Source organism: Rhodopila sp. (genome assembly GCF_965277825.1).
Lineage (GTDB): Bacteria > Pseudomonadota > Alphaproteobacteria > Acetobacterales > Acetobacteraceae > Rhodopila.
The window spans coordinates 4,287,501-4,343,219 of record NZ_OZ255846.1; the positions used below are offsets into that span (position 1 = coordinate 4,287,501).

56 protein-coding genes, 1 tRNA gene and 2 pseudogenes (2 of these 59 running past the window's edge) are annotated in these 55,719 nt (G+C 65.0%); 28 read left to right on the top strand and 31 right to left on the bottom strand.

Translation table 11 applies throughout. From position 1 onward, the window contains the following. From ACQY4T_RS20760 to ACQY4T_RS20770, 3 genes are all read right to left on the bottom strand, one after another. On the bottom strand, positions 1-64 hold the start of the coding sequence (locus ACQY4T_RS20760) for an NAD-dependent epimerase/dehydratase family protein (protein ID WP_428534566.1). 923 nt of this gene lie to the left of the window's left edge; only the first 64 of its 987 coding nucleotides appear in the window; its start codon is at positions 62-64; the stop codon falls past the left edge of the window. Positions 65-77: 13 nt separating this feature from the next. Continuing rightward, on the bottom strand, positions 78-677 hold the full coding sequence (locus ACQY4T_RS20765; protein ID WP_428534568.1) for a D-sedoheptulose-7-phosphate isomerase: 600 nt from the start codon (positions 675-677) through the stop codon (positions 78-80). Positions 678-757: 80 nt separating this feature from the next. Continuing rightward, positions 758-1,543 carry a 3-hydroxybutyrate dehydrogenase gene (locus ACQY4T_RS20770; protein WP_428534570.1) on the bottom strand — a complete coding sequence of 262 codons (786 nt, stop codon included), beginning with the start codon at positions 1,541-1,543 and terminating at the stop codon, positions 758-760. Between the two features lie 143 nt (positions 1,544-1,686). Between ACQY4T_RS20770 and ACQY4T_RS20775 the strand changes: the two genes are divergently transcribed. Beyond that, positions 1,687-2,856 (top strand): patatin-like phospholipase family protein, encoded by a 1,170-nt coding sequence (locus ACQY4T_RS20775; RefSeq protein WP_428534572.1) that lies wholly within the window; start codon positions 1,687-1,689, stop codon positions 2,854-2,856. A 51-nt stretch (positions 2,857-2,907) separates the two neighbouring features. Here the strand turns inward: ACQY4T_RS20775 and ACQY4T_RS20780 are convergent, their stop codons facing one another. Next, positions 2,908-3,168, bottom strand: a complete 261-nt coding sequence (locus tag ACQY4T_RS20780; protein WP_428534574.1) for a CBU_0592 family membrane protein — start codon at positions 3,166-3,168, stop codon at positions 2,908-2,910. 207 nt (positions 3,169-3,375) lie between these two features. Here ACQY4T_RS20780 and ACQY4T_RS20785 point away from each other — a divergent pair, with 207 nt between their 5' ends. The 3 genes from ACQY4T_RS20785 (at position 3,376) to ACQY4T_RS20795 (ending at position 5,638) form a co-directional block, all read left to right on the top strand. Next, positions 3,376-3,858, top strand: coding sequence for a peroxiredoxin (locus tag ACQY4T_RS20785; protein WP_428534576.1), 483 nt, complete (start codon positions 3,376-3,378; stop codon positions 3,856-3,858). Between the two features lie 299 nt (positions 3,859-4,157). Next, positions 4,158-5,333, top strand: a complete 1,176-nt coding sequence (locus ACQY4T_RS20790) for a M20 aminoacylase family protein (protein WP_428534578.1) — start codon at positions 4,158-4,160, stop codon at positions 5,331-5,333. Then, a complete protein-coding gene (locus ACQY4T_RS20795) occupies positions 5,333-5,638 on the top strand; it encodes a (2Fe-2S)-binding protein (RefSeq protein WP_428534580.1) in 306 nt (101 codons plus the stop codon). Before ACQY4T_RS20790 ends, ACQY4T_RS20795 begins: the two co-directional genes overlap by 1 nt. A gap of 86 nt (positions 5,639-5,724) precedes the next feature. Here the strand turns inward: ACQY4T_RS20795 and ACQY4T_RS20800 are convergent. Both ACQY4T_RS20800 and ACQY4T_RS20805 read right to left on the bottom strand, forming a co-directional pair. Beyond that, a tRNA-Ile gene (locus tag ACQY4T_RS20800) sits at positions 5,725-5,800 on the bottom strand. Between the two features lie 110 nt (positions 5,801-5,910). Further along, positions 5,911-9,453 (bottom strand): ATP-binding cassette domain-containing protein, encoded by a 3,543-nt coding sequence (locus tag ACQY4T_RS20805; RefSeq protein WP_428534582.1) that lies wholly within the window; start codon positions 9,451-9,453, stop codon positions 5,911-5,913. Between the two features lie 249 nt (positions 9,454-9,702). Here ACQY4T_RS20805 and ACQY4T_RS20810 point away from each other — a divergent pair, with 249 nt between their 5' ends. Together ACQY4T_RS20810 and ACQY4T_RS20815 are read left to right on the top strand one after the other, a co-directional pair. Next, positions 9,703-10,620, top strand: a complete 918-nt coding sequence (locus ACQY4T_RS20810) for a LysR family transcriptional regulator (RefSeq protein ID WP_428534584.1) — start codon at positions 9,703-9,705, stop codon at positions 10,618-10,620. Positions 10,621-10,704: 84 nt separating this feature from the next. Beyond that, positions 10,705-11,376 carry a cysteine hydrolase family protein gene (locus ACQY4T_RS20815; protein ID WP_428534586.1) on the top strand — a complete coding sequence of 224 codons (672 nt, stop codon included), beginning with the start codon at positions 10,705-10,707 and terminating at the stop codon, positions 11,374-11,376. A 369-nt stretch (positions 11,377-11,745) separates the two neighbouring features. Here the strand turns inward: ACQY4T_RS20815 and rutD are convergent, their stop codons facing one another. The 7 genes from rutD to ACQY4T_RS20850 form a co-directional block, all read right to left on the bottom strand. Then, on the bottom strand, positions 11,746-12,522 hold the full coding sequence (gene rutD, locus ACQY4T_RS20820; protein WP_428534588.1) for a pyrimidine utilization protein D: 777 nt from the start codon (positions 12,520-12,522) through the stop codon (positions 11,746-11,748). Positions 12,523-12,528: 6 nt separating this feature from the next. Then, positions 12,529-12,918 (bottom strand): pyrimidine utilization protein C, encoded by a 390-nt coding sequence (gene rutC, locus ACQY4T_RS20825; protein WP_428534590.1) that lies wholly within the window; start codon positions 12,916-12,918, stop codon positions 12,529-12,531. A gap of 10 nt (positions 12,919-12,928) precedes the next feature. Next, the gene (gene rutB, locus ACQY4T_RS20830; protein ID WP_428534592.1) at positions 12,929-13,690 is read right to left on the bottom strand and encodes a pyrimidine utilization protein B; all 762 of its coding nucleotides are present in this window, start codon (positions 13,688-13,690) and stop codon (positions 12,929-12,931) included. Further along, positions 13,690-14,766 carry a pyrimidine utilization protein A gene (rutA, locus tag ACQY4T_RS20835; protein WP_428534594.1) on the bottom strand — a complete coding sequence of 359 codons (1,077 nt, stop codon included), beginning with the start codon at positions 14,764-14,766 and terminating at the stop codon, positions 13,690-13,692. Before rutA ends, rutB begins: the two co-directional genes overlap by 1 nt. Before the next feature lie 60 nt (positions 14,767-14,826). After that, a complete protein-coding gene (locus ACQY4T_RS20840) occupies positions 14,827-15,645 on the bottom strand; it encodes an alpha/beta fold hydrolase (protein WP_428534596.1) in 819 nt (272 codons plus the stop codon). Between the two features lie 89 nt (positions 15,646-15,734). After that, the gene (locus tag ACQY4T_RS20845) at positions 15,735-16,499 is read right to left on the bottom strand and encodes an enoyl-CoA hydratase (protein WP_428534598.1); all 765 of its coding nucleotides are present in this window, start codon (positions 16,497-16,499) and stop codon (positions 15,735-15,737) included. A 33-nt stretch (positions 16,500-16,532) separates the two neighbouring features. Beyond that, a complete protein-coding gene (locus tag ACQY4T_RS20850) occupies positions 16,533-17,411 on the bottom strand; it encodes an N-formylglutamate amidohydrolase (protein WP_428534600.1) in 879 nt (292 codons plus the stop codon). A gap of 114 nt (positions 17,412-17,525) precedes the next feature. On the opposite strand from ACQY4T_RS20850, the gene gpt reads away from it, so the two are divergent. Continuing rightward, entirely contained in the window at positions 17,526-18,002 is a 477-nt protein-coding gene (gene gpt, locus ACQY4T_RS20855) for a xanthine phosphoribosyltransferase (protein WP_428534602.1), read from the top strand. Positions 18,003-18,032: 30 nt separating this feature from the next. Here the strand turns inward: gpt and ACQY4T_RS20860 are convergent, their stop codons facing one another. Next, positions 18,033-19,451, bottom strand: a complete 1,419-nt coding sequence (locus tag ACQY4T_RS20860; protein ID WP_428534604.1) for a mannose-1-phosphate guanylyltransferase/mannose-6-phosphate isomerase — start codon at positions 19,449-19,451, stop codon at positions 18,033-18,035. 137 nt (positions 19,452-19,588) lie between these two features. Between ACQY4T_RS20860 and ACQY4T_RS20865 the strand changes: the two are divergent. Next, positions 19,589-19,765 (top strand): annotated as a pseudogene (locus tag ACQY4T_RS20865) (SelT/SelW/SelH family protein); the annotation flags it as partial. A 203-nt stretch (positions 19,766-19,968) separates the two neighbouring features. Beyond that, positions 19,969-22,074 (top strand): sodium-translocating pyrophosphatase, encoded by a 2,106-nt coding sequence (locus ACQY4T_RS20870; protein ID WP_428534606.1) that lies wholly within the window; start codon positions 19,969-19,971, stop codon positions 22,072-22,074. A 210-nt stretch (positions 22,075-22,284) separates the two neighbouring features. On the opposite strand, the gene ACQY4T_RS20875 is transcribed toward ACQY4T_RS20870, so the two are convergent. The 4 genes from ACQY4T_RS20875 to nudC form a co-directional block, all read right to left on the bottom strand. Beyond that, a complete protein-coding gene (locus ACQY4T_RS20875) occupies positions 22,285-22,767 on the bottom strand; it encodes an aromatic-ring-hydroxylating dioxygenase subunit beta (RefSeq protein ID WP_428534608.1) in 483 nt (160 codons plus the stop codon). Further along, a complete protein-coding gene (locus ACQY4T_RS20880; protein WP_428534610.1) occupies positions 22,764-23,996 on the bottom strand; it encodes an aromatic ring-hydroxylating oxygenase subunit alpha in 1,233 nt (410 codons plus the stop codon). Before ACQY4T_RS20880 ends, ACQY4T_RS20875 begins: the two co-directional genes overlap by 4 nt. A 153-nt stretch (positions 23,997-24,149) precedes the next feature. Continuing rightward, positions 24,150-24,617, bottom strand: coding sequence for a DUF488 family protein (locus ACQY4T_RS20885; protein WP_428534612.1), 468 nt, complete (start codon positions 24,615-24,617; stop codon positions 24,150-24,152). Further along, positions 24,617-25,546: an NAD(+) diphosphatase gene (gene nudC, locus ACQY4T_RS20890; protein ID WP_428534614.1), complete on the bottom strand. Its 930-nt coding sequence runs from the start codon at positions 25,544-25,546 to the stop codon at positions 24,617-24,619. The genes ACQY4T_RS20885 and nudC overlap by 1 nt, the downstream gene beginning before the upstream one ends. A 459-nt stretch (positions 25,547-26,005) precedes the next feature. Here nudC and ACQY4T_RS20895 point away from each other — a divergent pair, with 459 nt between their 5' ends. From ACQY4T_RS20895 to ACQY4T_RS20905, 3 genes are all read left to right on the top strand, one after another. After that, on the top strand, positions 26,006-28,096 hold the full coding sequence (locus tag ACQY4T_RS20895) for a methyl-accepting chemotaxis protein (RefSeq protein ID WP_428534616.1): 2,091 nt from the start codon (positions 26,006-26,008) through the stop codon (positions 28,094-28,096). 326 nt (positions 28,097-28,422) lie between these two features. Continuing rightward, positions 28,423-28,593 (top strand): hypothetical protein, encoded by a 171-nt coding sequence (locus ACQY4T_RS20900; protein ID WP_428534618.1) that lies wholly within the window; start codon positions 28,423-28,425, stop codon positions 28,591-28,593. A gap of 3 nt (positions 28,594-28,596) precedes the next feature. Next, positions 28,597-28,749: a BrnA antitoxin family protein gene (locus tag ACQY4T_RS20905; RefSeq protein ID WP_428534620.1), complete on the top strand. Its 153-nt coding sequence runs from the start codon at positions 28,597-28,599 to the stop codon at positions 28,747-28,749. A gap of 66 nt (positions 28,750-28,815) precedes the next feature. Here ACQY4T_RS20905 and ACQY4T_RS20910 read toward each other — a convergent pair whose 3' ends face one another. The 12 genes from ACQY4T_RS20910 to ACQY4T_RS20965 all read right to left on the bottom strand — a co-directional run bounded on the left by ACQY4T_RS20910 (position 28,816) and on the right by ACQY4T_RS20965 (position 40,499). Beyond that, positions 28,816-29,943: an amidohydrolase family protein gene (locus ACQY4T_RS20910; protein WP_428534622.1), complete on the bottom strand. Its 1,128-nt coding sequence runs from the start codon at positions 29,941-29,943 to the stop codon at positions 28,816-28,818. Then, a complete protein-coding gene (locus ACQY4T_RS20915) occupies positions 29,940-31,022 on the bottom strand; it encodes an amidohydrolase family protein (RefSeq protein ID WP_428534624.1) in 1,083 nt (360 codons plus the stop codon). Before ACQY4T_RS20915 ends, ACQY4T_RS20910 begins: the two co-directional genes overlap by 4 nt. Positions 31,023-31,068: 46 nt before the next feature. After that, on the bottom strand, positions 31,069-31,386 hold the full coding sequence (locus ACQY4T_RS20920) for a non-heme iron oxygenase ferredoxin subunit (protein ID WP_428534626.1): 318 nt from the start codon (positions 31,384-31,386) through the stop codon (positions 31,069-31,071). Between the two features lie 58 nt (positions 31,387-31,444). After that, positions 31,445-32,188, bottom strand: a complete 744-nt coding sequence (locus ACQY4T_RS20925; protein WP_428534628.1) for an SDR family NAD(P)-dependent oxidoreductase — start codon at positions 32,186-32,188, stop codon at positions 31,445-31,447. Positions 32,189-32,260: 72 nt separating this feature from the next. Beyond that, positions 32,261-33,175, bottom strand: a complete 915-nt coding sequence (locus ACQY4T_RS20930; protein WP_428534630.1) for an amidohydrolase family protein — start codon at positions 33,173-33,175, stop codon at positions 32,261-32,263. Between the two features lie 125 nt (positions 33,176-33,300). Next, entirely contained in the window at positions 33,301-33,966 is a 666-nt protein-coding gene (locus ACQY4T_RS20935) for a MarC family protein (protein ID WP_428534632.1), read from the bottom strand. 7 nt (positions 33,967-33,973) lie between these two features. After that, positions 33,974-35,383 carry an amidase gene (locus ACQY4T_RS20940; RefSeq protein ID WP_428534634.1) on the bottom strand — a complete coding sequence of 470 codons (1,410 nt, stop codon included), beginning with the start codon at positions 35,381-35,383 and terminating at the stop codon, positions 33,974-33,976. Between the two features lie 76 nt (positions 35,384-35,459). Next, positions 35,460-36,188 (bottom strand): SDR family NAD(P)-dependent oxidoreductase, encoded by a 729-nt coding sequence (locus tag ACQY4T_RS20945; RefSeq protein ID WP_428534636.1) that lies wholly within the window; start codon positions 36,186-36,188, stop codon positions 35,460-35,462. A gap of 105 nt (positions 36,189-36,293) precedes the next feature. Further along, positions 36,294-37,058 carry an SDR family NAD(P)-dependent oxidoreductase gene (locus tag ACQY4T_RS20950; RefSeq protein ID WP_428534638.1) on the bottom strand — a complete coding sequence of 255 codons (765 nt, stop codon included), beginning with the start codon at positions 37,056-37,058 and terminating at the stop codon, positions 36,294-36,296. Positions 37,059-37,121: 63 nt separating this feature from the next. Beyond that, positions 37,122-39,068 carry an elongation factor G gene (locus ACQY4T_RS20955; protein WP_428534640.1) on the bottom strand — a complete coding sequence of 649 codons (1,947 nt, stop codon included), beginning with the start codon at positions 39,066-39,068 and terminating at the stop codon, positions 37,122-37,124. A 193-nt stretch (positions 39,069-39,261) separates the two neighbouring features. Continuing rightward, entirely contained in the window at positions 39,262-39,630 is a 369-nt protein-coding gene (locus ACQY4T_RS20960) for a nuclear transport factor 2 family protein (RefSeq protein WP_428534642.1), read from the bottom strand. 77 nt (positions 39,631-39,707) lie between these two features. Further along, a complete protein-coding gene (locus ACQY4T_RS20965; RefSeq protein WP_428534644.1) occupies positions 39,708-40,499 on the bottom strand; it encodes a squalene/phytoene synthase family protein in 792 nt (263 codons plus the stop codon). A 188-nt stretch (positions 40,500-40,687) separates the two neighbouring features. Between ACQY4T_RS20965 and ACQY4T_RS20970 the strand changes: the two genes are divergently transcribed. The 6 genes and pseudogenes from ACQY4T_RS20970 to ACQY4T_RS20995 all read left to right on the top strand — a co-directional run bounded on the left by ACQY4T_RS20970 (position 40,688) and on the right by ACQY4T_RS20995 (position 44,053). After that, entirely contained in the window at positions 40,688-41,281 is a 594-nt protein-coding gene (locus tag ACQY4T_RS20970; RefSeq protein ID WP_428534646.1) for a superoxide dismutase, read from the top strand. 224 nt (positions 41,282-41,505) lie between these two features. After that, positions 41,506-42,837: an MFS transporter gene (locus ACQY4T_RS20975; RefSeq protein WP_428534648.1), complete on the top strand. Its 1,332-nt coding sequence runs from the start codon at positions 41,506-41,508 to the stop codon at positions 42,835-42,837. Between the two features lie 30 nt (positions 42,838-42,867). Next, positions 42,868-43,437, top strand: a complete 570-nt coding sequence (locus ACQY4T_RS20980; RefSeq protein WP_428534650.1) for a tetratricopeptide repeat protein — start codon at positions 42,868-42,870, stop codon at positions 43,435-43,437. A 70-nt stretch (positions 43,438-43,507) separates the two neighbouring features. Further along, positions 43,508-43,759, top strand: coding sequence for a type II toxin-antitoxin system ParD family antitoxin (locus ACQY4T_RS20985; RefSeq protein WP_428534652.1), 252 nt, complete (start codon positions 43,508-43,510; stop codon positions 43,757-43,759). Further along, positions 43,756-43,884, top strand: a pseudogene (locus ACQY4T_RS20990) (type II toxin-antitoxin system RelE/ParE family toxin); the annotation flags it as partial. The gene ACQY4T_RS20985 and the pseudogene ACQY4T_RS20990, both read left to right, overlap by 4 nt. A gap of 1 nt (position 43,885) precedes the next feature. Then, on the top strand, positions 43,886-44,053 hold the full coding sequence (locus ACQY4T_RS20995) for a type II toxin-antitoxin system RelE/ParE family toxin (RefSeq protein WP_428534654.1): 168 nt from the start codon (positions 43,886-43,888) through the stop codon (positions 44,051-44,053). A 58-nt stretch (positions 44,054-44,111) separates the two neighbouring features. Here the strand turns inward: ACQY4T_RS20995 and ACQY4T_RS21000 are convergent, their stop codons facing one another. Then, positions 44,112-44,912: a glycosyltransferase family 2 protein gene (locus ACQY4T_RS21000; protein WP_428534656.1), complete on the bottom strand. Its 801-nt coding sequence runs from the start codon at positions 44,910-44,912 to the stop codon at positions 44,112-44,114. A gap of 175 nt (positions 44,913-45,087) precedes the next feature. On the opposite strand from ACQY4T_RS21000, the gene hisG reads away from it, so the two are divergent. From hisG to ACQY4T_RS21050, 10 genes are all read left to right on the top strand, one after another. Continuing rightward, complete coding sequence (gene hisG, locus ACQY4T_RS21005; RefSeq protein WP_428534658.1) at positions 45,088-45,804, top strand: ATP phosphoribosyltransferase; 717 nt, start codon at positions 45,088-45,090, stop codon at positions 45,802-45,804. Between the two features lie 273 nt (positions 45,805-46,077). After that, entirely contained in the window at positions 46,078-47,502 is a 1,425-nt protein-coding gene (locus ACQY4T_RS21010) for an acyltransferase family protein (RefSeq protein WP_428534660.1), read from the top strand. A gap of 78 nt (positions 47,503-47,580) precedes the next feature. Then, positions 47,581-48,870, top strand: a complete 1,290-nt coding sequence (hisD, locus tag ACQY4T_RS21015) for a histidinol dehydrogenase (RefSeq protein ID WP_428534662.1) — start codon at positions 47,581-47,583, stop codon at positions 48,868-48,870. A 95-nt stretch (positions 48,871-48,965) separates the two neighbouring features. Then, the gene (locus tag ACQY4T_RS21020) at positions 48,966-50,333 is read left to right on the top strand and encodes an acyclic terpene utilization AtuA family protein (RefSeq protein ID WP_428534664.1); all 1,368 of its coding nucleotides are present in this window, start codon (positions 48,966-48,968) and stop codon (positions 50,331-50,333) included. A gap of 1 nt (position 50,334) precedes the next feature. After that, positions 50,335-50,646, top strand: a complete 312-nt coding sequence (locus tag ACQY4T_RS21025) for a DUF4387 domain-containing protein (protein WP_428534666.1) — start codon at positions 50,335-50,337, stop codon at positions 50,644-50,646. Positions 50,647-50,678: 32 nt separating this feature from the next. Beyond that, on the top strand, positions 50,679-52,043 hold the full coding sequence (locus ACQY4T_RS21030; protein WP_428534668.1) for an LLM class flavin-dependent oxidoreductase: 1,365 nt from the start codon (positions 50,679-50,681) through the stop codon (positions 52,041-52,043). Further along, positions 52,040-52,885, top strand: coding sequence for an HpcH/HpaI aldolase/citrate lyase family protein (locus ACQY4T_RS21035; RefSeq protein ID WP_428534670.1), 846 nt, complete (start codon positions 52,040-52,042; stop codon positions 52,883-52,885). Before ACQY4T_RS21030 ends, ACQY4T_RS21035 begins: the two co-directional genes overlap by 4 nt. Then, positions 52,882-54,084, top strand: coding sequence for a CaiB/BaiF CoA transferase family protein (locus ACQY4T_RS21040; protein WP_428534672.1), 1,203 nt, complete (start codon positions 52,882-52,884; stop codon positions 54,082-54,084). The genes ACQY4T_RS21035 and ACQY4T_RS21040 overlap by 4 nt, the downstream gene beginning before the upstream one ends. A gap of 1 nt (position 54,085) precedes the next feature. Then, positions 54,086-55,399 carry a phenylacetate--CoA ligase PaaK gene (gene paaK / locus ACQY4T_RS21045; protein WP_428534674.1) on the top strand — a complete coding sequence of 438 codons (1,314 nt, stop codon included), beginning with the start codon at positions 54,086-54,088 and terminating at the stop codon, positions 55,397-55,399. Positions 55,400-55,404: 5 nt separating this feature from the next. Next, positions 55,405-55,719, top strand: partial view of an enoyl-CoA hydratase/isomerase family protein gene (locus ACQY4T_RS21050; protein ID WP_428534676.1) — the 5' end (the start) only. Its footprint extends 867 nt past the window's final position; 315 of the gene's 1,182 nt are visible here — the first part of the coding sequence; the start codon lies at positions 55,405-55,407; its stop codon lies beyond the right edge, outside the window.

The window sequence follows — 55,719 nt, forward strand, 5'->3', positions numbered from 1 at the left end:
CCAGCAGCGCGTCAGCCACATGGTAACCGATGAAACCGGCGCAGCCGGTGACCAGAACCTTCACCACTAAGCACCCCTCACGACAGCGGGCGCCCGACGATGCGGTCCTCCAGCAGTTCCAGCACCGCGTGGCCCAAGGCGATATGGCACTCCTGGATACGCGCCGTCTCGTTGTCGGGCACCAGCAGGGCCAGATCGCAAAGACTCAACGCCGGTTCCCCGCCGCCGCCCAGCAGGCCCACGGTAACGATCCGCATCTCCCGCGCCGCCTGCAACGCCCGGATCACGTTGCCGGACCGCCCCGACGTGGTGATGCCGAACAGCACGTCTCCGGGTCGGCCCAATCCGCGCAACGGCCGCTCGAACACCCGGTCGTAGCCATAGTCGTTGCCGCATGCGGTCAGCATCGCGGGATCGAGCGTCAGGGCCAGGGCCGCGATCGAATCCCGTTCATGGCTACCGCGCAACCGTATCAGCATCTCGGTGGCGAGATGTTGGCTGTCCGCCGCCGAACCGCCGTTGCCGCAGAACATCAGCTTGCCGCCACCGCGCAGGCTGGCCTCACAGGCATCCACAACATCGATCACCGCATCCGCCAATTCCGTAGCCACACGGCGCTTGAGCTCGGCCGACCGCGTCATCATCGCGGTAAACCGGGCCGCTTCGGAAACCTGCATCGCAAACTCCGTCGGCTATGCGGGCGGACCGGACGCCCGCGCAACGCACCAAGCCAACCGTGTTCTACATCACAGCGATGTTATTGCGCTACCCATCCGCCATCGATCGACAGCGGCGCCCCGGTGATCGTGCTCGCCGCATCGGAGCAGAGGAAAACCGCCAAACCGCCGATCTGTTCGGGTGTCGTAAATTGTGCCATCGGCTGCTTTTCGGTAACGAACGCCAACGTCTCCTTCGCCACCGACGAGGCGTCCCGCGCCGCCCGTTCCTGCAATTGCTTCTCCACCAGCGGGGTCAGCACCCAACCCGGACAGATCGCATTGACGGTAACGCCCTGGTTCGCCAATTCGATCGCCGCCACCTTGGTCATCCCGATCACGCCATGCTTGGCCGCGACATAGGCGACCTTCTGCGCACTGGCGACCAGCCCGTGCGCCGAGGCGATATTGATGATCCGGCCCCAACCCTTGGCCTTCATCGCCGGGATCGTCGCCTTCATCCCGAAGAACACCCCCGAAAGATTGACGGCGATGATCTGGTCCCATCGCTCGTCGGGGAAGTCCTCGACGTTCGCGGTGAACTGGATGCCGGCATTGTTCACCCATATGTCCGGCGACCGCATCGATGTCGCGCACTCCGCGACCATCGCCGCGATCTGCTCCGGCTTGCTGATATCGGCACCGTTGTAGCCGACCTCGACGCCGTGGGTCGCGGCGATCTCGGCCCGTATCGCCGCAATCCGAGCCTGCTCGCCGAAGCCATTCAGCATGACGTCCGCCCCGGCGGCCGCCAAGGCACGCGCAATCCCCAGCCCGATCCCGCTGGTCGATCCGGTTACCAAAGCGAGTTTTCCGTTCAGGCTCATGGCTTGTCCTTTATCCCATTGCTTTGGCCCATTCCGCCGCCGGCGCTCGTTACGTCGGATCATGAACCAGCATTGCCGCTGGTCATAGCACCCGATAAGCACGACGCGACCCGGCAAACTTGACGCGGGAGCGAAAGGAAGTCATGGCCCCTTCGATGCCATCCCGCCCGCTGCCGCCGATCCTGCCTGGGCGCCACCCATGGCGTCCGCATGGCTGCGATAACATCGCCCTGGTGCTGCAAGGCGGCGGTGCGCTGGGTGCCTACCAGGCCGGGGTCTATCAGGCGCTGCACGAGGCCGGGGTGCAGCCCGACACCGTGGCCGGTGTCTCGATCGGCGGCATCAACGCCGCAATCATCGCCGGCAATCCGCCCGAACGTCGCATTCAGCGTCTGCGAGACTTCTGGGAAGGCATCACCGCCCGCCCGGTCAGCCTGTTCACCCTGGACGGAGACGCTGCCCGCAAGGCGACCAACGTCTGGTCGGCGCTGCTGACGACCACTCTGGGTCAGCCTGGCTTCTTCACACCGAACTGGCTGAACCCGTGGATCAGCCCGCGCGGGTCGGCCACCGCGACCGCGTTTTATGACACGACGCCGTTGCACGAAACTCTGTTGCGCCTGGTGGATTTCGGTCTGCTGAACAGCGGCGCGGTGCGCTACGCCGCCGGGTCGGTCAACGTCCTGAACGGGAATTTCGCCTATTTCGACAGCACGCAAACCGAGATCCAGCCACGGCACGTGATGGCGGGCGCCGCCCTGCCCCCGGCGTTTCCCGCCATCCAGGTCGGCACCGACTTGTACTGGGACGGCGGCCTGGTCTCCAACACCCCGCTGCAGCATGTGCTGGACAATGCCGAATGCCGCCACATGCTGATCTTTCAGGTCGACCTGTTCAGCGCCCGCGGCCCCGCACCGCGCGACATGGACGACGTGCTGGTTCGGCAGAAGGACATCCAATACTCCAGCCGCACCCGCCTCGTTACCGACTATTTCCGCGACCGTCACGCACGCGACCTGGTCGCCAAACGCCTGCTGGCCAAGATCGACGACGACCGGCTGGACCCCGACGAGCGGGCGCTCAAGGCCCGCCTGGCCCGCATCCCCGAGGCCACCATCCTGGAACTGATCTACCAGCAGGCCGCCTATGAAACCCAGGCCAAGGACTACGAGTTCAGCGCCGCCTCCATGCGCGAGCATTGGAACAGCGGCTACTCGGATACCAAACGCACTCTGCGGCACCGCGACTGGCTGGAGGTTTCCGAGCGCCACGCCGGCGTCAGCGTCCACGACATCCACCGAACCGACGACTGACCCGGTGACCGCGATGATCAGGTCCGCCGCTCCCTCCGGGTCGAGCACGGTCTATTCATGGCGCTTTAGCCGGCGGGTCCAGTAGCGCAGCAGCCCATAGAGGCTGATCGCGGCCCAAAACAGTTCCAGCAGGACAGACGGCAGATTCCAGGCGTCGGCCAGGGACACCAGCACCAACAGCGCCCCGAGCAGATTGATCGCCGGAAAGCTCCAATTGCCGACCTTCAACCAGCCCTGCAAGGTGGCGAAGTAAGCGATGACGTAACAGCCGGCTCCAGCAATCCCGGCGGCGATATACGGATCCCGTCCCATCGTCAGGGATCTACCAGGACTTCCCGCCGACCCGCCATCACCGGACCGGCTGATCGCATCATCAGCCGGATCATCGGCGCCAGCCCGACCCCAGTCCAATGATGGTCCTGGCTCGGGGGGTGACTTCCCCGGCCGGCGCGGCTAGGACTCGGGGTCTGCCGCCATCAAGCCGCGGCAGTCGGAAATCCTTGCGGGAGCAGATGAACTATGACGATCAAGGTCGGCGACACGATCCCTTCGATGAAACTGATGGTGGCGACGGCGGGCGGCCCGAAAGAGACCTCAACCGACGAAGTCTTCAAGGGCAAGAAAGTCGTCCTGTTCGCGGTGCCCGGCGCGTTCACGCCAACCTGCAGCGCCAAGCATCTGCCCGGCTTCGTGCAGAATGCCGGCGCGATGAAGGCGAAGGGCGTCGACACTATCGCCTGCATCGCGGTTAACGACGTGTTCGTCATGGACGCCTGGGGCAAGGAACAGGGCACCGGCGAAAACATTACCATGCTGGCCGATGGTGCCGCCGCCTTCGCCAAGGCGATCGGGCTCGAGCTGGACCTGAATGGCCGCGGCATGGGGTGGCGCAGCCAGCGCTACGCGCTGATCGCTGAGGACGGCAAGGTCACCCATCTGGGCATCGAAGCGCCGGGCGGCTTCGAGGCCAGCAAGGCCGAGGCAATCCTCGCCGCACTTTGATGCTGGCGTCCTGCGCCGGACGTTCGCCGCACTTCGCGGCGGACGGGCCGGATCAGCAGGCCACTGAAAACAAACAACTGCTGTCGCGAATTCGACATTTGACTGATAGAGTGAGCCTTGGCCTTGGGATACTGGACGCCGAGCATAGGATCGGCGCCGTCCGATACTATCCACCGTATCGCTGCCGCCCGAACCGCCGCCGTCCCTCCGACCGTTCACCGCGTCACCCCGGCACCGGGTCTGGCAAGCCAGCGTGCGCATGATAAGCTCGTCCCACCAATAGCTCCGGGGAACATGCGATGACCCAGTCCACGCTCGATCGTACGCGGCTTTATCAGAACGAACTCGCCGCCATCCGGCGCGACATCCACGCCCATCCGGAACTCGGCCTGGAGGAATACCGCACCGCCGACCTGGTGGCGGCGAAGTTGGAGGAATGGGGCATCGAGGTGCATCGCGGGGTCGGCAAGACCGGCGTCGTCGGCGTGCTGCGCAACGGCAACGGCCAAGCCGCGATCGGCTTGCGCGCCGACATGGATGCGCTGCCGATCCTGGAGGCGACCGGCTTGCCGCACGCCAGCCAGAACCCCGGCCGGATGCACGCCTGCGGCCATGACGGCCACACCACGATGCTGCTGGGCGCGGCAAAATACCTGGCGGAAACCCGCAACTTCAACGGCACCGTCAACTTCATCTTCCAGCCCGCCGAGGAAGGCGTCGGCGGCGCGCTGGCAATGTTGCAGGACGGCCTGTTCGAGCGCTTCCCCTGCAACCAGGTCTACGGCATGCACAATCGCCCCGGCCTGCCGGTCGGCAAGTTCATCACCGGATCCGGCGCCCGGGCCGCCGGGGGCGCCTTCTTCGATATCACCATCACCGGCAAGGGCGCGCACGGCGCCCACCCGCAGCAGAGCGTCGATCCGGTCGTCGTCGCCTGTCATTTGGGGACTGCACTGCAGTCGATCGTGTCTCGCAATATTTCCGCCCAGGACACCGCGGTGCTGAGCATCACCCGCATCCACAGCGGCGACGCATACAACGTGATCCCCCAATCGGCGCTGATGGCCGGCACCGTACGCACCATGAAGCCGGAGGTGATGACCGCGATCGAGCACAACATGAAGCGGCTCGCGGTCAGCATCGCGGCCGGCTTCGGCGCCGAGGCAACGGTCGATTTTCGCGTCATCTTCGCAGCCATGGTGAACGACGACGCCGAGGCAGTCGCCTATGGCGATGCCGCCGCCGCGCTGGTCGGTGAGGACAATGTGCGGCGCGACGGTCCGCCCGGCATGGGGTCGGAAGATTTCAGCTTCATGATGGAGCAGGTGCCCGGCGCGCATATCAACCTGGGCAACGGTGACAGCGCGGCGCTGCACAATCACCGCTACGACTTCAACGACGAGACGATCCCCTATGGCGTTGCGCTCTACGCCACGATCACCGAGAAGAAGCTTCCCAAGGGCACCGCTGACTGATGCTGACGAGACCCCCTGGCGGGCCCCCGGGGAACGACCTGACCATCTGGTTCGAAGGCGCGCCTATCGCCGCCCGGGCGAGTGATAGCGTTGCGGTGGCGCTGCTCGCCGGCGGGATCGTCGCGACCCGGAGCACCGCGATATCCGGCAGTCCACGCGGGCCATTCTGCATGATGGGAGCATGCTTCGAATGCCTGGCGGTGGTGGATGGTACATCCAACGTGCAGACCTGCATGACGCCGGTGCGGGATGGGATGCGCGTCTTTCGGCAAGATGGTGCCAAGCAGATTAATGCGAAATTCTGAAAGCTGAAACAGCGCCAGGCGCAACATTCTCCAGTCGCAGTGCTTCAGGCTAGCCCGAAAGCGTGGGTGTCGGATAATCCGAAATTTGGTGGGCCGGGGAGGATTTGAACCATCCGACCTCACGCTTATCAAGCGTGTGCTCTGACGCTGAGCTACCAGCCCATCCAGCGACAACATGACCGAAACGAGGCGGCATCGGAATCCACAATACCGTTACCGAAGCGATTGGTCCTCGCCGCCCGGCCTCACCACCCGCAACACAGCGGCCAGGCTTAAGCAGCGACCCCGGCCATTTGATGATCCACCAGGCGCCGGTAGAATCCACCGCGGGCGATCAACTGGTCGTGGCTCCCGGCCTCGATCACCCGTCCATCCCGCAGCACCAGGATCAGATCGGCTGACTGGATCGTCGACAGCCGATGCGCGATGACAATCGTCGTCCGATCCGCCATCAGGGCATCCAGCGCGCCGCGGACCGCCTGCTCACTGATCGTATCCAGGTGGGAGGTTGCCTCGTCCAGGATCAGCAGCGGCGCGTCCTTCAGGAAAGCCCGGGCGATCGCGATGCGCTGCCGCTGGCCGCCTGAGAGCTGCACGCCCCGCTCGCCGACGCGGGTGGCCAGACCGTCCGGCAGCGCCGCGACGAAGCCCCCCAGGGCGGCTCGCGACAACGCCAGAAGTACCTGTTCGGGAGAGGCGTCGGGCCGCGCCAGCCGGACGTTCGCCTCCAGCGTATCGTTGAACAGATAGGTGTCCTGCGCCACCAAGGCGATACTGCCGCGCAGTCCGTCCAGCGTCAGGTCGCGCAGATCGACACCGCCCAGCTTGATCGATCCGCTCGCGGGGTCCCAGAAGCGCAGCAGCAAATTCGCTACCGTCGTCTTTCCGGCGCCGGATGGCCCGACCAGGGCGACGGTGGCACCGGCCGCTACCTCGAACGCCATCGCGGTCAATGCCGGCGCCGAACGGCCGGCATAGGTGAAGCCGACAGCGTCGAACTGAACCCCCGATCCGCCGGTTGGTTGGCGTGCACCATCGGTGATCAGCACGGGCTCCGCCTCCACCACCGCCAGGCGGCGTGTCGAGGCGATGGTATCGGCCAGTTGCCGCCCTACCTGGGCAATTTCGGAAACCGGCAGGAACGCCGCGATCGAGATCAGCACCAGCAGCGGCAGCATCGCCGGCGCGATCATGCCGCCCGCCACCAACATCGCCCCGATCGCCGCCACGGCGAGGCCGCCCAGGCTGGTGACGGCATCGAGCGCGGCGGCCTGGAACGATAAATCGGCCAGCAGCGACAGCCTCAGCTCCTGATACGTCCCGACCGCGGTCTTGAAACCGTCGCGCCGGCGCTCGGCGGCTCCAAACATCACCAGTTCGGCCAGCCCCTGGATTGTTTCGGTCGCGTAGGCACCGATCAGCCCCAATGCACCGCGGGCGGAGGTGCCCAGCCGGTCGATCCGGCGGCGGCCGAGCAGCGGGGAGGCCGCGGCGTATGCCAGGAACGGGGCCAGGACCAAGGCTAGCGGCCAGGCCATCCAGGCCAGCGCCGCGACCACGCTGAGCGGCACCAGCACCGCGACGATCGCCGGCGCAATCGTGTGCGCAAAGAAATATTCGACGGTCTCGACATCCTGGGTGGCCAGCGCCACAAGGTCCCCCGAACGGCGGCGCAACAGATAAGCCGGCGCCAGCGCGTCGAGTTTTCTGAACAGATCGACCCGCATGTCGGCAAGCAGCGCGTAGGCCATGGCGTGGGCGATCCAGGATTCCAGCCAATGCAGCAGGCCGGCAAGCGGCGCGGTCACCAGCAGCGCGGTGATCAGCGTCGCGGTCGACGAGCCATTGCGCACGGCGCCCAGCACCAGCGCGCCCAACACGCTGACGCCGATGAAGGCGACCACCCGGCCGATGCCAGTCAGCACGGTCACCGCCAACTGGCCGCGATACGGACGCACGACCCGCAACAAGGTCCGAATCGTCGCCGGCCAGGTCACCTGAGCGGCATCCTCGGACAGGCTGCCGACGACCGCACCGGAGGCTAAGGCATCCGGCTGGCCGTCGGGCGGACCAAGACCGGTCTCGAGCCGGGGCATGACAATGCTGTCCGGTTCGCCGATTTGCGATCGCATCAGATCCCGATACGGACCGGCTTGGCCGATCAGGTCTCGATGATGGCCGGACTGCACCACCGCGCCGTTGTTCAGCACCACGATCCGATCGGCCCCGATCACGCTGGACAGCCGGTGCGCCAGGATCAACGTGGTGCGGCCGGTCATCAGCCGCTCCAGCGCCTGCTGGATGATCGATTCGTTCTCGGCATCGACCGAGGACAGCGCCTCGTCCAGCACCAGGATCGGCGAATCGCGCAGCAATGCTCGGGCGATCGCCAGGCGCTGGCGCTGGCCGCCCGAGAGTTGTGTGCCGCGTTCGCCGATCACCGTCTGGTAGCCGTCGGGCAAGGCGGAGACGAAGCCGTGGGCATTGGCCGCGGTAGCGGCGGCAACCACCTCGGCATCCGACGCGCCGGGCCGGCCGAGTCGGAGATTGTCCTCGACGCTGCCGTGAAACAGGTAGGTGTCCTGCGAAACGATGGCGATCATGCCGCGCACCTGCTCCGGGTCCAGGTCTGCTATATCGCGGCCGCCGATGCGGATACTGCCGGTTTGCGCCTGGTGCAGCCGCGACAGCAGCCGCACGATGGTCGATTTGCCGGCGCCGCTGGGTCCGACGATGCCGACCCGCTCGCCCGCTCCGATGCGGAAGCTGAGGCCACAGTGGGCCGGCTGGCGGCCGCCGGGATAGGCGAAGGCGACGTTGTCGAAGACGATCTCCGGCGTCAGGTCGGGGGCGGGCGCGCCGCGTGGCGCGGGCGCGTCGGTGTCCAGCAGGTCGAGGATTCCCACAGCCGCCGCCTGCCCGTTCAGCCCCTGATGCAGCACGCCGCGCAGGTCGCGCAACGGACGAAAAATCTCGGTGCCGGCCATCAGTACGATCAACAGCGCCTCCAGGCTCATTTCGCCATGGCGGACACGCCACGCGCCGAGCGCCAGCGCGGCGGCGGACCCAAAGGCAGTGCCAAGGTCGGTGAAGCCCCGCGTCAGCACGTTCAGCGACAGCACCCAGAACGTGCTGTCTGACAGGGCTCGTGCCTTTGTAGCCAGCATGCGGCCATAGGCGGCACTCTGGCCGAAGGCTTTCAGGGTCGGCAGGCCCTGGACAGCATCGAGGAACTCCTCGCCGAACGACTTGAAGGCGGATTGCCGGGCGCGCGAGGCAACGGCGGTCCGGCGGTGCACCATCGCCGGCAGGATCAGCGTGAACAGCGCAGCGGCCAGCATCACCGCAGCGACCGGGATGTCCCACCATGCGATGAACACGAAGATCGCCAGCGGCGCGCAGACCGCGATCGTCACCTGCGGCAGATATTGGCCAAAGAACGATTGAAGCTGCTCGACGCCATCGACCATTGACAACATCACGCCGCCGGTCCGCTCGGCCCCGAACCAGGCCGGGCCGAGTGCGATGATCTTGTCGAACAACCGCCCCCGTAAGGTCTCCTGCACCCGCGCAGCGGTGCGGTTGGCGATCATGACGCGGTGGTGGTCGAACCAGGCGCGCAGCAGGATCGCCGCAGTGGCGGCCAGCAGCGGTGCCACCAGCATCTGGCCGCGGAACACGCCAGCCAGGAACCGTCCGAGGAAGGCGAAGCGGGCGATGCCGACCGCCAAGGCGAGCAGGCCGAAACCGCTAGACAGCGCCATGCGCCCGCGCACGCCAGCCGTCATCCGCCACAGTTTCAAGTCGAAATGCATGGACCGATCATCCTTCAACTCTCCGGCGCCGTCGATGCTTGGTCACATCCGCCACGGGGCTTGGTGGCGTCCGCCACGGGCGTGGCCATGAACGCCGGTTCCCTCGTCCCACGCCAGTCCGCGAAGCCGCGACCGGCGTTTGCAGAAATGCAACCCCCCGGAAGCCGGTGTCTGCCCGCACAGGCCGGTTTGTGGAAGCCGGGAGCGATGCCATGCTGCGGGCCGAACAGGCTGCCCAGGAGGGCTCTGGTGCTTCGTTGGGACGATATCCGCTTGCTACTGGCCGTCGCGAGCCAGGGAAGTTACGCCCGAGCCGCTCAGCAGGAAGGCGTCAGCCTGGCCACCGTCGGGCGGCGCTTGCGCGCGCTGGAACACTCTCTTGGCGCCACATTGATCGAGCGGCGGTCAGATGGCCACAGGCTTACGCCGCAAGCCGAGGCACTGCTGCCCGCTGCCAGCCGGATGGCCGCCGCCGCGAGCGATCTGCACGCCAGTGTCGAGCCCGGGCACGCCGAAATCCGCATCCTGGCGCGGGAATGGGAAGCGCTGTTCTTGATCCGCTGCCTGCGCAAGCTTCGGGCGGCGCTGCCGAACATCGAACTGCTGATTGGTTACAAGCACTGGCCCGACCTCGGCCGCTGGGAGGCTGAACTGGTGCTCACCGACCACGTGCCGAGCGACGGTCCGGTGATCGCTCGCAAGCTGGGACGCATGGCGTTCGCCGTGTACGCCAGCCACGGATTCATGCAACAAGCGGGCGTGCAACAGGCGGGTCAGGTGCTGACCGAGGACCACTACCATAAGCACACCTGGGTCCGCTTCACCCCGGCACATCGGTATTTCGCCTCGGAGCAGTGGCTGACGCGCCGTGGTCTTGACGCCGTGCCGGCCGCCCACCGTTTCGATAGCGGCTTCATGATCCTGGAAGCGGTGCGGGACGGGGTCGGGCTGGGCTTATTGCCCGTCTGGCTGGGCGAGCCGGATCCGTCGCTGCGGCGAGTGTCCGGCGTTCTGCCCGACCTGACCCACGAAACCGGCTACCTGATGAATGCCGAGCTTCGGCATGAGCCGAGGCTGCGGGCGGTGGCGGAGGAGATCAGCGCCTTGTTCCGGCGCGAGCGGGCCAGCCTGTTGGGCGCGGCAATCAGGCCCGCAGCCGATCCCTGAACGGGCTTGTTATGCTTGCGAACGGGTTCCGCTCCGCTGGCCCAAAGTTTGCCTCGTTTTTCGCACAAACGCTCGAGGGCGATAATGCGGATCGAGGCCGAACCCTATGAATACAGTCTGAATTTTCCCGCCGCCGCGCTGCTGATTATCGACATGCAACGCGACTTTCTCGAACCTGGCGGATTCGGCGAGATGCTGGGCAACGACGTTTCCCGGCTCCGCCGCACGATCGAGCCGAACAAGGCGCTGTTGGCGGCCTGGCGAGCGGCCGGCGGACTGGTGATCCACACCAGGGAAGGCCATCGCCCCGACCTCGCCGACCTGCCGCGGGCGAAGAAAATTCGCGGCCGCGGCGCGACCAGCATCGGTGATCCCGGACCAATGGGCCGCATTCTGGTGCGCGGCGAGGCCGGCCACGACATCATTGCCGAACTCTATCCAGCGGTCGGGGAGCCGGTGATCGACAAACCCGGCAAGGGCGCCTTCTTCGCCACCGATCTGCACGCCATCCTGCGACACCGAGGCATCCAGCAGCTTGTGGTGACCGGCGTCACGACAGAAGTCTGCGTCCATACCACGGTGCGGGAGGCCAACGACCGCGGCTTCGAATGCCTGGTCGTCGGCGACTGTTGCGGGTCCTATTTTCCCGAATTCCACGACACCGGATTGCGGATGATCGCCGCACAGGGAGGCATTTTCGGCTGGGTCGCACCGTCGGCCGTCGTCATCGAGGCGCTGGCGCGCAAAGCAGCATGATGAAAGATACGGCAAAATGAGCGCGAATCCGGCAATCGGCGCTCGGCCGAAGTTCTGGGTCGGCGGCGCTGCACGCCGGCGCATACCGGCCGAGACAATCTTCTTCCCAAAGTCTTTCTGCGTTTATCAACCTTGATCGGCGTGCATCCGTGTTCCAAACCTTCGGCGCACTCAGTATGAAGGCCGATTTGTGCCCCGACCGGTTTTGGGTCGACAGGAGAATTTAACCGCGGATGAACACTGATGCACGCGCATCGGGCAGGTCGGGGCTGCGACCTATTGTCCTGGCACGGGATCATTCCGTCTGATCATCGCGAAGCTCGGCACCCTAAGCAATCCCAAGATTTTTCTGGGATCAAAGTTGACGCTTCAAGCTGGTAGCAGGAACGCCTTCACCAGGGCGTCGAATCCAACCGGGTCGGTGATGTTGCAAGCGTGCCCGCCATGTTCCAGAAGTTTCAACTGAACCTCGGGCAATTGGTCGGCGAGGTTGATCGCACAGGTGTACGGTACTAGCACGTCGTCGCGCGCGGCAACAACCAGGCAGGGCGCGACGATGCCGGGGATGGCAGCCGTCAGGTCGAATGCCTCGATCGCCTCGATACGGCGCAGAACCGTCTCGGTCGACGGGAAGTGCGCTATGCCGGCGGCGTCCTGTTCAACAAGCCAATCCTGCCGGTCGGCCAGCCAGGCGGCAGGGTAGAGAAACAGCGGTTGAGCTTGCACATAGGCCGCGACCCCAGTGTTCGACAAAAGACTCTTGCGTGCGGCGAAGCAGCGCAGCGTGTGAGCATGCGTCCTGGCCCAGGCATTCACCAGGATCAGCCGATCCACCAGCGCCGGCCGATCGACCGCCAGTTGCAACCCGATCAGGCCGCCCAGTGCGTGTCCAACGAAGTGCGCCCGCCGCACACCGAGGTTGCCGAGCAGCGCGGCGACCTCGACGGCCATGTCGGCAATGGCGTAGCCAAACGGCAACGTCGCGCGGCTGCGGCCGGTGCCGTTCTGATCGTAGGCAATGACCCTGAAATGCGTCGCCAGCGCCGCAATGTGCGCCGCCCAGTATTGCGCCGCGCCGCCGAGGCCGGAGCATAGCAGCACGGTCGGCGCGCCGGCGTCGGTCCGGCCGTGGATTTCGTGATACAAAGCTCGCTACTTTTTCCCGACATGGGCGATGGTTGCGATCTCCACCAGCGCATCCGGCTTCACCAAGCCGCACTGGATGCAAAACCGCGCCGGCTTGTCGCCCGGAAAATACCCGGCATACACCGTGTTCATCGCCGCATAGTCAGCCCAGTCGCGGATGAAGATCGAATTGAAGGTCACATCCGCCATGCCGCCGCCGGCGGTTTCGATCACCGTCTTGATGCTGTCCAGCACATGGCGGGTTTGCGCCGCCGCGTCGCCGACATGGACCACGTTGTTGTCCTTGTCGAATGCGAGCGTGCCGGAGACATAGACCACACCGTCCGCCATCGTGCCCGGCGAGAAGGGGGCGATCGGCGTGCTGCTGCCCGGCGGCAGAACGACGGTTTTGGGCATGATTATTCCCTCAATTGCTGGAGGTTGTCGCGGCCGTGGTCAACGGAGCGCTTTGCCCGATCACGCCGCAAAAATCGGCGACGGTGGAGACCCAGCCAAAGAATTTCTCAATGTTATACAGCGCCGCCTGCCGCACGAAGTCCGGCCCGGCATGATGCGTCGCGTCTTCCAGCACGACAGCGAAATATTCCAGGTGAAACGCATCGCGTAGCGAGGACTCGACGCAGACATTGGTGGCAATGCCGGTGAACACCAGGTTGCGGATGCCGCGGGCACGCAAAACGCTGTCGATGTTGGTGTTAAAAAAGCCGCTGTAGCGGGTCTTGGGGATCACGATGTCGCCCGCACGCGGGGTCAGCGCATCGACGATGGCATAGTCCCAGGTGCCCTTCGCCAGCAGGCTACCCTTCAGCTCCGGCCTGGCGCGCATCGTCTTCAGCGCGTTCGACTTATGGAAGTTGGGCGACCCCGAGGTACCAGCCTCGACATAGTCCGGGTCCCAGCCGTTCTGGAAGAAGATCACCGTCAGGCCGGCGGCACGGGCGGCATCGAGCGCGAGCTTGGTCTTCGCGATCGCCGGCGGCGCGCCGGACACGTCGAAGCCGGCGATGTCGAGGTAGCCGCCGACACTTGCATAGGCATTCTGTATATCGACCACGATGACCGCGGTTTCCGACGGCTTCAACCGCAGCGGCTCGGGCCTCGCGGGCAGCGTGACGCTGCCGGTGGGCGCGTCGGGGGCGGCGTAGCCGGCGGCAACCGGGTCATCCATCAGGCGGCCTCCACATGCTTGCGCGACTGCATCAGCGGTTGAATGCGCGCGCCAAAATCCTCGGTGCCTTTGACGAAGTCGTCAAAAGTCAGCAGCACGCCGTCGCAACCCGGCACGCTCGCCACCTCGTCCAGCAGCCGCGCGACGGTTTCGTACGACCCGACCAGCGTTCCCATGTTGATGTTCACCACCGAGACCGGATCGACCATCTGGCGCACATTGGTGTCGCCGCCCGAGGCCTTGTCGACCGCCGACTGGTCGACCAGCCACTGCACCGCCTCCTGGTCGGTGCCGGCCTTGTAGTGCTCCCACTTGGCGCGCGCCGCGTCATCGGTGTGATCGGCGATGATCATGAACAACGCATAGGCGGTGACCTTGCGCCCGGTCCTGGCGGTTGCCTGGTTCAGCTTGACCACGGTGGGGGCAAAGGCGACGGGCGTGTTGACGCCCATGCCGAAGCAGAAGTTGTAGTCCGCGTATTGCGCCGAGAACGCCATGCCGGCCTCGCTTTGCCCGGCGCAGATGATCTGCATCGGCATGCTTGGACGGGGGCTAAGGCGGCAATCGTCCATCCGGAAGAATTCACCCTTGAAGTCAGATTTGCCGGTCTCCCACAACTGCCGCATGACCTGGATGTATTCCGACACATATTTGTAGCGGTGGCCAAAATATTCGTCGCCCGGCCACAGCCCCATCTGGGAGTATTCCGGTTTCTGCCATCCGGTGATCAGGTTCAGACCGAACCGGCCGCCGGAGATCGAATCGATGGTCGAGCACATCCGCGCCGCGATCGCCGGCGGGATCGCCAGCGTCGGGCAGGTGGCGAACAGCTTGATGCGGGTGGTCACCGCCGCCAGCCCCGCCATCAGCGTGAAGGACTCAAGATTGTGGTCCCAGAACTCGGTCTTGCCGCCGAAGCCGCGCAGCTTGATCATCGACAGCACGAAATCCAGCCCATATCGCTCCGCGGTCAGCGTAACCTGCTTGTTCAGCGCGAAACTCGGCCAGTATTGCGGCGAATTCTCCGAGATCAGCCAGCCATTGTTGCCGATGGGGATGAAAACGCCGATGTTCACGCCAAGCCTCGCCGACAGGTTCAACGACTGTTTAGCAAGAACGGCGCCACACAAGCATCATCAGACTGGGCCTGGATGGGCGGAAATCCCAACCCCATGGGCGATGAAGCTCTCGATCAACCGATTTGTTTGCTGGGCTTCATCGAGCTGCGGGAAATGGCCGGTTTCGGGGATGATTTCGATCCGGGCCTTGGCAACGCTGGAGCGAAGCATATCGAGATAGGGTGTGGTCTGCCCGGCTTTCAGCGACTGCCGCTGGCGATTCTCATTGCTGTAGGTCGTTTGCAGGGCCATGACCGGCACCCGCAGAATGCCCAAGGATGACGCCAGACGCGTGACATCATAGCGCTGCAGATCGGTCAGCATCCGTTCCCCGATCGGCTGGGGCAGGCGCAAGGCTCGGTCGCGCGCAAACGCCGCAACGGACGGTTCGCTGCTGGCGGTGAACATGTCGGTGAACATCTCGGTCAATATCGTGGCCAGGCCGTCCGGGTCAGCCAAGCGCTGTCGCAGAACGTCCGCCATGGCAGGGGCGAACTGGCTGCCATCGACCAGGATCACCGCCGCGCTGTGCTGGGGTGATTGCAACGCTGTCTCGATCACGACCCGACAGCCCAAGCTGTGCCCGACCAGCATGGCGGGGGGCAAGCGCAATGCTCGCATGACCTCGGCCACATCGGCGCCATAGCGCTCGATCGAGCAATCCGCTGCCGCCGCGGAACTTTTGCCATGTCCGCGCAGATCGACCGTAATCGTTTGATGAAGCGGCGAGAAATGCGCCACCTGCGCATCCCAATCAGACAGCGCGCAGCCGAAACCATGCACGAACACGATCGGGGGCGCGCCTTGTCCGGTGACCACGTGATGAATAAGCGCCATTTCCCACCCTCTGAGCCCGACTTGGTGATACGCGATATGCCGCGATGGACCTCACGCCAAGCCGGTCGGTTCCGAATGCGAACGACGGCTTACGAAAAGCCGGAAAAATCCGGTTTCCGCTTCTCCAGGAACGCCTGAAACGCCTCCGCCGCTTCGGGTGAGCGAACCCGCTCGCGGAACACCGCCATTTCCTGCTCGATGCGCCCGGCGACGTTGGGGCGTCCGTGCTTCATCAGGTCCTTGGTCTGGCGCACCGCGGCTGGCGGCAGCGCAGCAAGTCGGGTGGCGACCGCACGAGCAGCGGTCATCAATTCGGCATCGGCGACGACCTGGTTGACCAGGCCCCACCGATGCGCGGTCTCCGCATCGAACGGGTCGCCCAACAGCAAGAGCGCGCTGGCCCGCTGATGCCCCACCAGGGCCGGAAACAGCAGCGAGCTGGCGGCCTCGGGAACCAGACCCAGGCTGGTGAACGGCATGACGAAGCGCGCCGAACGCGCGGCGATCACCAGGTCGGCGTGGGCCAGCATGGTGGTTCCGACGCCGATCGCCGCGCCGTTGACCGCCGCGACCAGAGGCTTCGCCAGTGACGACAAGGCGTCCAGGAAAGCGGCGGCCGGTGATGCCTCATCAGCGGCCGAGCGCGCCTGGAAATCAGTGATATCGTTGCCGGAGGTGAAGCTGTCGCCGGTGCCGCTGACCAGCACCACCCGAATTCCGGGGTCCTCGTCGGCCCGCCGGAACGCGTCCACGACGGCACCATACATTGCCGCGGTCAGGGCATTCTTTTTTTCCGGACGGTTGAAGATGACTTCCAGCACCGAACCGGCCTGGGCGATCAGAACATGGCTCATCGGCTACCTCCGTTTGTTCTGCCCCGTTAAGCTCTAGCCGATCAGGTCGTGGACCTGCAGGGTGATCGACTCGACCAGTTCGGTGATCTGACGTCGAACGAACGAAAACCGTGCCAGCCGCTCGATACGGGCCTCGTCCATGTACAACGCCCGGGCAATCTCGATCTGCAGCACATGCACGTCGTCGGCGGGGCGGCCGTAGTGCCTGGTGATGAAGCCGCCGGCATAGGGGTCGTTGCGGCGAACCAGATATCCCTTGCCGGTCAGCAGGGCCTCGGCGGTTCGGGTAACCCGCGATGCGCAGGCCGACCCGTGCAGGTCGCCAAGCACGAAATCCACCGGCCGGCTGTTCGCCCGCTTGCCCTGGCCGGACGGCATCGAGTGGCAGTCGATCACCAAACAGTAGCCAAACCGGTCCTTGATGTCGCCAATCAGGCGGGTCAGCGTGTCGTGATACGGGCGCCAATAGGTGTAGATCCGCCGCTCCGCCTCCGCGAACGCCAGCTTCACTGCATAGATCGGTTCCCCCGAGGCCACCACTTTGGCGATCGTGCCAAGACCCGCGTTCACTCGCGAGCTGGTCGTGTTCACCCAGTCCGGCAAACTATCGGTGAACATCGCGGGGTCGAGCTCCCACGCCTCTCGGTTGGCATCGCAAAACGCGCGCGGGAAGTTGGCCGCCAGCAAGGGGGCGCCGTTCAGCGGCGCGGCGTCGAACAGTTCATCGACGAAGCAATCCTCGCTGCGCCGCAAGCTGAGCGGGCACAGCCGGACACCCGCCATCAGGTCGTTCGAATAGACACGTCCGGAATGTGCCGAGGTGAATATCACCGGGGCGAACGGCCGCTCCGGTGCCAGCAGCCGGTACGGCACGATTTGTTCGGCCTCAGGCAGGGATACGAAAGCGTCCATCGCCGTATCAAAGCCGCAGTGGATGAAAAAGTCACTATCCTCAAACACTCAGCGGGCGGCGGAGCCGTGCAGAACCCGCTTGCAACCGTGGCCGGTTTATGTCGAGAAAAGCTTATGGCAACGCATTACTATGCCGTCACCTGGGACCAGTTGCATCGTGACGCTCGCGCGCTGGCCTGGCGGCTGATGGATCTGGGTCCGTTCAAGGGCATCGTCGCGATCAGCCGTGGCGGCCTGATCCCGGCCGCGATCATCGCCCGCGAACTGGATCTGCGCCTGGTCGAGAGCGTCTGCGTGATTACCTACCAGGACGAAACGCGCGGCGAACCCCAGATCACCAAGCCGCCCGCCGCGGCCGGCGACGGCGCCGGCTTTCTGATCGTTGACGACCTGGTCGATTCCGGCACCACCGCGCGCGTGGTCCGAGCCGTGTTGCCGCAAGCGCATTTTGCCTGCGTCTACGCCAAACCGGCCGGCCGGCCGGCGGTCGACAGCTTCGTCACCGAAGTGTCGCAGGACACCTGGATATTGTTCCCGTGGGACACCGAACCCCAATTCATCGAACCACTGGCCCGCCGCGGCGGTGCTTGAAGCATCCCACCCGGTCAAGCCGCCGACGTCTCAGGCCCGGCCGTAGGTGTCTTCCAGCCGGACAATATCGTCCTCGCCGAGATACGCGCCGGACTGCACCTCGATGAGGGTCAATGGTATCCGGCCCGGATTTTCCAGCCGGTGCACGCAGCCCAGCGGCAGATAGACGCTTTCATTTTCCTGCACGATCAAGCTATCGGCGTCACGGGTGACCCTGGCGGTGCCGTTGACCACGACCCAATGTTCGGCGCGGTGGAAGTGGCTCTGCAGCGACAATTGCCGGCCGGGGCTGACGACGATGCGCTTGACCTGGAATCGATCGCCCTGGATCAGGCTCTCGTAGTAACCCCAGGGACGGTAGCTTCGATTGTGCGCGACCGCCTCCGAACGTCCGGCGGCCTTCAACCGCTCGACGATCTTCTTGACGTCCTGGGCCTGGCCGCGATGCATCGCCAGCACGGCATCCTCGGTCACCACCACCACGGCGTCCTTCAGGCCGACCACCGCGGCCAGCATGCCGTCGCTGCGGACATAGCAATTCTCCGCCCCCTCCAGCACGACATCGCCCAGCGCGACGTTGCCGGCGGCGTCCTTGGCGCCAAGCTCCCAAAGCGCGCTCCAGCTTCCCACGTCCGACCATCCCAGATCCGCCGGCACCACTGCGGCTCGACTGGTCCGTTCGGCAACCGCGTAGTCAAGGCTGATTGACGGGCAGGCCTTGAAGGCTTCGATGCCGAGCCGGATGAAATCCAGATCGGCCTTGCGGTCGGCGAACGACCGGCGCACCGCCGCCAGCACCTCGGGCGCGTGCTGTTCCAACTCCTCCAGCAGGCTGCGGGCGGTGAACACGAACATGCCGGAGTTCCACAGATGCCGACCGTCCGCGACAAGCCGGGAGGCGGTGGCGGCGTCGGGTTTCTCCAGGAACCGGGCCACCGCGTAAACACCCTCCGCGCCGGTCAGTTGGTCGCCCATTTCGATGTAGCCATAGCCGGTCTCGGGCGCGGTCGGCTTCATGCCGAAGGTGACGATCCGGCCGGCGCGTGCAGCCAGGGCGGCGGCTCGCAGCGCGCTCTGCAACGCCGTATCGTCGGCGATCGCCGCATCCGCCGCCATCATCCAAAGCACCGCGTCGGGATCGTCCACCAGCAGGGCGGCGGCGGCGATCGCCGGAGCGCTGTTGCGGCCAACCGGTTCCAGCAGGATGCGGGCATTATCGATGCCGACTTCGCGCAATTGTTCAGCAATCAGGAACCGATGCTCGTTGTTGCAGACCACGATGGGCGGCGCGAACCCAGGGTCGCCGGCGCGCAACGCGGTTTCCTGCATCATGGTGCGCTGTGACACCAGTGGCCAGAGCTGTTTGGGAAAGCTTTCGCGCGAGACCGGCCATAGCCGCGTGCCGGAGCCGCCGGACAGGATGACGGGGACAATACGGTGCTCTGTCATGGGCAAAATCCTGAAGTCGTTCCTTTCTTGCCGATTCCATCCCTGGATGCCAAGCTGATAGCGATGCAACGACCTGAAGGAATAATGAAAAGATGCGAATTGAAATCGAATTCTGTGGCATGTGAGGCTACGAGCCGCGTGCGATCGCGGCGCGGGACCTGATCCTGAAGACCCATCCGGACGCCGAGATTGCGCTGCGCAAGTCCGGCGGTGGGGTTTTCGAAGTTACCGTCGACGGCCGGCTGGCGTTCTCGAAACGGGCGACCGGTCGCTTTCCGACGGAGCAGGAGGTGATGTCGGGCCTCACTGATTAGCCGTTCGGTGAGGCTGACACTCTGGTTCCATGCGCGACGCCGCGGTGCCTGCCGCGTGACGGCGGCCTGCAAGCGTAATTAAACAACGTCCATCGGCGATTGCCGGATGCGTGTGCTTCTGGCATACGCCGCGGCCACGAAGAGGGGCGCGCGACGCGGCGACGGTCAAGCCTGGACGAACCAATGAGGAGGGGAAACCCCTGATGTTTGCGGCGAAATTCCTGATCATTCTGTGCGGCCTGGCGGCGCTGGTCTACGGTCTGATCACCAGCCGGCAGGTGCTTGCCGCGGATGCCGGAACCACCCGGATGCAGGAGATCTCGGCGGCGGTTCAGGAAGGTGCCCGCGCCTATCTGAACCGCCAATACACCGCGATCGGCATCGTCGGGGTAGTTATTCTGATCCTGCTGGCCCTGATCCTCGGCATTCACACGGCGATCGGCTTCCTGATCGGCGCCGCGCTGTCGGCCGCGGCCGGCTATATCGGCATGAACGTCTCGGTTCGCGCCAACGTCCGCACCGCGCAGGCCTCACGCCGGGGAATGGCCGCCGGGCTCGATGTCGCCTTCAAGGCCGGCGCGATCACCGGAATGCTGGTGGTCGGCCTCGGTCTGCTGGGCGTCGCCGGCTACTATTTCGTGCTGCGCGGCAGCGGCCCGATCGACGACGACCAGCTTCGCAAGGTGCTGGAGGCGATGGTCGCGCTCGGCTTCGGCGGCTCGCTGATCTCGATCTTCGCCCGATTGGGCGGCGGCATCTTCACCAAGGGTGCCGATGTCGGCGCCGACCTGGTGGGCAAGGTCGAGGCCGGCATCCCCGAGGATGACCCCCGCAACCCCGCGGTGATCGCCGACAACGTCGGCGACAATGTCGGCGACTGCGCCGGCATGGCCGCCGACCTGTTCGAGACCTACGCGGTGACCATCGTCGCGACCATGCTGCTGGCCGGGATCTTCTTCACCGGCGCGGTGCGCGATGCGTTGCTGATGTTGCCGCTCGGGATCTGCGCGATCTGCATCCTGACCTCCATCGCCGGCACCTATTTCGTCAAGCTCGGTCCGGACAACGGCATCATGAAGGCGCTCTACCGCGGACTGATCGTGACCGGCGGCCTGTCGGTGGTCGGCATCGCCATCATCATCCTGCTCACCGCCGGCCTGACCACGCCGTTGCCGCTAACCGGCGGCGGAACGGTGAACGGCTGGGACCTGTTCGTCTGCGCCCTGGCCGGACTGGTCGTCACCGGGCTGATCGTGGTGATCACCGAATACTACACCGCGACCGAATACCGCCCGGTGAAGTCGATCGCGCAAAGCTCCACCACCGGGCACGGAACCAACGTGATCCAGGGGCTGGCGATCTCGATGGAGGCCACCGCGCTGCCGGTGGTGGTGATCAGCATCGGCATCATCGTCACCTACCTGATGGCCGGCCTGTTCGGCATCGCCGTCGCCGCCACTACGATGCTGTCGCTGGCCGGCATGATCGTGGCGCTCGACGCCTACGGCCCGGTCACCGACAACGCCGGCGGCATCGCCGAGATGGCCGACCTGCCGGCCGAGGTCCGCGTCACCACCGACGCCCTCGACGCCGTCGGCAACACCACGAAGGCGGTCACCAAGGGCTATGCGATCGGGTCCGCCGGCCTCGCATCATTGGTGCTGTTCGCCGCCTACACCCAGGACCTGACACACTACTTCCCTGCCCTGCACGTCGATTTCGCGCTGCAGAATCCGTTCGTCGTGGTCGGCCTGTTCATCGGCGGCATGCTGCCATACCTGTTTGGCGCGATGGGCATGACCGCGGTCGGGCGCGCGGCCGGTTCGGTGGTGGTGGAGGTTCGCCGCCAGTTCAGCGAGATACCGGGCATCATGGAAGGCACCGGCAAGCCGGAATACGGCAAGGCGGTCGATTTGCTGACCAAGGCGGCGATCAAGGAGATGATCCTGCCGTCGCTGTTGCCGATCGGCGCCCCCATCGTGCTCTGGGTGGTGATCGACATCATCGCCGGACGCGCCGCGGCATTCGCCTCGCTCGGCGCGATGCTGCTGGGCACCATCGTGACCGGACTATTCGTGGCGATTTCCATGACCTCGGGCGGCGGCGCCTGGGACAACGCGAAGAAATATATCGAGGAAGGCAATCACGGCGGCAAGGGATCCGAAGCCCACAAGGCGGCGATCACCGGCGACACCGTGGGCGATCCGTACAAGGATACTGCCGGCCCGGCGGTGAACCCGATGATCAAGATCACCAACATCGTGGCGCTGCTGATGCTGGCAATCCTAGCGAAGTGGTTGGTTGGCTGAATCCGGCCGCTAGTGTCCTGCTCCAAAAGTTCGCCGCACTTCGCGGCGGACGTATGGGATCAGCAGGCCATTGAAACCAAAAAGCTAGTTTCCTGCCCCAGAAGTTCGCCGCGCTTCGCGGCGGACGTAGGGGACCAGCAGGCCACCGAAAAAAACAGCTAGTCGCGAGGCTGATGTTCGCCTGATATAGCGAACTTCGGACTCGCGAAACTAGATCGGAATTGCCACAAGCGTATCGAAGTGGGACGAATCACAGATCACGATTCGCTCGCGAAAGCGCAGTTCGCCGCCCTGATCCGCCAGTCGATCGCGATACCGGCCGGCGGCGAACAGGTCCATCCGGCCGTCCCGCATCGTGCGCACCACCAGGAACGGCGTCTCGGCCCGGATCTCGCCCGCGACGGACCCGATCAGCCGGGCGGTCCCGACAATGTGCCGATAGGTCTGCCGCTCATAGATATTCGCCCGCCGCAGCGCCAGCACGCGATCGGCCAGCATCGACCGGCTGTCGGCATAGACGATCCCCGCCTCGTTGCCGTCGCGCAGATTGTCGGCCGAGGTGATCTTGTAGAGACACTGATCGACGAAAAACCCCGGCCACTCCTCCAGCCGATCGTCATCGATCGCCGCGGCATAGGCGGCGTTCAGCGCCGTGACGCGGACCAACATCTCGGCGAGCCCCACGGCGTTCATTGCCGCATGATCGCCCGCCAGGTCTTCCAAAACCCGCGGATCGCGGTTTCCGTCGCCCTGGTGTCCTGGCTTTCCGTCCCCGCGCCGCCCATTTCCAGCAGCGAGACGCCATCGGCCGCCACCGCCGCGCCGCGCTCGACAAAGTTGCCGATGCAACCATCCTCCATGGAAACGAAACCCGCCGGTCCCGCCAGGTTGAGCTGCTTCAGCCGGCGTCGCCGCAACGCCGGCGCATCGTCGGCATAGCCGAGATAGATCCAGTTGAGATCGGTCTTGTCCACGCCACGCGGGACGAACTGGCGAATCGCCATCACGTTGTAGGTGCGCTGCATCGCAAAGCTGGGGAAGATCGAGATGATCTGCTGGCGCACCCGGTCGCCGTGCTCGTCTTCGGCATCCAGCATGCTGGGATCGGACAGCCGCAACTCGTCATCCACCGAGCGCATGCCGTCATAAGAGTCGTCCGCCTCCTCCGTCGGGGCCAGCGTGGTGGACACATGACAGGCCCCGGTTTCGCTGACACTGACCCCGCCGCCCTGGCTCAGCCGGTTGATGCGGAAGGTCGCGAAGAACACGTGCAGCAGGCTGGCATGATAGGTGTCGCGCACATTCTCGGCATAGAGCTTCCAGTTGTTCGGCAGCACTTCGGTGAACCGCCCGATCACCTGCAGCTTGCGGCTGGCGTTCAGACGCAGCGCGGCGGAGACCTCGGGCCCGATGAAGTCCTCGATGCTGGGCGTCGCATCGGAAAACGTCGCGAACACCAGGCCGCTGAACGTGGCGATGCGCGGCTTGCGCACCACATGGTCTTCGGCACGGAAATCGTCCGGCATGCCACCCTTGCCGTTGACCCCCCGACGGAAGGCGATCGACTTCAGGTTACCGCCCAGGTCGTAGCGCCAAGCGTGATAGACGCAGGTGAAGTCCTTGGCGTTGCCGGCATTGTCCAGGCAGATCAGCGCGCCACGATGCAGACAGCGGTTCTCGAACGCCACGATGTCTCCGGATTCGGTGCGCGCGACCACCACAGGCATGCGGCCCACGAACGTGGTGCGCCAATCCCCGGCGGTGGGGATTTCGCTCTCGAGACAAAGGTAGTTCCACACCGGGCCTTCGAACAGCAGCCGCTGTTCCTGGTCCAGGATCCGCTGGCTCTGGTAGACCTGGAACGGCACTCGGGTCACGCCCTTGGGCCAGCGAACCGCGTCGTCGATCGACATCTGGTCCATCGCCAAGCTCCTGCTGTGCAGCATCGAGGCTAGCTGAGGCGACCGAGGCTGACAAACCATGTCGCACCAGTTCAAGCAGGCGACACCGTAATGGGCGGATCGGGAACGTGCGCGTGCCGACGCCGCAAAAGTCGCGCTCGCGACCGCCACAGCTTACGGCACGGCCAAATGCACCACGGTTTGTCGCGTGTCGGCCACGATCATCTCGGCGACCAGGCGGCGGTGGCAGGTGTTGTGGTCGCGCTCGAAACACAGCAGGCAGGCCGGACGTGGTCGCGAGCGGTCCCGTGCGCCTGCTTCGGCCAGTTGCCTGGCACGAGCCAGGTCCACCTGGGCACGATCGGAGTTCATGTGGTCGCGAAAGATGACCTCCATCCGTTCCGGGTGGCCCGCGCGCACGGCGTCGCGGCCGGGCTTGGGCGTGCCAAGGCCCTGCAGATGGACATAGGCAATCCCGGCCTCATCCAGTGCCGCCGCGAGTTGGCGCTTGGAGAACCCCGGCTTGCGCGACTGCGGCACCGCGCGGACATCGATCAGCAGCCCGACATCGGCTTCGAGCAGCGTGTTCAACACCGCCCCGATCGTGGTGCCCTCGTAGCCTATGGTCGCCAGTGCCGGCATCAACCGTGGGCCAGCCAGTCCTCGATCAGCCGGCGGGCGATGCTGTCCGCGCGCGGCAGCGCGAAACCGTGTCGGTCGGGCTGGCGCATCTCGTCGCGGCTGAACCAGCGAGCATCCTTCAGCTCCTCCGGATCGATGGTGATCTGTTCGCTCAGCGCCTCGGCATAGAACCCCAGCATGATGTTGCCCGGAAACGGCCAGGGCTGGCTTGAGTGGTAGTGGACGTCGCCAACCGCGATCCCGGATTCCTCCAGCACCTCGCGGCGAACGGCCTCTTCCAGGGTTTCGCCGGGTTCCACAAAGCCAGCCAGTGTCGAATACATCGTTGCGCGTGGAAATCGGCTCGAATGGCCCAGCAGCGCTCGGTCGCCGCGATGGACCAGCATGATCACGGCTGGATCCGTGCGCGGAAAATGCTGCGTCTCGCAGACCGTGCATCGCAGCATGTGGCCCGAGCTTTTGACCTCGCACGGATTGCCGCAGACGCTGCAGAACTTGTGCCGCTGGCGCCAGTGCATCAGCCCCCTTGCATGGGCAAGCACCGAGGCTTCCGGGCGCGGCACGCCCCAGCCAACAGAGCGCAGATCGACGAAGCTGCCCAGCGTTTCCGGCAGCAGCGGAACCGGATCCTCGGCGGCGCTGATGTCGAGGGCAAACACCGCGCGGTCCTCCAGGATGCCGAGGAAGGCCCACGGACCATCCTCTTGGATACGCAGCGTATGGGCCATTTCACCGGAAACATAGACCGCTTCGGGATTGCCCTCGCCATTGCCGCGCACCAGGTTCTTGGCCCGCCAGACCGGCACGAACAAGCTCTCGGGGTCGGCGAGCTTCTCCGCGATCCAGCCCGGATCCTCCCGCCGCGTGGCGATGCGGTCGAGCGGAGACGACGAGTAGACGTTGGGGCGGCTGGCCAGAATCAGGGTCACTCGGGGCGGTTTCCGGTTTTCGTGAATGGATTGAGGCGGACCCTGCCACCTGCTGGGGGTTGGGGCAATGCTTTCAGTCTCGCGTTTCGGGGGATCAACCCAGCCGTGGTCCCGCTCGCCCTAAAACCGTGGTTGCCGAGCTTGGCCGCGATGCCGGCTGCCGCGGCGCGCCGCCCCGATCATCGCGTATGCTTTGGCCTGGGGCAGGGGTGTCCGCGTCAACAGCCCGGTGCCGCGGCCGATGGTGCGGCACAGCGGCCCCTTGGGATCGTCAGCGATGCCGGCGCCCTCGATGCTTGCACATTAAAGCGCGCCCCTCGGGAACGCTTTTCGGCTTTGAGCAGCAGGATAGCCGGCACTTCAGCCCGGGACGGGCGCATAATTTTCGCAGTTAAGCCCTCATTAACCTCAGCCAGTTAATAAGTTTCTAGTGTAAGCAAATTGGAGCGGAGCAGGAACGTGTTGGGATTTGCTGGCGATAGAGCACGAGCCGCTGCTATCGAACTCTCACAAGCGGTGGTCGAGTTCGCTCCCAACGGGACCGTGCTGCGCGGCAACCAGCGCTTTCTCTCCACCATGGGCTACGCGGCTAAAGACGTGCGCGGCCAGCACCATAAGATGTTCATGCCCGTTGAGGATCGTGAAAGCGCGGCCTACCGAGCCTTCTGGGAATCGCTCCGTCGGGGTGAGTTCCAGGCCGGTGAGTTTCGTCGCCTCGGCAAGGGCGGACGCGAGATCTGGCTGCAGGCAACCTATACACCGATACGGGGCTTTGGGGGGCGAGTGATCAAAGTGGTCAAGTTCGCTTCCGACATCACCCAAGCGAAGCAGCGCGCCGCAAATCACGAAGGTCAGGTCGCGGCCATCAACCGCGTCCAGGCAGTGATCGAGTTCGACCTCAAGGGCACGATCCTCCATGCCAACCCCAACTTCTTATCGGTCATGGGCTACACGCTCGAAGAGATACGCGGGCAGCACCACGCTCTGTTTGTCTCACCCGAGGAGCGGACATCGCCGGAATATCGCGCCTTCTGGGACGCGCTGCGGCGCGGCGAATGCAAGGCTGGCGAGTTCCGCCGGCACGGCAACGGTGGGCGGGAGGTGTGGATCCAGGCCAGCTACAATCCGGTGCTCGATGCCGCCGGTCGGCCGGAGAGGGTGGTGAAATTCGCCACCGACATCACCCAGGCCAAGCTACGGGCTGCGGATCATGAAGGTCAGATGACCGCCATCAACCGCGTCCAGGCAGTGATCGAGTTTGCCTTGAACGGCACGATACTCGACGCCAATCCGAACTTCCTGTCGGCCATGGGCTACACGCTCGAGGAGATACGCGGGCAGCACCACGCGATGTTTGTCTCACCCGAGGAGCGGACATCGCCGGAATATCGTGCCTTCTGGGACGCGCTGCGGCGCGGCGAATTCAAGGCCGGTGAGTTCAGCCGGCGCGGAAAGGATGGCCGGGAGGTATGGATACAAGCCAGCTACAATCCGGTGTTCGATCCAGGCGGCAAACCGCTCAAGGTGGTCAAGTTCGCGACCGACATAACGGTCGAGATGCAGCGCCGTCAAAGCTTTGCCCTGCTCTCGCTGGTAGCCGACGAAACCGATAACAGCGTCATCATTGCTGACCGGGAGGGTCTGATTGAATATGCAAATCCTGGCTTCACAAGGCTGACTGGCTACACCGTCGAAGAGGCCATTGGCCGAAAGCCCGGGCATTTGCTGCAGGGACGGCACACTGATCCGGAAACCGTGCGCCGCATTGGCGAGCACCTCGCGTCCCGCAAGCCTTTCTATGAAGAGATCCTGAATTACACCAAGACGGATGAGCCCTACTGGGTGTCGCTCTCGATCAATCCAGTCCTCGGTGCTGATGGGGACGTGGAGCGCTTCGTGTCGGTCCAGGCCAACGTCAGCCAGACCAAGCAGCGCGCTGTCGAAGCCGGTGCTCGCCTTGATGCGATCGAGCGATCCAACGTCGTCATTGAATGGGACGTGGACGGCTCGGTCGTGGACCTCAACGAATTGGCCCGCGCCCTTCTGGGTGTGTCGTCCGCACGGTCAGAAGACATGGGCAGTTTGTCGCACTCATGCTTGCTGTCCGAAACCGACCGTGCCGCTTTGAGCGGCGGTCGATGCGTCAGCCTTGACTTCGAGTTCCAATCTGGCGGCCGAGAACTCTTTTTATCCGGTACCGTCCAGCCGCTTCTCGACGTTGAAGGGCGGCTCCGTCGAACCGTGCTTTACGCCGTCGACATGTCCGTCCGCCGAAGGGCGATCCGCGAAGCCGAGCGGGTGATGACCGCGATGCTCGATCGGATCAGCCGCATGGCGACCGACATCTCGGGCATATCGAACCAGACGAACCTGCTGGCGCTGAATGCGACGATCGAGGCAGCCCGCGCAGGGGACGCCGGAAAGGGTTTTGCCGTGGTCGCGTCCGAGGTAAAGAGCCTCGCACAGCGTTCCTCTAATTCCACCGGAGAGATCAGCAGTCTGGTGGCTGACACGCGGGCACACATCGAACAATTGATCGCGGCTGCTTAGCGTGGTCGAGACACTGAAAATCTTGTAATTCGCCAACAGCCCCGGTCCGAGCGAGGGACTTGATTGTAGCCACGAATTGTGGACATAGTTCGCCGTGGAGTTCGAATGGTCGGAGGCCAAGCGTCGGGCTGTTCTGGCTGAGAGAGGCCTCGATTTCATCGACTGCGAGGTCTTTTTCGGCGACAGGCCGCTGCCAAGCGCTCCATCGCCGCGCGGCGCCAAAGAGCGATGAATCTCCGTGGGCGCTCTCAACGAAGTGTTAATCGCGGTGGTGTGGACTTGGCGCGGTTCGGCGATCCGGGTGATCACCATGAGGAAGGCGAGAGATGGCGAAAAACGACGATATCAAGCGCTATACGGCTGATGAACTGGCAGCGTTGCGCCGCAACGGGGATAGCCGCTTTGACTTGGCCAGAGTTGTCGCCACGACCGAAGAGGAACTTGAGGCCTCCATCGCGGCAGACCCCGATGACGCGCATGAGGCAGACTGGACCTGAACCGTGCTGGGCATTCCGGCGCGAAAACAAGATATCCATATTCGGCTCGACGCGGACGTGCTGAGCTGGTTCAAGGGAACTGGCAGGAGCTATCAGACGCGGATCAACAACGTGCTGCGGGCCTTCGTCCAAAGCCGCAGACCTAATGCCGGCTGAGGTTTGCGGCGGCGACACGGGACAGGTAGCCGCCTATCACGACATGCTGTCCGACTAATCCACCACTCACCCCTGCCGGTACGCCACCTTCGCATTATCCATGAACACCGCCTGGCGCTGCGCCTCGCTCAGCTTCAGCGGCAGCGCCTGCGCCGGATCGTCGAAATCCCAATGCGGATAATCGGTAGCGAACAGCACCCGGTCCCAGCCGATCCACTCGATCGCCTCCGCCAGTTGCGTGCGCGGTTCCGGTTCCTCGATCGGCTGGGTAGTGAACCAGACGTTCGACCGGATGTATTCCGACGGCGCCCGCCTCAGATGCGGCAGTTCCCGCTTCAGCTTGGCCCACTGCCGATCCATCCGCCAACCCAGGGCAGCGGCCCAGGCCAGCCCGCCCTCGACCAGCACGACACGCAGGTTCGGCACCGCCTCGAACACGCCCTCCAAGATCATGCTGGCCAGCAAGGCCTGCTGCGCCTGCGCATGGCCGACCATCTCCTCGATGTAATAGCTGCCCCAGCCGCCGGCACTGTTCGGCCAGCCACCGTTGCCAAAGGCGTGGATGCCGACCGCCAGGTCGGCGGCGGCGGCGGCCTGGTAGATCGGCCAGTAACGGCGCTGCCCAAGCGGTTCGGCAGTACGGCTCAGCAGCAGCACCTGAGCGAACTCGGGATCGCCGGCGCGCAACTCGATCTCTTTCACCGAGGCGGCGGCATCCTCGTACGGCACCACCACCGACCCGCGCAGCCGCTTGTCCTGGGAAGTCCACTCAGCCTTCTGCCATTCGTTCGTCGCATGAGTAATGGCCGCGGACAGCGCCGGATTGGTCGCCCCTTGCCCGCTGGTCAGCGGATTCAGAATACCCAGCGCCACGTTGTTCGGATCGAGATGCTGTTGCACCATGAAGCCGAGATCGCTGCCAGGCGACCGCCCGTCGGGCAGAAACGCATCGCGACGGCACGCCTGCGGCTGACCTTTCGGATACGCCGATCCTTTCTCCCAAGGCTGGCGATACTGCAAGCCGAACGTCTCTACATGCTCGACCCACCGCTGCGACAGATAGGGATACAGCGACTTGCTGACGCCGCCGATGCCGACCCCGGCCGGGCGAGGATGGATGTCGCAGTCAGCGATCGCCAGCCTCGATGCAGCGGCCACCCGGACCGCGGAACGGTTGAGGACGTCCACATTCATCGCGTGGTCTCCCTTTGTGTCAGTCGAACATAGGTTCGCAGCGGGTTGTCCGCCATGATTTTCCGCGCCAGCGCCGGATCGAGGCCCTCCGGCAGCGGGCTATCACCGTCGAATTGATAGTGCGGGTAGTCGGTGGAAAACAGCAACATCTCGTCGGACCCGATATGCTCGATCAGGCGCATCACGGCCGCCGGATCCGGCGGCGCGTCGAACGGTTGCAAGGTCAGCCGCACGCGGTCGCGCACGATCGACCCGGGCGGGTCGGACACCCAGGGGATTTCGCTGCGCAGCCCCTTCCAGAATTTGGTCAGCCGCCAGAGATAGGCCGGCAGCCAGGTAACGCCGGATTCCATCAACACGACGGTCAGCGCCGGAAATTTGGCGAACACCCCCTCGGCGATCAGGCTGGTGAGCTGGGATTGGAAGGCGGTCGCCTGGTTGACGTATTCCTCGGTGAAGCTGGTCGGCCAGCCGACCGGGGTCATCGGATGGCGATACATGCTGCCGGCGTGGATGCCGACGGGCAGGCCATGCCGTTCCGCCGCCGCGTAGATCGGCCAGTATTGCCGCCGACCCAGGGTGTTTTCCGACCCGACCAGCAGCATCACCTGCACGAAGCGGCGATCCGGCGCGCAGCGGTTGATCTCGTCCACCGCCAGTTCGGCATTCTGCATCGGCACGACGATCGAGGCACGCAGCCTGGCATCCCGATCCAGCCATTCCCGCACGATCCAGTCGTTCAGCGCTCGGCAGAGCGCGGCGCCCAGGTCCTCACTGAATTGCGCCTGCACGCCATAGAGGCAGTTGCAGATCGCCAGGCTGGTGCCAAACGGGTCCAGCGCCTGCCGCCCAACGGTGGCAACGTCGGTCGCGGTGCGTCCGGTTTCGTCCCGCCAGTCCTGCCGAAAACTGACCGGGTTGCGGGTCGGGTAGGCGATCGTGGTCAGGTCCTCGATGCCGCGGCGAAGCACGGTTTCCCGCCAATGGTCGTCCAGATAGGGCAGCAGTGACCCGATCGCCGGGACGACCGGATGGATGTCGCAGTCGATCGTGGTTGCGCCGGTCACCGCGCCAGTCATCGCGCCGGCTCGGCCATGACAATGGACGAAAGCAGCACTGCCCAGTTCATCCCGGAACTTGAACCAGTAGGTCGTCGCCCTCGGCCTTGATCGGGTAAACCGCGATGTCCTCGTCGGCGGGGGCCGACATCGCCTTGCCGGTGCGGACGTCGAACTGCGCGGCATGCAGCGGGCACTCGATGCAGCCGTTCTCCAGCCAGCCATCGGACAGCAGCGCGTATTCGTGCGAGCACACATTCGCGGTGGCGCAGAATTCGCCGCCGGGTAGGTGGTAGATGGCAACCTCCGTGCCGCCAACCTTGACGCCGAGGCAGGCGCCCTCGGCCACGTCTGCTCTCGCGGCGACCCGCACCCAGTCAGTCATCGGTTTCTCCATCACGTTGATCGACACAGCATGCCAGCGGATTGCCGCGCGGCCAACCTCAGCCGACCAGCTTGCCGCCGTCCACCGGAATCACCCAGCCGGTGCTCGCGGTCAGGTTGACCACCGCCGCCATCACCGCCTGCGCCACCTCGTCGGCCTTGACCACGCGTTTCAGCGGCGTGGTGGCGGCAACCTTCTCCACCATCGCCGTGGTCCGGCCCGGCACGAACGCGGTATCGACCGCGGCGGGGGATACCGTCAGCACCCGGATCTCGGGGCCAAGCACGCGCGCGAGCGACAAAGCCATGGTGTCCAGCGCGGCCTTCGACCCGCCATAGGCGATGTTGCTGCCGGTTCCGACGATCGCCGCCACCGAGGAGATGTTCACGATCACCGCATCGCCACTTCGCCTCATCAGCGGCGCGAAGGCTCTAATTGTCGCGAACGGGCCGCGTACGTTGGCGGCAAAGATCGAATCGACCAGGTCATCGGTCAGCGCTTCAAGGTCGGCGTGCGGTATCATGCGGGTGAAGCCGGCCGAGTTGACCAGCACGTCGCAGCGGCCGAAATCGCGCTCGACGATGGCGGCGGCTTCGCGGATCAGCGGGGTTTCCAGCATCGGGATGCGGATGGCGCGGTGACGCGAACCCGGCAGGGCTTTCACCACCGCGTCCGCCCGGTCGGGATCGCTGTTGTAGCCGACGACGATCCGCGCGCCGGCCTGCGCCAGCCGATGCGCGGTGGCCGAACCGATCGCGCCGCTGGCGCCGGTGATGACGGCGACTTTGTTCTTCAGGTCCATGTCGTACCCCCAACAGAAAATCGGCCACGCACGGTCATGATCGTCCCGAACGTTTGCGCCTTAAGACCGAAATCAAAGGTCAATGCGGTAGAACGTCCGCGCATTCTCGGCAAACAGCTTTCGCCTGTCCGCTTCCGCCAGGCCGGCAGTGACGTATTTGAATTGGGAGAAAATCCAGTCCCAACTCGCCTTGACGCCGTCCACCGGATAGTTCGAGGCGAACATGCAGCGATCGACGCCGAACATGCCGATCGTTTCGCGGATTATCGCCCCGTTCACCGCCAGCGTCCACGGTTCGCCCCGCACCGTCAGCCCGGAGATCTTGCACCAGACATGCGGGCATGAAGCCAAGGCCTCCATGCCCCGCTTCCACACCGCAAGCTGTGGCTTCGAACGGTCCAGCGGATAGCCGGCATGGTTTAGCACGATGCGCAGATCGGGATGCTCGCGGCAGACCTCGGCGGCTTCCTCCAAATGATACCACGGCACTCGCAGGTCCCAGGACAGGTTGTATTTCGTCAGCAGGTCGAGACCCCGGCGCCAGGCCGGGTCCTGCAGGCTACGCTGTTGGCCGCGCACTGATTGGCCGTGACCGGCGGCGATGACCGGCTTGGTGCGGATGCCGCGGACCAGCGGATTGGCGGCCTGGGCGGCGATAATGTCCTCGGCGTTGGCGGTATCGACCCAGGCGTGCCCAACGATGGCGTTCGGCATCCCGGTTTCGGCGGCGATTCGGGTCAGCCACTCGGTTTCCGCCAGTTGCTGGGACCGGTCGCACTCGGCCTCGATATGAACGGTGGCGATGACGCGGTGCAGCGCGGTGTCGCGGTGATATTCGGCCGGCAGGTAGCTGCGTCGGATACGGGAATAGTCACCCAGCCAGGAATGCTCGCCCGACTCCAGCCAGGGGTAGCGGAGCGGGCCGTCGAGATCCCATAAATGATGGTGCGCATCGATGATGCCGAGGTCTTCGTCGATGTCTGCCATTGTCTCAACCTCGGATGTTCGACGAGGCGGCGCAACCGACCATCGGTCAACAGCACGGGTAAACCGTCGCCGCGGAACTGAACGCCGCGGCCGGAACCGGGCGCGGCGTTGCGTCAAAGCCGGCACTATCGCGCGGCCAGCAGCGGGCCGAGCACGTCCTCGACTCCCGTGATCATGATCTGCACGCCGATGCACAGCAGCAGGAAGGCGGACATCCGGGTGATCGTGCGCGTGCCGGTCGGCCCCATCATCCGGGTCAACCGGTCGGCGTAGGTGTAGGTCACCCAGATCACCGCCGTCATTGCCACCGCCGCGCCGGTCATGCCGAGGAAGAACCAGCCGAGCCCCGCGAACAGCCGCGGATGCCCCGCGCCAAGCGCGACGGCGACGGCGACGGCGATGGTGCCCGGACCGGTGGTGAACGGAATGGTCAACGGAAACAGCGCAATGTCCTCGATGCCGTCCGCAGTCGCGGCTTGCTGCTGCTTGCGATCCTCATGCGCCTCCGGAGCGTTCAGCAGACGCCAGCCGCTCAACGCGACGACGAGGCCGCCGGCGACCCGCAACGCGGGAAGCGTGATGCCGAAGAACGCCAGCACGTAGGACCCGGCCCAAAGCGCGCCCATCATCACGCCCAGCGAGTTCAGCGCCACCAGCCGAGCCAGCCTGGCCTGAGCCTCCGGCGGCCGGTCGGCGGTGACGCCACGGAAGATGAAGCCGCCACTGATCGGGTTGACGATGGAAAACAACGCGGGAAAGCCCAGCAAGAAGGCGTTCACGGCTTCCAGCATGGCAGGGTCAGGCCAGCGGCGGCCGTTTGTCGGCCCAGGGCTGGATCGTCTCGAAGGCGGCAGCCGCCTGCAGCACGCCGAGGTCGTCGAAGCGCCGGCCGACAATCTGCAGGCCGACGGGAAGCCCTTGGGCGGTGAAACCGCAAGGCACGCTGGCGGCGGGGTTCCAGGACATGTTGAAGGGATAGGAGAATTCCGCCCAGCTCACCCAGTCCCAGTCGTGCAACGGCCAGTGGTCCGGCATCAATTTCTCGGCCGGGAAGGCGGCGACCGAGACGGCGGGCGTCAGCAGGAAGTCCCAGGCCTCGAACCAGCGATGGATGGCGGCAATGTAGGCCATCTTGCGCTCGCGGGCGAGTTGGTAATCGGCCACCGATACCTCGGTCGCGGCATTGATGCAGGCGACCAGGCCGGGGTCCATGCGGGATTCCCAGGTCGGCAGTTGCGGCTTCAGCCGCGTCAGGTGGGCGGCCCAGAAAAATCGGATCAGTTCAGGACCCGGCGCAGCCCACGGGGTCGCGACCGGTTCGACGATGGCCCCCAACTCGGTGAACCGGTCGGCGGCGGCCTTGACCAGGGCGGCGACGTCGGGATCGACCCGGGCGTGACCGAGATCGGGACTATAGGCGATACGCCGGCCCTTGATCCCGTCGCACAGCCGTTCGGAATAGGCGGCGGGGCCAGCCTCCAGCGAGGTGTAATCGAGCGGATGGGGGCCGGCCATCACCTCCAGGAACAGCGCGCCGTCGGCGACCGTGCGGGTCAGCGGGCCGTTGTGGGAAGTGAAGTCGCCAGTACTGACCGGGTAGCTCGGCACCCGGCCGAAGCTGGGCTTGAGGCCGAACACGCCACAGAAATGCGCCGGCATGCGGATCGACCCGGCACCGTCGCTGCCCTGGTGCAGCGGCCCGAACCCGGCGGCGGCGGCAGCACCCGCTCCGGCCGAGGAGGCGCCGGCGTTGTAGCCAAACTTCCATGGGTTATGGGTGATGCCGGTCAGCGGCGAGTGCGAAACACCGGTCCAGCCGAACTCCGATGTCGTGGTCTTGCCGATGACGATGGCGCCTTCTTGTTTCAAGCGAGGCACGATCGGGGTGTCCTCGGTCGGCTGGTAATTCTGGTGGATCAGGCTGCCTTGCTGGGTCGGCATGTCCTTGGTGTGGGCGAGGTCCTTGATGGTGACCGGCAGGCCGTGCAGGCGGCCGATGCGCTCCCCCAACATCAGCCGTGTCTCGGCGGCGCGGGCAGCGTCCATCGCCTGGTCGGCGGCGAGGAAGGCGAAGGCGTTGACTTTCGGATCGCACGCCTCGATCCGCTCCAGCACGGTCCGCATGTAATCGACGGGAGAGAGTTGCTTGGTGCGGATCAGTTCGGCGACGCGGGTGGCCGGCAGGAACACAAGGTCTTCCGAAGTCATCGCATGCCTTTCATTCTGTTCGTTGAGTCCAGGGCGAGCAGGTGCTCGTCATGCCGACACTTGTAAATACAGACTGTCAATATGTCGCTCGGCCGCCGGAGATGTCGAACACCGCGCCGGTGGAGAAGCTGCATTCCTCGCTGGCCAGCCACAGCACCAACGCGGCGACCTCCTGGACCAGGCCGAAGCGGCCGATCGGGATTTTCGACAGCATCCAGTCGATCTGGGGTTGGCTCATCTGCTCGAATATCGGGGTTTTCACCGCCGCCGGGGTAACGCAGTTGACCCGGATTTCGCTGTCCGCCAGTTCCTTGCCCAGGGATTTGGTCAACCCGATGACCCCGGCTTTCGAGGCGGAATAGGCCGATGCCTTCGGATTGCCCTCCTTGCCGGCGATGGAGGCGATGTTGACGATCCTGCCGTAGCCGTTGGCGCGCATCAGCGGCACCACGGCGTGGCAGCAGTAGAACACGCCCTTCAGGTTGACGTCGATCACCCGGTCCCATGCGGCGATCGGGTAATCCCAGGTCGGATGGTTGGGGCCGGTGATGCCGGCCGAGGTGACCAGGATGTCGATCTTTCCCAACGCGGCGGCCGTGCTGTCAGCGGCGCGGCCGACCGCTTCCGGATCGGCGATATCCAGCGCCACCGTGTGACCCGCCGCCGATCGCGCGAGGCCTGCTTCGTCGCTGTCCCACAGGCTGAGGGGGGCACCCTCGGCGGCGAGGCCTTGGGCGATGGCGGCTCCGATGCCGGAGACGCCGCCTGTGACGATAGCCGTGCGTCCCGCGAAGCGTTGTGCCATCCCAGACTCCGTTGCCAGCGGGACAGTGAAGGACGGACCGGCGGGCGGGACAAGATAGGGTGACGACACAGCTCGCGTCACGGAGCGATCCGACCGCGAACGCCGCTACATCGCGATCGAGAACCCACCATCGACCGGGATCGCCGTCCCGGTGACAAAATCCGACGCCGGGCTGGCCAGGAACGCCGCGATGCCGGCCATGTCGTCGGCGCTGCCCCAACGTCCACCAGGCGTGCGCTGCTCGACACTGCCCTGCAGGCCAGCCACCTGATGGCGCGCCCGCCTGGTCAGATCGGTATCGATCCATCCGGGCAGCACGGCGTTGACCTGGATGTTGTCCTTCGCCCAGGCGGTCGCCAGCGCGCGTGACATCTGCACGATGCCGCCCTTGCTGGATGCGTACGCGACGGCATAGGGGGCGCCGAACAGCGACATCATCGACCCGATGTTGATGATCTTGCCGCCGCCACCGCGCAGCATTTGCGGATAGGCCGCCCGGGCGCAACGAAACGCGCTGGTCAGGTTAGTGTCCAGGACATGGTGCCACTCGTCCTCGGACAGATCCTGCGGCATCTTGCGAACCGAGATTCCGGCGTTGTTCACCAGGATATCGACGCGGCCATGCAGCTTGACCGCTTCGCTGACCAGTGCCTGGCAGTCGGTTGTCTTCGTCACATCGGCGACGATGAAGCTGGCTTGCGCACCGTCCTGGCGCAGCGTCCGCAGCGCGGCTTCGGCCTTGTCCCGGTCGCGGCCGGCAATGACGATGGTGGCACCGCAGGACGCGATGCCTCGCGCCATGCCAAGGCCGATACCGCCGTTGCCGCCGGTGATGACGGCGACTTTGCCGGTCAGGTCGAACAGGTTCATCGGTCGGGTGCTCTGCCAGAAGGTCGGCGCAGCATGATCGGGGACACCATGCCGCGCAACCTGTCACGGCACCGCGCGGGTCTCCGCCAGATGGTCGAACCGCTTGCGGAATGTGCCCAGGCCCATGGTCTGTGAGCGCAATTCGATGATCAGGTCGTGCATTTCGGCTTCGGGCACCAGCGCCTCGACATCGTCCCAGCCGGCCCAATCGGGTCGTTCGGCATAGCCCAGGATCTGGCCGCGCCGTCCGGTCAGCAGCCGCTGCGCCCGCGCGGTGTAATCGTTCGGCACGCTGATGGTCACGTGATCGATCGGTTCCAGAAGCACCGGTTCGGCCTTCGCCAGGGCCTCTTTCATGGCGATCTGGGTCGCGGTCTTGAACGCCATGTCGGAGCTATCGACCGAGTGGAAACTGCCGTCGACCAGCGTTACCGAGACGTCGACCACCTGGTAGCCGAACGGGCCCTTGCTGGTGGCGTCCTCGGCGGCCTCGCCCACCGCGGGGATGAAATTGCGCGGCACCGAACCGCCGACGATCTTGTCGATGAACTGAAATCCTTCGCCGCGTGCCCGGGGCGCGACGTCGATCTTTACGTCGGCGAACTGGCCGTGGCCGCCGGTCTGGCGCTTCAGCCGGCCGTGCTCGTGCACCGGCTTGCGGATGGTCTCCTTGTAGGCGATCGCCGGCTTGTGGGTGGAAAGTTTCAGCCCGTAGTCGCGCGCGAGGTGATCGACGGTGGTTTGCAGATGCATCTCACCCTGGCCGTGCAGCACGGTCTCCCCCTCCTGCGTGACGAACAGCGAGGGGTCTTCCTCGGCCAGCTTGTGCAGCGCGCCGGACAGTTTCACGTCGTCCTTGCGGTCGGTGGTGGCAACCGCCATCGCGTAAACCGGCGGCGAGGCCCGCGGAAACGCCAGCTTCTCCGGTTGGCCGCCGGGCGACAGCGTGGCGCCGGTCGGAACCCCATCGAGACGCCCAAGCGCGACGATGTCCCCTTGTTTTGCTTCCGGAATTTTGGTCAGGTCGCCGTTCAAGTAACGATAGATCCCGCCCAGACGGGTTCCTCCGAGGTGGGCACCGTCGGAGATCGTTCCGGCCCAGATCCTGGCATACGACAATTTGCCGGTGTGACCGGCGTAGACCGTCTTGAACACCTGCGCGCGTGCCGCCCCGCCCGGCACGATCTGGCGCCGTTCGGCGGTTTCGGCCGGATCGGGGGTATCGTGGCGCAGCGCCTTCCACAGTCGGCGCACGCCGTTGGCGTGTTCGGCGGCGCCAACCAGGACCTCGATCACGCTGCCGGCCAGCAGATCCTTGTGCATGTCGCGATACAGTTCGTCGGGTGTCGGCTTGATGTCCTCCAGCACCTTTTCCAACAGCCTGTCGTCGTGGTCGGCCAGGGTTTCCACCAGCCGGCCGAGCGCGGCCTCGCCTTCGGCGCGCAGGGCCTCGGGAACCCGCATCAGTTCCGACGCCTGGCCGCGGCGGTAGCGATAGGCCCGCTCGCTCATCAGATCGACATAGCCGTTGACGGTTTCGCCCTCGAAGGTCGGCATCTGGCGCAGCACCAGCGGACTTGCGGCATAGCCCTGAAGGCTGGCCAGCGTGTCGGCGAGGCCGCCATCGAGCGTATCGATCTTGTTGATGAAGACGATATGAGGAATGCCCTCATCCTTCAACGTCTTCAGCAACGGCGCGACGGCGGCGGCCTTGGCTGGTGCCGGCTCGCAGACCACCACGGCGATATCGACCATTGCCAGGGCGCAGCAGGTCTGGTGGCTGAATTCGATCGACCCCGGACAGTCCAGTATCGACCATTGATCGCCCAGGTAGCTGCAGTGGCCGATGCGGATTTCGGTGGTCATCGGCCGGTTGCGCGGGTCGGCCGGTCGCTTGACCGGAGAGCCTGCCGCTTCGAGCAGGGCTTCGAAAAGCGTGGATTTTCCGCTGCTATAGGGACCGACCAAAGCCACCGAGCGGGGACTTCTGCCGTTTGCTGTTCCTGACATGGCCGCACCTCCGTGTTTTTATCGAAGGCGCCCCGAGACGCTGACCCGAACGAGGCGGGCATTCGGTGCGCCCTCACCGCGGGGATGCTAGCGCAAAACCGGGCGAAGGCGAGTCTGTCGGCACCGCTGGCAGCACCGCCCGCAACAACGCCGGAACCCTGCCGCATTCCCGCCTGTGAGGGCACACTCTGGGTCAGGCCGCGGCCGGCGGCTGATCCAGGAACCCGGTCACCTGCGCCAGCCGACCGTCGGGTGCAACCGCGGCGAAGTCGGTGCCTCGCGCCAACGGCTGACCACCGTTCTGGATCAAGCTCCAGGAAAACCGAACATGTGGCCCATGCCCGTCAGCCTGGCCGGCCAATGCGAAGCGGCAGCCGGGGAACTTTGCGTGTACCCCGCCGATCAAGCCGGCGACCCCGTCCTGGCCATGCGCCTGCATCATCGGATCGGCGTAGTGCGAGTCCTCGGTCCACAGCGCCTCGACCAGTTGCCGACAGGTTGTCCCATCCACCTCGTTCCAGCAGTCGATGTAGCGCTGGGCGATGGTTTGAGCGTCGAACATCGGATGGTCTCCTTCATGCCGCACCAGCGGAATTGCCGGCGCGCGCCTAGGATGCGGACCGAACCACCCGAAAGCGATTAAGCGCGAGGTAAAATCTGCCCCGACACGGCAGCAAAACTTACCGCCAGCCGATCGCCCAGCCGGCGCGGGATTGCGACCGCGGGCCAGCGTGCCAAATCCCGCCGCGCCAGGACCGCCGGCAGCGCGGCGGCGGTGGCGGCGCGCGGAAGTGCGGTCTTGGCTGCCTCCGCAAGCAACAGACGGCCCTCCCGGACCACGTCATCCAGCGCGCCTCGAGCCGCGGCGGAGGCGGGATCGTCGACGAACGCTTCGGCACTGAGACCATGGCGCGCCAACAGATCGCGCGGCAGCAGACAGGTGCCTTGCGCCGCCAGCACGCCGGTCGCGCGCAGCACTCCGGCGGCTCCATAGGCCGCGCCGAAGAGGCGCGCCTCGGCCGGCCGCGGTGCGCCCAGCGCGAACGCCGCGGCGACCGCCAGCCCCCCTGCCCCGGCCCGCAGCCAGCCGCGCCAATCCGACAACGTTGCGAAATCACCGTACGCCTCGGCCTCCCGCGCCTCGATGATCGCCAGCAGGTCATCCGGGTTCAGTTCACCGGCGGCGATCGCTTCGGCAAGCGGCGAGGCCACTTCGTGGCGTTTTTTCTCGCCCTCGACCACCTCGCGCCACCACTGCAGGCGGATCAGCGCCAGCGACGGCTCGCTGGCGACCTCACGCGCCCGCGCCAGTTCGTGATTGAAGGCATACAGGACGAGCAACGCGTCGCGCCGGTCCGGCGGAGCAAACAGCGCGGTCAGGAACCGATCGGGGTCATGGCGGCGAACCAGGGCGGCGATCGCTTCGTTCATGGCCCGGAGGTGATGCGCTTCGGCGCCCGAGGCAAGGCCGCGAGCCACCGTTCAGGTCTCTGGACGGTGGGTTGACGCCCTGTCGGGGTCGCCATAGCTAACTAAGTGCCGCAGGTCGCTCAAACGCGTCGCTGCATCCCAGTCCACTAGGGCAATCCAATCACCGCAATTCACTGAGGAGGATGAACATGGCTTTTGAACTGCCGAACCTCGGCTATTCCAAGACCGCCCTGGGGGCGAAGGGCATGTGCGAGGAAACCCTCGACCTGCACTACGGCAAGCACCATCAGGCCTATGTCACCGCGCTGAACGGCTTCGTCGAAAAGGATTCCGCGCTGCAGGGCAAGTCGTTGGAGGATATCGTCAAATCGACCTCCAGCGCCGGCGGCCCGGTGTTCAACAACGCCGGTCAGCACTGGAACCATATCGTTTTCTGGCAGTGCATGAGCCCGACTGGCGGCAAGATCCCATCCAAGCTGGAGGCGAAGATTGGTTCTGACCTGGGCGGCGTGCAGAAGTTCAAGGATGAGTTCAAGGCCGCCGGCGTCAGTCAGTTCGGCTCCGGCTGGGCATGGCTGGTGCTTGGGTCCGACGGCAAGCTGAAGGTGACCAAGACACCGAACGGATCGAACCCGCTGGCTACTGGTGACGGCAAGGTGCTGCTCGGCTGCGACGTGTGGGAGCACAGCTATTACCTGGATTTCCGCAACCGCCGGCCGGACTATCTGCAGAACTGGCTGGATAACTTGGCGAACTACGAGTACGCCGAGGCGCAGCTTTAAGCTTGGCGGCAACCGGATCCCGGGCTTCGTCTGCCCAGGATCCGGCCTCGCTTGCGGGGATCGTTCACCTTTTTGCTGATTGTTGAAATCCCGTGCACGGCGCAAAATTCTCTTTTCAGCCATAAATCGACCGCCATAAATCGACCGCCATAAATCGACCGCCATAAACCGAACGCCGGAATCGACCGCCAGCTTGTGCCATGGGCTGCCAGAAGGAACGAACCATGTCCGAGGCAACCGCCGTCGGCGGGATCAGCGACAGCGAGCACAGTGCCCAATTGCGCAAGGCAGTGATCGCCGCCACCGTCGGCACCACGATCGAGTGGTACGACTTCTTCATTTACGGCACCGCCGCCGGGCTGGTGTTTCCGAAGCTGTTCTTTCCTCATGAATCCGCCCTGGCCGGCACGCTGGCGGCGTTCAGCACCTACTTCATCGGCTTTATCGGACGCCCGATCGGGGCGGCGATCTTCGGCCACTACGGCGACCGCATCGGCCGCAAGGCGACGCTGATCTCCACGCTGCTGCTGATGGGGATCGCCACATTCCTGGTTGCATTCGTGCCCGGCTATAACAGCATCGGCATCTGGGGGGCGGTCCTGCTGACCGTACTGCGGACGCTACAGGGCATCGGCGTCGGGGGCGAATGGGGCGGTTCGGTGCTGATCGCGATGGAGTGGTCGCGCGGTCATGCGCGGCGCGGTCTGGTCGCGTCCTGGCCACAGTTCGGCGTGCCCAGCGGACTGTTCCTGGCCAACCTGGCGATCCTGGCGTTCAGCACCTGGTCCGGCGCCGACTTCATCAACTGGGGCTGGCGCGTGCCGTTCATGCTCAGCATCGTGCTGGTCGGCATCGGGCTGTGGATCCGCCTCGGCATCCTTGAGACGCCGGTGTTCCGGAAGCTACTGGAGAGCAACAAAATCGAGAAGGCGCCGATCGCCGAGGTGATCCGCCGGCAGCCGCGCGAGATCATCCTGTCGGCTTTGCTGCGCATGGCCGAACAGGCGCCGTTCTACATCTTCACGGCGTTCATCTTCGCCTATGCCACCGGAACGCTGAAATTGTCGCGCGACCTGGTGCTGGCCGCCGTGCTGGTGGCGTCCTGCGTTTCATTCATCAGCATCCCGCTGTCGGGTCACATCTCGGACCTGATCGGGCGGCGCAAGATGTATCTGATCGGCGCGGCGGCGACCGGGATTTTCGGCTTCCTGTATTTTGCCATGCTGGGCACCGGTGCCCCTGCCCTGGTTTTCATCGCGATCGTGCTGTCGCTGGTCCCGCACGACATGATGTACGGACCCCAGGCGGCGCTGATCGCCGAGGCGTTCACGCCGCGGCTGCGCTATAGCGGCGCCTCGCTGGGCTACCAACTCGCCTCGGTCATCGCCGGCGGCCCGGCTCCGTTGATCGCAACCGCACTGTTCGCGGCGTATCACACCGGCTACGCGGTGGCGATCTACATCGCTGCCTGCGCGGTCATCAGCCTGGTGGCGACTGCGCTGATGCCGGACTACACCGGCAAGGACATCTCGGCCGAGTATGACGCTACACATTAGCCCAGGGTTGCGGCAGCGAGGTTGCGGGGAATGAACGGGAACCGGTCAGCTCAGAGCAAACCAGACCATGGCGAAACAGACGGAAAGCCGCGCCCAGGCCTTGCCGACCTGCGCGCCCAGCATGACAACCTGGAGCACCTGATTGAGGCGCGGCAGCGTCAGCTCGGCGTCGACCACCCCGATCTCGCCAATGATCTGCGCGACCTCGGGCGGCTGTCGCACGAACTGGGCGACGTGATGGACGCCCAGGCGCAGCTACGGCGGGCACTGGCGCTGCATACCGAGACGTTTGGCGCCGAACACCCGGAAGCGGCGACCGACATCAACCATATCGGCCTGATCCTGCACGATATCGGCGACCTGGAGGGCGCCTACGCGGCGTTCGAGCGGGCGCTGGCGATCGACGAGTCGGCGCTTGGGCAAACCCATCCAAGCGTGGGACGTGACGCGAACAATCTGGGCGGGGTACTACGGGACATGGGCGACGGGTTTTCCGCGCGTCAGGCGCTGGACTGGGCGTTGACGATCTACACCGAGGCGCTGGGTTCCGACCATCCGACCACTCGCAGCGTGGCCCGCAATCGCGCCATGCTGGGTTAGCCTGAAAAACCAACGGGAGCCGCAAACCTGCGTTCTTCGTATCAATACCAGTTTTGGGTATGATCGCCCGATGACTAAGAACACTTCCTTCAGCCTGGGCGAGCACTTCAACACCTTCGTCACGGACCAAGTGAAGGCCGGCCGCTATGGCAGCGCCAGCGACGTCGTGCGCGCCGGCCTGCGGCTGCTTGAGGAACAGGAAGCCAAGCTGGCCGCTCTGCGCGCCGCCCTTATTGAGGGCGAGGAAAGCGGCCCCGCGACACCATTCGATTTCGAGGCATTTATCGCACGCAAGCGGGCTGGCCACACGCCGGCGGCATGAGCGGCCGCTACGTCCTTACGCCAAGCGCCCAGGCGGATGTTGACGAGATTTGGGACTATGCCGAACGCCGCTGGGGGTTTGGCCAGGCAGAAACCTACATCCGCCAGCTTAACCGCGACATCGAGATTGTGGCCTCCCAACCCGCCCGAGGACGCCCCTGCCTCGAAATCAGGCGGGAATATCAGAGATACCCGTCCCGGCTCCCACGTGCTGTTCTATAGCGTCGCCGACGAGGCGATAGAGATCGTCCGTATTCTGCACGGGCGGATGGATTTCAAGCGGCACATGCCGTGAGCCGCCCTGCCGGAAATTGACGAAGCCCTATCTTTGCGCAACCCCATGCGTCAAGGCTTCAATTTGCCGTTTCGGTTTCCGATGCCTTGCCGGCCTGCTCGTAGGCCGATCCCATCAGCCGGACCCGCATCGCATGCAGCCCGTCGTTCGGGTTGAGTGCATAATAGACGCTGGCTCGGCCGGTGCCGCGGGATTTGTGGTTGCGCGACAGGAACGCAAACACGTTGCGATCCGCCGACATCGGATCGGCTTTCAGCGGGAAGTTCCAGTGGTGCGGCGCTGACGGGCAGGCCAGTTTGTTGATCATCAGGCAACTGGGATCGACGAAGCCGCCAAATCGTTCGTTGAACATGCCCCGGCCGGGGCCGACCGACTCCCAGGTGTCGATGCACACCGGCCGCCGGGTTTGCGGATGCACGAACCAGCGCAGCGCGAACCCCCACTCGGCGGCCTCCAGCGCCTGGCGTAGATCGGTCAGATGCTCCGGTCCCCACCAATTGTCATCGTCGAGATAGGCAACATAGGGGGAGTTGGCGAGGTTGGTCAGCACCACGCGAAGCGCCCCGCCATCGCCGGGCGGGGTCAGCCCGCCGTGGCGGACCGAGGTGGAAAACCCAGGCCAGAGCACCTGCACGGCGCAGTGCGAGGGCCGCGATACGCAGGCCTGCTCGATCACGTCGAACTCACCCTTCATCGCGTCGATGCCGACCATGATATGGATACGGCCGGCGAACCGCTGGGCGAAAATGCTGTGCAGCGCCTGCGTAAGATGCGGCCGCAGCACGGTCGGAATGACCACCGCCGCGTCCATCGGCTGCTGCATGTCGATATCGGCGTAGGTTCGCAGGAAACCCTGCATCGGGGCGTCGCTCCGACAGTGGATCGCGAAACAATCGCCGATCTCGCGACGGGCAGGCAAGCATTACTCGCATTAGCGTGAACGGGGCGCGCAGCCTCGGCGCACTCCAGGCCTGGGGCTTCCGGTCGTCGGCTGGCTGTTGTAAACGCCCCGCCACCTGAAAGCCGGAGCCTGCATGACCGCCCCGTTTGCCGCCGCCTCGTTGGGACCGGACCTGACGACGCCGATGATCCTGGCGCTGCCGAAGGGGCGCATCCTGTCGGAATGCGGGCCGCTGTTGGCTCGTGCCGGCATCATCCCCGCCCCCGACTACGCCGATGAGGACAGCCGCCGGCTGCGGTTCCCGACCGACGATCCGCTGCTGGACGTGGTCCGGGTGCGGCCGTTCGACGTCGCGACCTTCGTCGCCTTCGGCGCCGCCCATCTCGGCTTTTGCGGCGCCGACGTGCTGATGGAGTTCGATTACCCGGAGATCTACGCGCCGTTGGACCTGGGTATCGGCAAGTGCCGGGTCTCGGTCGCCGAACCGGCGGAGACCGCCGGCACCGATGACCCGTCGCGTTGGTCGCAGGTCCGGGTTGCCTCGAAATACCCCAATATCGCTCGTCGCCATTATGCCGGCCGCGGCATCCATGCCGAGGTGGTGCAACTCAACGGTTCAATGGAACTGGCCCCTGGCCTCGGACTGTGCCGGGTGATTGTGGATCTGGTGCAAACCGGGTCCACCCTGTTGGCCAACGGCCTGGTCGAGACCGAGGTTATCGCGCCGGTCACCAGCCGTCTGATCGTCAACCGGACGGCGCTGAAGACCCAGCCGGAGGCGGTCGCTGCCTGGATCGCCCGATTTCGCGCCGCGCTGGAGACAGACGAGCGGTCCAAGCGACCAAAATAGACCATTACGCTTCAGATGCGACAGCGCCGTTGATCCGCAGCAACACGTTATGATAAGTTGCTGAAGTTCGCATCTCCCCGCTAAAACAGCGCAACCGATACGGTCCGTTTACCGTACAGAAAGTAGCTGTTATCAGTGCGCAACCAAGTGCAAGCGGCCGGCGCCTCAACGCCGGGCGGCGCGGTCGGGGTCCAGCCGGCAAGATCCCGGCGGCCGAACGGTTGGCTGCGCCAGCCATTTCGGTTCGTCCGGTCGGCTTCGCTGTCAAGCCGCATGGCGCGCGATGCCAACAATTACGACCTGCTTCGGCTCCTTTTGGCGCTTGCCGTGATTTTCGGCCACGCCGGCGCACTCAACCCGCGGCCAGGCTACATCGACCCGATCCATTGGCTGATCGGTTTCGACTATTCGGGCGGCCTTGCGGTGAAGGTTTTCTTCTTCCTCAGCGGCCTGTTCGTCACCGACAGCATGATGACAACCCGTTCCGCCGTGCGTTTCGCCGTCATGCGCGCGGCAAGACTGTTTCCCGGACTGTTTGTCTGCCTGATCGTCACCAGCCTCATCGTCGGGCCGCTGTTCACCGGACTGCCTGTGCTGGACTACCTGCGCAATCCGCTGACGTTTCACTATATCGCCACCAACCTGGCCTTGACCGACCTGCAATGGCGGCTGCCGGGCGTATTCACCGAAAGCCGATACGGCGTTAACGGGTCGCTGTGGACCTTGCCAATCGAAATCCGACTGTATGTCGTCGTCGGTCTACTGTCTTTACTTGGCACGTTTGTTCGACGGTCGTCGGCGACCCTGGCGATCGCGCTGTTGGCATATTTTGTTCTCATCCATCCCGATCTGCCGTTCGGCGGCCTGGACGCGCAGGGTCCAGTACTCTGTTTTCTGGGTGGGATGGCGGCCGCGGTTCACAAACGAGACCTTCCGCTTCACGCCATCCTTGCGCTGATCATATGGCTCTGCGCCCTGGCGGCCTGGGGAAATCCACCCGCCCGAGCCCTGTTCTACTGCGCCGTGGTCTATTCAGCTTTGTGCGTGTTTCAATCGCCGCCGTTGCTGCGTCTGCGACTACCGGGAGATTTCTCCTACGGCATCTATGTCTACGGCTTCGTTGTACAGCAAGCATTCGCCGCCCTGTTTCCTACTGCCCATCCGCTGGTCGATGCGTTGGTCTGCATGCCGATCGCCACCGCCGTCGCGGTATCGTCATGGTTCCTGGTCGAGCGCCCCGCGCTGTCAACCGCGCGGCGGCTCCTTGCGGTTTGGCAGTTGACGCGGATCGATGCACGTTCGGTGTGGATCGGCGGGGCCTGGGTTGGCGTGGCGGCGATCGCGGTGTTGCTGCCGCGTGTGCTGCCGCTGCCGCCGGGATCGGAGGCCGCCGTGGCCGCCAGCCACGACCTGCGTGTGGTGTCGTACGGACCGGCCTCGGTCACCCAGGGCGTCGATTTCAACACCCAGCCGGACGGGTCATCGGCGATCTGGGTCAGACTGTCGCGACCGGTTGCTCCGACCAGCGAAATCCATCTCGGAACCGATCGTCTGCCCAGTGTGGCGGTCGGAGATCTTGTCACCGCCAAGGTTCCCGACCGGATTTTCGCGGCTGCCGGCAATTTGGATCTGCGGGTGGTCGAACAAGTCGGCGGCCGCTTGTACGCCTCCGAAGCCGTGCCGTGGGAGGTTCGCTGACCAGATTGCGCGGACGATAGCCGGCAGCCACTCCGGGCGCCCGATGACGAGGCATCCCACTTAGGCTAAATTGGGGCGATGATCCGCCTCCGCACCGCCGACGCCAGCTTCGAAGCCGCTTTCACCACTCTGCTGTCACAGGCTCGGCAAACCACCGAGTCGGTGGATCGCACCGTTGCCGACATCATCGCCGCGGTGCGCGCGCAAGGCGATGCCGCGGTGATCGACTACACATCGCGCTTCGACCGACAGACCCTGACCGCGGACCGACTGCGTATCTCCAGCGCCGAGATCGATGCCGCGGCCGCTTCCGTCCCCGCCGAACTGGCCGCCGCCCTGGACCTCGCCGCCACCCGCATCGAGGCGTTCCACCGGGCCCAACTGCCCGGGGATCTGCGGATGACCGACGCGGCCGGGATCACCATGGGCATGCGATGGACGCCGCTGGATGCGGTCGGGCTGTATGTGCCGGGCGGCAAGGCGGCCTACCCTTCCTCGGTGCTGATGAACGCCCTGCCCGCCCGCACCGCGGGGGTTGCACGCATGGCGATGTGCGTGCCGACGCCCGATGGCGTGCTGAACCCGCTGGTGCTGGCGGCCGCGAAACGGGCCGGGGTGACCGAGGTCTATCGCATCGGCGGCGCTCAGGCGGTTGCCGCCCTGGCCTGGGGCACTGAGCGCATCCCGTCGGTCGATCGGATCGTCGGGCCGGGCAATGCCTATGTCGCCGAGGCCAAGCGCCAGGTGTTCGGCCGGGTCGGGATCGACAATATCGCCGGACCGTCCGAGGTCGTTGTGCTGGCAGACGCGGACAACGATCCCCGCCACATCGCGGTCGATCTGCTGGCTCAGGCGGAGCATGACGAGGCCGCCCAGTCGATCCTGATCACCGACGACGCGGCGTTCGGCGATGCCGTCGCGGCGGCGGTGGCGGCGGAACTGCCGTCGCTGCCCAGGGCGGCGATCGCCGGGGCCAGTTGGCGGGCCAATGGGGCGGTCATCGTGGTGCGGGACTGGGACCAGGCGGTCGCGCTGGTCGACCGATTGGCGCCCGAACACCTGCAACTGATGCTGCGCCACCCGGACGCGGTGTTCGCTCGGATTCGTCACGCCGGGGCAGTATTCCTGGGACCATTCTGCCCGGAGGCGATCGGCGATTACGTTGCCGGGCCGAACCATGTGCTGCCGACCGGGCGGACCGCGCGGTTCGCCTCCGGGCTGTCGGTGTTCGACTTCCTCAAGCGCACGACGTTCGTGTCCGCGACCCGGGCGGCCCTGGACGAAGTTGGGCCCGCTGCCGTCGCGCTGGCCGAAGCCGAGGGTCTGCAGGCCCATGCCCGCAGCGTCGCGCTGCGTCTGGGCGGCTGATCCATCGGCGTCCGGCTTGCCGATCGGGCTCTATCGGTGCATTTCCTGCACAGGAGGAAACGGACAATGGCCAGGTTCGATTTCGGGAATCCCGCGTGAGCACGGAAATCCGCCTGCTGTCGACCAGCGCGATCCTTGGTTATGGCTTCCCGGAGGCCTCGCTGCGCGCCGGGATGGAACGTCGGCTGCACGTCATCGGGGTCGACGGCGGCAGCGTCGATCCGGGTCCGCACTACCTGGGCGCGGGCAAGCCGTTCTGCTCCCCGATCGCCATTCGCCGCGACCTGCGGCTGATGTTGAACGCCGCGGTCGAGGCGGGTATCCCGCTGCTGATCGGCACCTGCGACGGCTCCGGCGGCGCGCCGCATCTGGCGATGGTGGCGGAAATGGCACGGGATATCGCCCGCCAGGACGAGCTGCATTTCAAGCTGGCGCTGATCGAGGCCGAACAGGACAAGCATTCGGTCAAGCGGCGGGTCGCTGAGGGCCGGGTGAAGCCACTAGCCCAGCAACCGGCACTGACCGATCAAACGATCGAGCGAAGCACCCGGATCGTCGCGATGATGGGCCCGGAACCGTTCACCCGAGCGCTGGATGCCGGTGCCGGGGTGGTGCTGGCCGGGCGGGCGAGCGACCCGGCATCCTGGGCCGCCGCCGCCGTTCGGGCCGGGCTGCCCGCTGCCCCGGCTTGGTACGCCGGCAAGATGTTGGAATGTGGCGCCACGCCGTCGATCCCGAAAGGGCATGACTGCCTGTTCGTCACCGTGCGGCAAGACCATGTCGAGTGCGAGCCGACCAACCCGGCGCGGCGCTGCACGCCGCTGTCGATCGCCAATCACTCGTTGCACGAAAACAGCAGCCCGGTGCATCACGTCGAACCGGGCGGGATGCTGGACACCTCGGAATGTCGTTTCGATGCCGTCAGCGACCGGGCGGTGCGGATCTCCGGCATGCGATGGAACCCGGCCGAGCGTTATACGGTGAAGCTGGAAGGGGTCGAACTGGCGGGCTATCGATCGATTTGCGTCTGCGGCACGCGCGACCCGCTGCTGATCGGCCGGATCGACGATTTCATCGCCAGCGTTCGCGACGAGGTCGCGATGAAGGCGGCGGCGTTCGGCGCCTCGGCCGAATCCTATCAGCTTGGCATCCGTATCTACGGCCGCGACGGCGTGATGGCGGCGCGTGAGCCGCTGCGCGGCGCGGTTCCGCATGAGCTGGGATTCGTCCTCGAAGTCGTCTCGCAGCACAGCCAGGAAATGGCCAGCGCGGTGCTCGGCATGGCGCGCACCAATATGCTGCACACCGATTTCCCCGGCCGGCTGTGCCGCGAGGGCAACATGGCATTCCCGTTTTCGCCGTCCGATATCGAGGTCGGCCCGGTCTATCGCTTCAGCATCTACCACGTCGCCGAACTGGACAACCCGACGGAACCGTTCCCCATCACCTACGAGAATCTATGACATGGCATTGCTGAAAAACCTGGCCAAGGTCTGCAAGAGCAAGAACGCCGGTCCGTTCGAGCTGACCGTCGATGTAGTTTTCGAGGACAGCGAAACCTTCCAGCGCGTGAAGGCAACGGGCGTGCTTTGCGCCAGACTGATCGCCCGGCTTTATGATGTCCCACAAGCACAGGTGCTGTTCACCCCTTACGATGCCGCGTTCGCCTTCAAGGCGACGTTTCCTCGCCTGGTGCCGGCCGGGGATTTCGGCGACACCGATGTCTATGGCTGCCAGCAGGACGCCCCTCTGCTGGACGTCGATCTTCCGATCTGAAAGCGAGCCCATACTGTGAAGGTGACTGGCCGATGAACCGCATGATGACCCTGGTAGCCTTCCTGCAGGCACAGAACTGCTCCAACCTGCCGGGGTCGTGGCGGCACCCGTCCACCATGCTGGATTTCACCACGCCGGAATACTATCAGCGAATTGCTCGCACGTTGGAGGACGGCAAGATCCAGTTGGCGTTCTTCGATGATCGCCTGGCGTTGCCCGATCTATACACCGGTCATCACGCCGAGGCGGTGGCCGCCGGCGTCCGCGCGGTAAAGATGGACCCGTCTACCATCCTGATGGCGATGGGGATGTCGACGTCGAAGCTGGGCCTCGGCACCACATATTCGACCACATACTACGAACCCTACCACGTGGCTCGAGTGTTCGCCACCATGGATCTGATGCTCAAGGGCCGCGTCGCGTGGAATATCGTTACTTCATTGAACAGCGCCGAGGCGCTGAATTTCGGCCACGCCGAACACATGGAGCATGACGCACGCTACGACCGAGCGGATGAGTTCATGGACGTCGTCATGGGACATTGGCAGACCTGGGAGGATGATGCACTGGTCCTCGACAAGGCCGGCCGGTTCGCCGACCCGGACAAAGTGCACCGGCTGGATCACACCGGCAAATACTTCAAATCCCGCGGACCATTCAGCGTGCCGCGTTCGCCCCAAGGCCACCCGGTGCTGATCCAGGCCGGCCAATCCGGCCGCGGTCAGGCGTTTGCCGCGCAATGGGCGGAACTGGTGTTCATGATTTTCCACAACCTGGAAGCCGGTAAGCAGCAATACGCCACGTTCAAGCAGGCGGTCGCCGCGGCCGGTCGCGACCCGGCGCAGGTCCATGTCGCGCCAGCCTGCTACGTGATCGTCGCGGAATCCGAAGACGCCGCCCAGGCCAAACGCGCGATGATCGAGGCATCGGCCAGGCCGGTGGACGCACTGGTGCTGATTTCCGAAGTACTGAACTACGATTTCGGCGCCAAGGGTTACGATGAACCGTTCAGCGATGACGAACTCGCGGCGTTCTCCTGGCACGGCTTCCGCGAACGGGTGGTGAAGTTCTCCGGCAAGAAGAACCCGACTGTGCGGGACTTTGTCGAGGTTTCCGGACGCGGCACCATCGCCGAACACAAGGTGTTCTGCGGCACGCCGAAATCGGTGGCCGATCAGATGGAGGAATGGTTCACCGCACCCGCCTGCGACGGATTCGTTCTGGCCGCGACGCATATGCCGGGATCGTATGAGGACGTTGTTCGCCTGCTGGTTCCCGAATTGCAGCGGCGCGGGCTATTCCAGAAAGACTATCGCGGCGCCACGCTGCGCGAAAATCTCGGCCTGCCGATTCCTCGCGCCGGCGACTGGCACGCGGCGCGGAGGGCAGCGCAATGAGAACCCTGCTGTTTGCGCCGGGAAACCACCCGAGGCGCGTCGAAAAGGCGCTGACGCTGGCCGCCGACGGGGTCATCCTCGACCTGGAAGACGCGGTGGCGATCACCGAGAAAACCGCGGCGCGGCCGGCGGTGACCGAGGCCTTCGGCAAGCCCCGCGCGGGCAAGCTCTACGTCCGGGTCAACGCGCTGACGACCGAGTGGTGTTACAGCGACATTGTTGCCGTCGTGCAGCGCGGGCTGGACGGGATCGTTCTGCCCAAGGTCGAGCATGCGCACGAACTGCGCGCGGCCGACTGGCTGATCGGCAACCTGGAACGCGAGCGTGGGCTTGCACCGGGACAGGTCGATCTGATCCCGATCGTCGAAACCGCGCTTGGCATCGGCAACCTTGCCGAGATCTGCCGGTCCGGCACCCGCACGAAGCGCCTGGCGTTCGGTGCCGGCGACTTTACCCTGGACATGGCCATGCAGTGGAGCCGTTCCGAAGCCGAGCTGCTGCCACACCGCGCCGCCTGTGTGTTGCAATCACGTGCAGCCGGCATGGAGTCGCCGATGGACACCGTCTGGGCCGACCTGCGCGATTTGGACGGCTTCATCGCGTCCGCCCGGCACGCCGCCGCGCTGGGCTTCCAGGGCAAGATGTGCATCCATCCCGACCAGGTCGAACCGGCCAATGCCGCGTTCACGCCCGATGCGGCCGCCGTGGAACGGGCAAGGCGCATCCTGTCGGCGTTCGAGACAGCCGAAGCCCAGGGCCTGGCCTCGATCCAGCTCGACGGTCAGTTCATCGACTATCCGATCGTGCAACGCGCGCGTCGGGTATTGGAGGCAGCGCGATGATCGACGTGCAGGCACTGCAGGGCTGCAAGGTCCTCGATATCTCCACCTTCCTGGCCGGCCCGTTCTGCGCGACGCAACTGGGCGAGTTCGGCGCCGATGTCGTCAAGATCGAACTTCCGGGCGTTGGCGACGCCACTCGCCGTTTTGGGACCGTTACCGAATGCGGGGACTCGCTGCCGTGGCTGTCGGAATCGCGGAACAAGCGCTGCATCACGCTGGATCTGCGTAAGACGGATGGCGCCGCGTTGCTGAAGCGCCTGGTCGCCGATGCAGACGTGATCGTGGAAAACTTCCAGCCCGGCACACTGGAGAAATGGGGGTTGGGTTATGACGTGCTGAGCGCGGTCAATCCCCGGCTGATCATGGTGCGGATTTCCGGCTACGGGCAGACCGGTCCGTACAAGGACCGGCCGGGTTTCGGCCGCATCGGCAACGCGTTCGGCGGCCTGTCATTCCTCGCCGGGTATCCCGATCGCGCGCCGGTTACGCCCGGTTCGGCAACGATTCCGGATTACATGGCCGGACTCTACGGGGCGCTGGGTACGCTGCTGGCGCTGCAGGCAAGGGAAAAGACCGGGCGCGGTCAGGTCGTCGATATCGGCCTGTATGAGCCGATCTTCCGCATCCTGGACGAGCTTGCGCCGGCGTTCTTCCATAGCGGCTATGTCCGTCAGCGCATGGGGCCCGGCACCGTCAATGTCGTGCCGCACAGCCACTATCCGACCAAGGATGGGCGCTGGATCGCGATCGCTTGCACCAATGACAAGATTTTCGCTCGCCTCGCCGAAGCCATGGGCCGTCCCGAACTGGCAGGCGACGATAGTTGGGGGAAATTGGCGGCGCGCGAGCGCGATAGGGCTCAGGTGGACGAGACCGTTGGCGCGTGGACGGCGACGATGGACCGTGCCGACCTGATGCACCGCTGCGAAACCAGCCAGGTCCCGTGCGGACCGGTCTACTCGATCGACGAGATCTTCGAGGACCCGCATTACCAGGCGCGCGGCAACATCCTGCGCATGCAAGATCCGCGGGTGGGTGAACTTGCCGTCCCAAACGTCGTTCCCCGCCTGACCGAAACACCGGGCAAAGTGCAGTGGCTCGGTATGGAACTCGGTGCCCACAATACCGAGATCTACCAGGGGCGGCTTGGCCTGTCGGACGACGAGCTTCAGCGTCTACGGTCCGCTGGGGTGATCTGAGATGTCCGTCACCGGCCTCATCGGCGCCGAACCGATCGAGACCGCCAGTATCGACGAATTGCGCTCGCTACAGCTTGCCCGAATGCGGAATGTGCTGCACCACGCCTACGAACACGTCCCGCATATCAAGAAGCAGTTCCAGGCCGCCGGCGTGCATCCCGACGATCTTCGCGGTCTGGAGGACATCGGCAACTTCCCGCTGACCGGCAAGGACGATCTGCGGCAAAACTATCCGTTCGGCATGTTTGCCGAACCGATGGATCGGATCGTGCGCATCCACGCCTCCAGCGGCACCACCGGAAAGCCGACCGTGGTCGGCTACACCAGGCAGGACATCGAAACCTGGTCCCGGCTGATGGCTCGATCCATCCGAGCCGCTGGCGGCCGAGCTTCGGACAAGATCCATGTGGCCTATGGTTATGGCCTGTTCACCGGCGGTCTCGGTGCGCACTACGGCGGCGAATTCCTGGGCGCCGCGGTCATTCCGGTAAGCGGCGGATTAACCGAACGGCAGGTGCAGATCATAAACGACTTCACGCCCGACATCATCATGGTCACGCCATCCTACATGCTCGCCATCGCCGACGAGTTCGACCGGCAGGGTCTGGATGCCAGTAAATGCAGCTTGCGTCTGGGAATTTTCGGCGCCGAACCGTGGGGCGCGGGCATGCGCGGCGAACTCGAACGGCGGCTGGGTCTGCAGGCGCTCGACATCTACGGATTGTCCGAGGTCATGGGACCGGGGGTGGCGCAGGAATGCGCGGATTCGAAGAATGCGCTGACAATCTGGGAGGACCATTTCTACCCCGAGATCATAGACCCGACGTCCGGCGCACCGGTGGCCGAGGGCGAAATCGGTGAACTAGTCATCACCACCCTGACCAAGCAAGGCATGCCGGTGATCCGCTACCGCACGCGCGATCTGACGCGGCTGCTGCCTTCGACCACGCGGCCGATGCGGCGCATCGATCGGATCAGCGGCCGCAGCGACGACATGCTGATCATCCGCGGTGTCAACGTGTTCCCCTCGAACATCGAGGCGGTCCTGGCCAAGGAAGAAAGTCTCGCATCGCACTACCTGCTGGAACTACGCCGCCCCGGCAGCCTGGACGAACTCGACGTGATTGTGGAAACGCGCGCCTCCCTGGCCGGCAAACTCGGCGCTGCCGAACTGGCGACATTGGAACGCCAAGCGGAACATTCGATCAAGGTGTTCGTAGGCGTAACGACAAAGGTGCGCGTGGTCGAACCGGGGACGCTGGAACGTTCCCAGGGAAAGGCCAAGCGGGTGCTCGATCTGCGGCCGAAGGATTGAAATCGATGTTTACCGATCGTTCCGAGCGTGAGCGGTTCCTGCAGGAAAATATCGAGGCGGTGTATGACAATCTGACTGACGGTTTCAGCCGATGGGTGCGCATCGAGGACCTGGTTCGACGCGCCGCCGAGGAATATCCCGGGCTGGTGCCGAACGAGGATCAGCTTGCCGACGAACACGCCCTGAAGCTGAACGACAAGCAGGGCCAGGAGATCGACCAAAGTCTGCTGTTGGCACATGTCCTGGCGCATCCACGCTGCGGCACGAACCTCTGTCACGCCATGCTGCTGGCGCGGCCGGAAACAGCGGCGGCGCTGGCG

What these genes read in the sequence shown, in the direction of transcription:
- ACQY4T_RS20765 (WP_428534568.1), bottom strand. Translation starts at nt 677, where the DNA reads ATGCAGGTTTCCGAAGCGGCCCGGTTTACCGCGATGATGACGCGGTCG.
- ACQY4T_RS20770 (WP_428534570.1), bottom strand. Translation starts at nt 1,543, where the DNA reads ATGAGCCTGAACGGAAAACTCGCTTTGGTAACCGGATCGACCAGCGGG.
- ACQY4T_RS20775 (WP_428534572.1), top strand. Translation starts at nt 1,687, where the DNA reads ATGGCCCCTTCGATGCCATCCCGCCCGCTGCCGCCGATCCTGCCTGGG.
- ACQY4T_RS20780 (WP_428534574.1), bottom strand. Translation starts at nt 3,168, where the DNA reads ATGGGACGGGATCCGTATATCGCCGCCGGGATTGCTGGAGCCGGCTGT.
- ACQY4T_RS20785 (WP_428534576.1), top strand. Translation starts at nt 3,376, where the DNA reads ATGACGATCAAGGTCGGCGACACGATCCCTTCGATGAAACTGATGGTG.
- ACQY4T_RS20790 (WP_428534578.1), top strand. Translation starts at nt 4,158, where the DNA reads ATGACCCAGTCCACGCTCGATCGTACGCGGCTTTATCAGAACGAACTC.
- ACQY4T_RS20795 (WP_428534580.1), top strand. Translation starts at nt 5,333, where the DNA reads ATGCTGACGAGACCCCCTGGCGGGCCCCCGGGGAACGACCTGACCATC.
- ACQY4T_RS20805 (WP_428534582.1), bottom strand. Translation starts at nt 9,453, where the DNA reads ATGCATTTCGACTTGAAACTGTGGCGGATGACGGCTGGCGTGCGCGGG.
- ACQY4T_RS20815 (WP_428534586.1), top strand. Translation starts at nt 10,705, where the DNA reads ATGCGGATCGAGGCCGAACCCTATGAATACAGTCTGAATTTTCCCGCC.
- rutC (WP_428534590.1), bottom strand. Translation starts at nt 12,918, where the DNA reads ATGCCCAAAACCGTCGTTCTGCCGCCGGGCAGCAGCACGCCGATCGCC.
- rutB (WP_428534592.1), bottom strand. Translation starts at nt 13,690, where the DNA reads ATGGATGACCCGGTTGCCGCCGGCTACGCCGCCCCCGACGCGCCCACC.
- ACQY4T_RS20840 (WP_428534596.1), bottom strand. Translation starts at nt 15,645, where the DNA reads ATGGCGCTTATTCATCACGTGGTCACCGGACAAGGCGCGCCCCCGATC.
- ACQY4T_RS20845 (WP_428534598.1), bottom strand. Translation starts at nt 16,499, where the DNA reads ATGAGCCATGTTCTGATCGCCCAGGCCGGTTCGGTGCTGGAAGTCATC.
- ACQY4T_RS20850 (WP_428534600.1), bottom strand. Translation starts at nt 17,411, where the DNA reads ATGGACGCTTTCGTATCCCTGCCTGAGGCCGAACAAATCGTGCCGTAC.
- gpt (WP_428534602.1), top strand. Translation starts at nt 17,526, where the DNA reads ATGGCAACGCATTACTATGCCGTCACCTGGGACCAGTTGCATCGTGAC.
- ACQY4T_RS20860 (WP_428534604.1), bottom strand. Translation starts at nt 19,451, where the DNA reads ATGACAGAGCACCGTATTGTCCCCGTCATCCTGTCCGGCGGCTCCGGC.
- ACQY4T_RS20870 (WP_428534606.1), top strand. Translation starts at nt 19,969, where the DNA reads ATGTTTGCGGCGAAATTCCTGATCATTCTGTGCGGCCTGGCGGCGCTG.
- ACQY4T_RS20875 (WP_428534608.1), bottom strand. Translation starts at nt 22,767, where the DNA reads ATGAACGCCGTGGGGCTCGCCGAGATGTTGGTCCGCGTCACGGCGCTG.
- ACQY4T_RS20880 (WP_428534610.1), bottom strand. Translation starts at nt 23,996, where the DNA reads ATGGACCAGATGTCGATCGACGACGCGGTTCGCTGGCCCAAGGGCGTG.
- ACQY4T_RS20885 (WP_428534612.1), bottom strand. Translation starts at nt 24,617, where the DNA reads ATGCCGGCACTGGCGACCATAGGCTACGAGGGCACCACGATCGGGGCG.
- ACQY4T_RS20900 (WP_428534618.1), top strand. Translation starts at nt 28,423, where the DNA reads ATGGCGAAAAACGACGATATCAAGCGCTATACGGCTGATGAACTGGCA.
- ACQY4T_RS20910 (WP_428534622.1), bottom strand. Translation starts at nt 29,943, where the DNA reads ATGAATGTGGACGTCCTCAACCGTTCCGCGGTCCGGGTGGCCGCTGCA.
- ACQY4T_RS20915 (WP_428534624.1), bottom strand. Translation starts at nt 31,022, where the DNA reads ATGACTGGCGCGGTGACCGGCGCAACCACGATCGACTGCGACATCCAT.
- ACQY4T_RS20920 (WP_428534626.1), bottom strand. Translation starts at nt 31,386, where the DNA reads ATGACTGACTGGGTGCGGGTCGCCGCGAGAGCAGACGTGGCCGAGGGC.
- ACQY4T_RS20925 (WP_428534628.1), bottom strand. Translation starts at nt 32,188, where the DNA reads ATGGACCTGAAGAACAAAGTCGCCGTCATCACCGGCGCCAGCGGCGCG.
- ACQY4T_RS20930 (WP_428534630.1), bottom strand. Translation starts at nt 33,175, where the DNA reads ATGGCAGACATCGACGAAGACCTCGGCATCATCGATGCGCACCATCAT.
- ACQY4T_RS20935 (WP_428534632.1), bottom strand. Translation starts at nt 33,966, where the DNA reads ATGCTGGAAGCCGTGAACGCCTTCTTGCTGGGCTTTCCCGCGTTGTTT.
- ACQY4T_RS20940 (WP_428534634.1), bottom strand. Translation starts at nt 35,383, where the DNA reads ATGACTTCGGAAGACCTTGTGTTCCTGCCGGCCACCCGCGTCGCCGAA.
- ACQY4T_RS20945 (WP_428534636.1), bottom strand. Translation starts at nt 36,188, where the DNA reads ATGGCACAACGCTTCGCGGGACGCACGGCTATCGTCACAGGCGGCGTC.
- ACQY4T_RS20950 (WP_428534638.1), bottom strand. Translation starts at nt 37,058, where the DNA reads ATGAACCTGTTCGACCTGACCGGCAAAGTCGCCGTCATCACCGGCGGC.
- ACQY4T_RS20955 (WP_428534640.1), bottom strand. Translation starts at nt 39,068, where the DNA reads ATGTCAGGAACAGCAAACGGCAGAAGTCCCCGCTCGGTGGCTTTGGTC.
- ACQY4T_RS20960 (WP_428534642.1), bottom strand. Translation starts at nt 39,630, where the DNA reads ATGTTCGACGCTCAAACCATCGCCCAGCGCTACATCGACTGCTGGAAC.
- ACQY4T_RS20965 (WP_428534644.1), bottom strand. Translation starts at nt 40,499, where the DNA reads ATGAACGAAGCGATCGCCGCCCTGGTTCGCCGCCATGACCCCGATCGG.
- ACQY4T_RS20970 (WP_428534646.1), top strand. Translation starts at nt 40,688, where the DNA reads ATGGCTTTTGAACTGCCGAACCTCGGCTATTCCAAGACCGCCCTGGGG.
- ACQY4T_RS20975 (WP_428534648.1), top strand. Translation starts at nt 41,506, where the DNA reads ATGTCCGAGGCAACCGCCGTCGGCGGGATCAGCGACAGCGAGCACAGT.
- ACQY4T_RS20980 (WP_428534650.1), top strand. Translation starts at nt 42,868, where the DNA reads ATGAACGGGAACCGGTCAGCTCAGAGCAAACCAGACCATGGCGAAACA.
- ACQY4T_RS20985 (WP_428534652.1), top strand. Translation starts at nt 43,508, where the DNA reads ATGACTAAGAACACTTCCTTCAGCCTGGGCGAGCACTTCAACACCTTC.
- ACQY4T_RS21000 (WP_428534656.1), bottom strand. Translation starts at nt 44,912, where the DNA reads ATGCAGGGTTTCCTGCGAACCTACGCCGATATCGACATGCAGCAGCCG.
- hisG (WP_428534658.1), top strand. Translation starts at nt 45,088, where the DNA reads ATGACCGCCCCGTTTGCCGCCGCCTCGTTGGGACCGGACCTGACGACG.
- ACQY4T_RS21010 (WP_428534660.1), top strand. Translation starts at nt 46,078, where the DNA reads ATGGCGCGCGATGCCAACAATTACGACCTGCTTCGGCTCCTTTTGGCG.
- hisD (WP_428534662.1), top strand. Translation starts at nt 47,581, where the DNA reads ATGATCCGCCTCCGCACCGCCGACGCCAGCTTCGAAGCCGCTTTCACC.
- ACQY4T_RS21025 (WP_428534666.1), top strand. Translation starts at nt 50,335, where the DNA reads ATGGCATTGCTGAAAAACCTGGCCAAGGTCTGCAAGAGCAAGAACGCC.
- ACQY4T_RS21030 (WP_428534668.1), top strand. Translation starts at nt 50,679, where the DNA reads ATGAACCGCATGATGACCCTGGTAGCCTTCCTGCAGGCACAGAACTGC.
- ACQY4T_RS21035 (WP_428534670.1), top strand. Translation starts at nt 52,040, where the DNA reads ATGAGAACCCTGCTGTTTGCGCCGGGAAACCACCCGAGGCGCGTCGAA.
- ACQY4T_RS21040 (WP_428534672.1), top strand. Translation starts at nt 52,882, where the DNA reads ATGATCGACGTGCAGGCACTGCAGGGCTGCAAGGTCCTCGATATCTCC.
- paaK (WP_428534674.1), top strand. Translation starts at nt 54,086, where the DNA reads ATGTCCGTCACCGGCCTCATCGGCGCCGAACCGATCGAGACCGCCAGT.